50 protein-coding genes (2 of these 50 cut by a window edge) are annotated in these 57,671 nt (G+C 61.1%); 29 read left to right on the top strand and 21 right to left on the bottom strand.

Annotation, left to right across the window (positions count from 1 at the left end; all coding sequences use genetic code 11):
• The 3 genes from HMPREF2996_RS06160 to HMPREF2996_RS06150 all read right to left on the bottom strand — a co-directional run.
• Positions 1 to 157, bottom strand: partial view of a hypothetical protein gene (locus HMPREF2996_RS06160; RefSeq protein ID WP_070710890.1) — the beginning only. It extends 287 nt beyond the left edge of the window; the window shows 157 of its 444 coding nt (coding positions 1-157); it begins with the start codon at positions 155 to 157; the stop codon falls past the left edge of the window.
• 293 nt (positions 158 to 450) lie between these two features.
• Positions 451 to 1,386, bottom strand: coding sequence for a biotin--[acetyl-CoA-carboxylase] ligase (locus HMPREF2996_RS06155; RefSeq protein ID WP_070730550.1), 936 nt, complete (start codon positions 1,384 to 1,386; stop codon positions 451 to 453).
• A 42-nt stretch (positions 1,387 to 1,428) separates the two neighbouring features.
• Positions 1,429 to 2,085: a hypothetical protein gene (locus HMPREF2996_RS06150; RefSeq protein ID WP_246822991.1), complete on the bottom strand. Its 657-nt coding sequence runs from the start codon at positions 2,083 to 2,085 to the stop codon at positions 1,429 to 1,431.
• 48 nt (positions 2,086 to 2,133) lie between these two features.
• Between HMPREF2996_RS06150 and HMPREF2996_RS06145 the strand changes: the two genes are divergently transcribed.
• From HMPREF2996_RS06145 to HMPREF2996_RS06075, 15 genes are all read left to right on the top strand, one after another.
• On the top strand, positions 2,134 to 3,123 hold the full coding sequence (locus HMPREF2996_RS06145; RefSeq protein WP_070730548.1) for an ABC transporter ATP-binding protein: 990 nt from the start codon (positions 2,134 to 2,136) through the stop codon (positions 3,121 to 3,123).
• Between the two features lie 126 nt (positions 3,124 to 3,249).
• The gene (locus HMPREF2996_RS06140) at positions 3,250 to 4,539 is read left to right on the top strand and encodes an ABC transporter substrate-binding protein (RefSeq protein ID WP_070730547.1); all 1,290 of its coding nucleotides are present in this window, start codon (positions 3,250 to 3,252) and stop codon (positions 4,537 to 4,539) included.
• 195 nt (positions 4,540 to 4,734) lie between these two features.
• The gene (locus HMPREF2996_RS06135; protein WP_070710888.1) at positions 4,735 to 5,712 is read left to right on the top strand and encodes a carbohydrate ABC transporter permease; all 978 of its coding nucleotides are present in this window, start codon (positions 4,735 to 4,737) and stop codon (positions 5,710 to 5,712) included.
• Complete coding sequence (locus HMPREF2996_RS06130) at positions 5,709 to 6,530, top strand: carbohydrate ABC transporter permease (protein ID WP_070730546.1); 822 nt, start codon at positions 5,709 to 5,711, stop codon at positions 6,528 to 6,530. Before HMPREF2996_RS06135 ends, HMPREF2996_RS06130 begins: the two co-directional genes overlap by 4 nt.
• Complete coding sequence (locus tag HMPREF2996_RS06125) at positions 6,530 to 6,715, top strand: hypothetical protein (protein WP_070446358.1); 186 nt, start codon at positions 6,530 to 6,532, stop codon at positions 6,713 to 6,715. Before HMPREF2996_RS06130 ends, HMPREF2996_RS06125 begins: the two co-directional genes overlap by 1 nt.
• Positions 6,712 to 8,214 carry a maltose alpha-D-glucosyltransferase gene (treS, locus tag HMPREF2996_RS06120; protein ID WP_070730544.1) on the top strand — a complete coding sequence of 501 codons (1,503 nt, stop codon included), beginning with the start codon at positions 6,712 to 6,714 and terminating at the stop codon, positions 8,212 to 8,214. The genes HMPREF2996_RS06125 and treS overlap by 4 nt, the downstream gene beginning before the upstream one ends.
• A 160-nt stretch (positions 8,215 to 8,374) precedes the next feature.
• A complete protein-coding gene (locus tag HMPREF2996_RS06115) occupies positions 8,375 to 8,647 on the top strand; it encodes a hypothetical protein (protein WP_070446363.1) in 273 nt (90 codons plus the stop codon).
• A gap of 203 nt (positions 8,648 to 8,850) precedes the next feature.
• The gene (locus HMPREF2996_RS06110) at positions 8,851 to 10,806 is read left to right on the top strand and encodes a beta-glucoside-specific PTS transporter subunit IIABC (RefSeq protein WP_070446365.1); all 1,956 of its coding nucleotides are present in this window, start codon (positions 8,851 to 8,853) and stop codon (positions 10,804 to 10,806) included.
• On the top strand, positions 10,807 to 12,246 hold the full coding sequence (locus HMPREF2996_RS06105) for a 6-phospho-beta-glucosidase (RefSeq protein WP_070730542.1): 1,440 nt from the start codon (positions 10,807 to 10,809) through the stop codon (positions 12,244 to 12,246).
• An 81-nt stretch (positions 12,247 to 12,327) separates the two neighbouring features.
• Positions 12,328 to 13,182 carry a PRD domain-containing protein gene (locus HMPREF2996_RS06100; protein WP_070446369.1) on the top strand — a complete coding sequence of 285 codons (855 nt, stop codon included), beginning with the start codon at positions 12,328 to 12,330 and terminating at the stop codon, positions 13,180 to 13,182.
• Between the two features lie 135 nt (positions 13,183 to 13,317).
• Entirely contained in the window at positions 13,318 to 14,931 is a 1,614-nt protein-coding gene (locus tag HMPREF2996_RS06095) for an acyl-CoA carboxylase subunit beta (protein WP_070446371.1), read from the top strand.
• Positions 14,932 to 14,991: 60 nt separating this feature from the next.
• Positions 14,992 to 16,323, top strand: a complete 1,332-nt coding sequence (locus HMPREF2996_RS06090) for a carboxyl transferase domain-containing protein (protein WP_070446373.1) — start codon at positions 14,992 to 14,994, stop codon at positions 16,321 to 16,323.
• A gap of 10 nt (positions 16,324 to 16,333) precedes the next feature.
• Complete coding sequence (locus HMPREF2996_RS06085; protein WP_070446375.1) at positions 16,334 to 16,528, top strand: acyl-CoA carboxylase subunit epsilon; 195 nt, start codon at positions 16,334 to 16,336, stop codon at positions 16,526 to 16,528.
• A 4-nt stretch (positions 16,529 to 16,532) separates the two neighbouring features.
• Positions 16,533 to 17,129: a Maf family protein gene (locus tag HMPREF2996_RS06080; RefSeq protein WP_070446377.1), complete on the top strand. Its 597-nt coding sequence runs from the start codon at positions 16,533 to 16,535 to the stop codon at positions 17,127 to 17,129.
• Between the two features lie 118 nt (positions 17,130 to 17,247).
• A complete protein-coding gene (locus HMPREF2996_RS06075) occupies positions 17,248 to 17,664 on the top strand; it encodes a DUF3151 domain-containing protein (protein ID WP_070446379.1) in 417 nt (138 codons plus the stop codon).
• Positions 17,665 to 17,814: 150 nt separating this feature from the next.
• On the opposite strand, the gene HMPREF2996_RS06070 is transcribed toward HMPREF2996_RS06075, so the two are convergent.
• The gene (locus HMPREF2996_RS06070; protein WP_070446381.1) at positions 17,815 to 18,951 is read right to left on the bottom strand and encodes a DUF4282 domain-containing protein; all 1,137 of its coding nucleotides are present in this window, start codon (positions 18,949 to 18,951) and stop codon (positions 17,815 to 17,817) included.
• Positions 18,952 to 19,147: 196 nt separating this feature from the next.
• Entirely contained in the window at positions 19,148 to 20,206 is a 1,059-nt protein-coding gene (locus tag HMPREF2996_RS06065) for a Cj0069 family protein (protein WP_010189357.1), read from the bottom strand.
• 289 nt (positions 20,207 to 20,495) lie between these two features.
• Between HMPREF2996_RS06065 and HMPREF2996_RS06060 the strand changes: the two genes are divergently transcribed.
• The 3 genes from HMPREF2996_RS06060 to HMPREF2996_RS06050 all read left to right on the top strand — a co-directional run bounded on the left by HMPREF2996_RS06060 (position 20,496) and on the right by HMPREF2996_RS06050 (position 23,839).
• A complete protein-coding gene (locus tag HMPREF2996_RS06060; protein WP_070730540.1) occupies positions 20,496 to 21,356 on the top strand; it encodes a sulfurtransferase in 861 nt (286 codons plus the stop codon).
• A gap of 141 nt (positions 21,357 to 21,497) precedes the next feature.
• Positions 21,498 to 23,270 carry an ATP-binding protein gene (locus HMPREF2996_RS06055; protein WP_070446385.1) on the top strand — a complete coding sequence of 591 codons (1,773 nt, stop codon included), beginning with the start codon at positions 21,498 to 21,500 and terminating at the stop codon, positions 23,268 to 23,270.
• A gap of 11 nt (positions 23,271 to 23,281) precedes the next feature.
• Positions 23,282 to 23,839 carry a GNAT family N-acetyltransferase gene (locus HMPREF2996_RS06050; protein WP_070730537.1) on the top strand — a complete coding sequence of 186 codons (558 nt, stop codon included), beginning with the start codon at positions 23,282 to 23,284 and terminating at the stop codon, positions 23,837 to 23,839.
• Between the two features lie 502 nt (positions 23,840 to 24,341).
• Here the strand turns inward: HMPREF2996_RS06050 and HMPREF2996_RS06045 are convergent.
• The 4 genes from HMPREF2996_RS06045 to prpD all read right to left on the bottom strand — a co-directional run bounded on the left by HMPREF2996_RS06045 (position 24,342) and on the right by prpD (position 31,603).
• Complete coding sequence (locus HMPREF2996_RS06045; RefSeq protein WP_070446389.1) at positions 24,342 to 27,773, bottom strand: pyruvate carboxylase; 3,432 nt, start codon at positions 27,771 to 27,773, stop codon at positions 24,342 to 24,344.
• A 187-nt stretch (positions 27,774 to 27,960) separates the two neighbouring features.
• Positions 27,961 to 29,109: a bifunctional 2-methylcitrate synthase/citrate synthase gene (locus tag HMPREF2996_RS06040; RefSeq protein WP_070446391.1), complete on the bottom strand. Its 1,149-nt coding sequence runs from the start codon at positions 29,107 to 29,109 to the stop codon at positions 27,961 to 27,963.
• Between the two features lie 49 nt (positions 29,110 to 29,158).
• On the bottom strand, positions 29,159 to 30,091 hold the full coding sequence (gene prpB, locus HMPREF2996_RS06035; protein WP_070730536.1) for a methylisocitrate lyase: 933 nt from the start codon (positions 30,089 to 30,091) through the stop codon (positions 29,159 to 29,161).
• Positions 30,092 to 31,603, bottom strand: a complete 1,512-nt coding sequence (gene prpD / locus HMPREF2996_RS06030; RefSeq protein ID WP_070446395.1) for a 2-methylcitrate dehydratase PrpD — start codon at positions 31,601 to 31,603, stop codon at positions 30,092 to 30,094. It abuts the gene before it with no gap.
• A 168-nt stretch (positions 31,604 to 31,771) separates the two neighbouring features.
• Between prpD and HMPREF2996_RS06025 the strand changes: the two genes are divergently transcribed.
• Together HMPREF2996_RS06025 and HMPREF2996_RS06020 are read left to right on the top strand one after the other, a co-directional pair.
• Positions 31,772 to 33,079: a short-chain fatty acyl-CoA regulator family protein gene (locus HMPREF2996_RS06025; RefSeq protein WP_070730533.1), complete on the top strand. Its 1,308-nt coding sequence runs from the start codon at positions 31,772 to 31,774 to the stop codon at positions 33,077 to 33,079.
• A gap of 123 nt (positions 33,080 to 33,202) precedes the next feature.
• Positions 33,203 to 33,973, top strand: a complete 771-nt coding sequence (locus tag HMPREF2996_RS06020) for an Ltp family lipoprotein (protein ID WP_070730531.1) — start codon at positions 33,203 to 33,205, stop codon at positions 33,971 to 33,973.
• A 48-nt stretch (positions 33,974 to 34,021) separates the two neighbouring features.
• Here the strand turns inward: HMPREF2996_RS06020 and HMPREF2996_RS06015 are convergent, their stop codons facing one another.
• The 3 genes from HMPREF2996_RS06015 to upp form a co-directional block, all read right to left on the bottom strand.
• Positions 34,022 to 35,446: an NAD(P)H-quinone dehydrogenase gene (locus HMPREF2996_RS06015; protein WP_070446399.1), complete on the bottom strand. Its 1,425-nt coding sequence runs from the start codon at positions 35,444 to 35,446 to the stop codon at positions 34,022 to 34,024.
• Between the two features lie 72 nt (positions 35,447 to 35,518).
• Positions 35,519 to 36,700 carry a M20 family metallopeptidase gene (locus HMPREF2996_RS06010; protein ID WP_010189384.1) on the bottom strand — a complete coding sequence of 394 codons (1,182 nt, stop codon included), beginning with the start codon at positions 36,698 to 36,700 and terminating at the stop codon, positions 35,519 to 35,521.
• 118 nt (positions 36,701 to 36,818) lie between these two features.
• Entirely contained in the window at positions 36,819 to 37,454 is a 636-nt protein-coding gene (upp, locus tag HMPREF2996_RS06005; RefSeq protein WP_010189385.1) for a uracil phosphoribosyltransferase, read from the bottom strand.
• A gap of 61 nt (positions 37,455 to 37,515) precedes the next feature.
• Here upp and HMPREF2996_RS06000 point away from each other — a divergent pair, with 61 nt between their 5' ends.
• From HMPREF2996_RS06000 to HMPREF2996_RS05990, 3 genes are read left to right on the top strand one after another with little or no spacing between them, the layout of a single operon-like run.
• On the top strand, positions 37,516 to 37,800 hold the full coding sequence (locus HMPREF2996_RS06000) for a hypothetical protein (RefSeq protein ID WP_070521391.1): 285 nt from the start codon (positions 37,516 to 37,518) through the stop codon (positions 37,798 to 37,800).
• Complete coding sequence (locus tag HMPREF2996_RS05995) at positions 37,800 to 38,666, top strand: C40 family peptidase (RefSeq protein WP_070730528.1); 867 nt, start codon at positions 37,800 to 37,802, stop codon at positions 38,664 to 38,666. The genes HMPREF2996_RS06000 and HMPREF2996_RS05995 overlap by 1 nt, the downstream gene beginning before the upstream one ends.
• Before the next feature lie 11 nt (positions 38,667 to 38,677).
• Complete coding sequence (locus HMPREF2996_RS05990; RefSeq protein WP_070730526.1) at positions 38,678 to 39,916, top strand: hypothetical protein; 1,239 nt, start codon at positions 38,678 to 38,680, stop codon at positions 39,914 to 39,916.
• A gap of 3 nt (positions 39,917 to 39,919) precedes the next feature.
• Here the strand turns inward: HMPREF2996_RS05990 and HMPREF2996_RS05985 are convergent, their stop codons facing one another.
• Positions 39,920 to 40,804 (bottom strand): amidohydrolase family protein, encoded by an 885-nt coding sequence (locus tag HMPREF2996_RS05985; protein WP_201828658.1) that lies wholly within the window; start codon positions 40,802 to 40,804, stop codon positions 39,920 to 39,922.
• A 39-nt stretch (positions 40,805 to 40,843) separates the two neighbouring features.
• Between HMPREF2996_RS05985 and HMPREF2996_RS05980 the strand changes: the two genes are divergently transcribed.
• Positions 40,844 to 42,064, top strand: coding sequence for a D-alanyl-D-alanine carboxypeptidase family protein (locus HMPREF2996_RS05980; RefSeq protein WP_070730525.1), 1,221 nt, complete (start codon positions 40,844 to 40,846; stop codon positions 42,062 to 42,064).
• Here the strand turns inward: HMPREF2996_RS05980 and HMPREF2996_RS05975 are convergent.
• The 6 genes from HMPREF2996_RS05975 to HMPREF2996_RS05950 all read right to left on the bottom strand — a co-directional run bounded on the left by HMPREF2996_RS05975 (position 42,039) and on the right by HMPREF2996_RS05950 (position 47,415).
• Entirely contained in the window at positions 42,039 to 42,779 is a 741-nt protein-coding gene (locus HMPREF2996_RS05975; protein WP_070644378.1) for an RDD family protein, read from the bottom strand. The two genes, HMPREF2996_RS05980 and HMPREF2996_RS05975, sit on opposite strands and share 26 nt — an antisense overlap.
• Positions 42,780 to 42,785: 6 nt before the next feature.
• Positions 42,786 to 43,868: a YhjD/YihY/BrkB family envelope integrity protein gene (locus HMPREF2996_RS05970; RefSeq protein WP_070521401.1), complete on the bottom strand. Its 1,083-nt coding sequence runs from the start codon at positions 43,866 to 43,868 to the stop codon at positions 42,786 to 42,788.
• A 61-nt stretch (positions 43,869 to 43,929) separates the two neighbouring features.
• Complete coding sequence (gene trpS / locus HMPREF2996_RS05965; protein ID WP_070446415.1) at positions 43,930 to 44,964, bottom strand: tryptophan--tRNA ligase; 1,035 nt, start codon at positions 44,962 to 44,964, stop codon at positions 43,930 to 43,932.
• Between the two features lie 48 nt (positions 44,965 to 45,012).
• A complete protein-coding gene (locus HMPREF2996_RS05960) occupies positions 45,013 to 45,204 on the bottom strand; it encodes a hypothetical protein (RefSeq protein ID WP_049157254.1) in 192 nt (63 codons plus the stop codon).
• A gap of 65 nt (positions 45,205 to 45,269) precedes the next feature.
• Positions 45,270 to 46,169: an exodeoxyribonuclease III gene (locus HMPREF2996_RS05955; RefSeq protein WP_070730523.1), complete on the bottom strand. Its 900-nt coding sequence runs from the start codon at positions 46,167 to 46,169 to the stop codon at positions 45,270 to 45,272.
• A gap of 10 nt (positions 46,170 to 46,179) precedes the next feature.
• Positions 46,180 to 47,415 carry an MFS transporter gene (locus tag HMPREF2996_RS05950; RefSeq protein ID WP_210398901.1) on the bottom strand — a complete coding sequence of 412 codons (1,236 nt, stop codon included), beginning with the start codon at positions 47,413 to 47,415 and terminating at the stop codon, positions 46,180 to 46,182.
• 182 nt (positions 47,416 to 47,597) lie between these two features.
• Here HMPREF2996_RS05950 and HMPREF2996_RS05945 point away from each other — a divergent pair, with 182 nt between their 5' ends.
• From HMPREF2996_RS05945 to HMPREF2996_RS05935, 3 genes are all read left to right on the top strand, one after another.
• Positions 47,598 to 49,781, top strand: a complete 2,184-nt coding sequence (locus HMPREF2996_RS05945; protein ID WP_070730519.1) for an NADP-dependent isocitrate dehydrogenase — start codon at positions 47,598 to 47,600, stop codon at positions 49,779 to 49,781.
• Positions 49,782 to 50,147: 366 nt separating this feature from the next.
• A complete protein-coding gene (locus HMPREF2996_RS05940; protein ID WP_070730517.1) occupies positions 50,148 to 51,515 on the top strand; it encodes a PepSY-associated TM helix domain-containing protein in 1,368 nt (455 codons plus the stop codon).
• Between the two features lie 47 nt (positions 51,516 to 51,562).
• Positions 51,563 to 53,605, top strand: a complete 2,043-nt coding sequence (locus HMPREF2996_RS05935) for a M3 family metallopeptidase (RefSeq protein ID WP_070730516.1) — start codon at positions 51,563 to 51,565, stop codon at positions 53,603 to 53,605.
• Positions 53,606 to 53,633: 28 nt separating this feature from the next.
• Here HMPREF2996_RS05935 and HMPREF2996_RS05930 read toward each other — a convergent pair whose 3' ends face one another.
• The gene (locus HMPREF2996_RS05930; protein WP_070530668.1) at positions 53,634 to 55,142 is read right to left on the bottom strand and encodes a SulP family inorganic anion transporter; all 1,509 of its coding nucleotides are present in this window, start codon (positions 55,140 to 55,142) and stop codon (positions 53,634 to 53,636) included.
• Between the two features lie 121 nt (positions 55,143 to 55,263).
• Here HMPREF2996_RS05930 and HMPREF2996_RS05925 point away from each other — a divergent pair, with 121 nt between their 5' ends.
• Positions 55,264 to 55,620 (top strand): helix-turn-helix domain-containing protein, encoded by a 357-nt coding sequence (locus HMPREF2996_RS05925; protein ID WP_070530670.1) that lies wholly within the window; start codon positions 55,264 to 55,266, stop codon positions 55,618 to 55,620.
• An 85-nt stretch (positions 55,621 to 55,705) separates the two neighbouring features.
• Positions 55,706 to 56,734 (top strand): HNH endonuclease signature motif containing protein, encoded by a 1,029-nt coding sequence (locus tag HMPREF2996_RS05920; RefSeq protein ID WP_070530672.1) that lies wholly within the window; start codon positions 55,706 to 55,708, stop codon positions 56,732 to 56,734.
• Between the two features lie 99 nt (positions 56,735 to 56,833).
• Here the strand turns inward: HMPREF2996_RS05920 and ppc are convergent, their stop codons facing one another.
• Positions 56,834 to 57,671 carry the end of a phosphoenolpyruvate carboxylase gene (ppc, locus tag HMPREF2996_RS05915; RefSeq protein ID WP_371441123.1) on the bottom strand. It continues 1,943 nt past the right edge of the window, so only the last 838 of its 2,781 coding nucleotides appear in the window; its start codon lies off the right edge, out of view; its stop codon occupies positions 56,834 to 56,836.

Raw genomic sequence — 57,671 nt, 5'->3', positions numbered from 1 at the left:
GCGCCAGGTCCATGCCGTTATAGTCACACCAGCCGATGGCAATCCAGCACACCCCGGTAATCACGATGAGCTCTAAAAAAGGAAAGAGCAGCGTCCGAAAGGGGGCGGTCATATCCGCGCGCACAACCTCGCCGCGGCCCATCTGCATGAGGTTCATGGGGCTCATGGTACCTCCCTGCTCCCGCTGTCCAGGCAAGAGGACGTCACGGCCTAGGCCTTGCAGGCCCAGCTAAGGCTTCGCGCATGGCATTTCCTAAAAGGCGTCAGTCAAAAGGCGTCTTTGCCCCTGAAAACGCCATGTGGAGGCGTCCAAAAGGTGTCTTTGCCCCCAAAGACACCTTTTGACTAATGCCTTCTGACAGACGCCTTTTGAATAGCGCCATGTGTCGAGCACGGCGTCTTCTATGGGGCCTCGCCGGTCGACGCTTAGACGCCACGCAGCGCGGGCGACTAATTATCAGCCGGGCGAAGGTGGATGACATCACCCGCGGAGTAATACTCGCCGCCGACGTTGATGCGGCCATCATCGGCCACGCCCTCGACGGTGCCGATGACGTCGCCGGCCGGGGCTTCGAGGCGGACTTCCTGCCCGATGGAAGAACACACCTTACGGTAATCAGCCATAAGCTGTGGGTCCTGCTGCTCCCACTGGGTAATGCGGCGACGCAGGTTCTTCAGCACGGTAATCGCCAGCTGCGTGCGGTCGGTCTCAAGGCCTTCGAGCGCGAGCGCTGTCGCGGCCTCGATGGGCAGTTCCTCGCGGGTCAGGGTGACGTTGATGCCCATGCCCACGACCACGCGGGCTGAAGGCGGGTTCGCAGACTGAGTCTTGGGGGCGATTTCAGCTTTACTGACCTCGGCTTTGTTGATCTCTGCCTTATTAATCTCTGCTTTGTTGATCTCTGCCTTGTTGATCTCGGCTTTGTTCACCTCGGCTTTGTTCACCTCGGCCTTGTTGATTTCAGCCTTGGAAACTTCCGTCTTCGGAGCAGATTTGAAGGCCTCGCCCACTGGACCAGCCTCGGCGAGGATGCCGCACAGCTTCTTACCATCGATGTGCACGTCATTCGGCCACTTGAGTACCGCACCCTCTACGGAATCAGTCACGGCCAAGCCGGCAGCTAGCGGCAAAGTACCGAGGTGATCCAACGAATCCGGAAGGATGAGAACGGAAAAGATGAGCTGCGAGCCAGCCGGGCTCACCCACTGACGGCCCAATCGGCCCTTACCGGCAACCTGCTCATTAGCCAGCAATACGGTGCCATCAGCCACCTTGCCGGCCTGCATGAGATCGGTATTGGTGGAGCCAGTGGACTCGGTGTAATCGATAACAGCGAAGTCTTCGCTCAGCGCCTCGCGGATTCGGTCCATATCAAGTGCAGTCATGCACCCTAGGTTACCCGCCGGATCACTGCCGCCTCGAAGTAACTAAAAGTAATCCGGATTGGCCAGAATTGTGCGGGCAGTAGCATCGTCAAGACAGGTAGTCAGCACCGCCTGCGGCAACGCATGGGTGACCTGTTCAGGTGTGACGGTGATCTGCCGCGTATCCGCCAGGAAAGAAACAGTATCCCCGATCAACTTGTCGTAATCAGCGCGGTCTTGTGCCCCAAGGTTATCCGGCTTCCCTTCAGTCACCAGCACATAGCGAGTTGCTGGGGTAACCCATTCACAAACCCACTCGCCGTACTCTTGCAATTCCGAATCCGAGACATCCAGGCCCATCCCCTTCATGCTGGCACGCATGGTGGAGCGATTCACGTGGCCATTGTCCACCAACTGTGAGCGGACGTCAGATGCGTCGACAGTATCGGCAAAAATAGCGCGGAACACGGTATCGCGCTGCGTCTCTGCAGCCGAAGTCGTCGGCGATGTCGCGGACTCCTTCGAGGGCATCGTCGGGGAAGGCTCTTCCGAAGAAGATTTGGTAGTGGAGGTCAATGACTCCGTCGTAGTCTCCGAAGGTGCTGAAGACGCATCAGCAGTCCCAGTAGAAACGGTTGTCAGTGGCGCAAAGGACTCGGCGGATTCCGTACTGGAGCAACCGACCAAGAGCAGTGCGAGGAGTGGAGCGAACTTCTTCATAACAAATTCCAGCCTAATGCACGTGCCGCCGGGTGCTAGTGTGAGTTCATGGCAAAGGTCACTTTTGAGAACGTCGGCATCACCTATCCCCGTGCCGAGAACCCCACGGTCAAAGACCTCAATCTCGAGATTGCGGACGGCGAGTTTCTAGTCCTCGTCGGCCCGTCCGGCTGCGGTAAGTCCACCACCCTGCGCGCCCTCGCGGGGCTGGAGCCGGTCTCCAGCGGCCGCATCCTTATTGACGGCAAAGACGTCACGGGCCTTGAGCCAGGCGATCGCGATATCGCCATGGTCTTCCAGAACTACGCGCTCTACCCGCACCTCACCGTTGCCCAGAACATGGGCTTCGCCCTCAAGCTGGCCAAGATGCCCAAGGCTGAAATCAAAGCCAAAGTAGAAGAAGCAGCGAAGACCCTTGGGCTGACGGAGTACCTGCAGCGCAAGCCCAAAGACCTCTCCGGTGGTCAGCGTCAGCGCGTGGCCATGGGCCGCGCCATCGTGCGCGAGCCGAAGGCCTTCCTCATGGATGAGCCCCTGTCTAACCTCGACGCTAAGCTGCGCGTGCAAACCCGCGCGGAGCTGGCCAGCCTCCAACAGCGTCTCGGCGCCACCACTGTCTACGTCACCCACGACCAGGTGGAGGCCATGACCATGGGTGACCGCGTGGCCGTGCTCAAGGACGGTGTTCTGCAGCAAGTCGCGCCACCGCGCGAGCTCTACGACGCTCCCGCTAACGAATTCGTCGCCGGTTTCATTGGCTCCCCCGCGATGAACATATTCGACTACAACGGCGGCCGCGTCGGCGTTCGCCCGGAAAAAATGTTCATCAATAAGGGGCCGATTGGCTTCCAAGGCACGGTGGAGTTCGTGGAAGAGCTGGGCTCTGAGTCCTTCGTCTACGTCATGGTGGGCGAGCAGCGCTTCGTCGCCCGCGCGAGCGACAACGTTCCGCAGCGTGGTGAGAACGTCGTGCTGACCTTTAACCCCCGCGAGGCTCACCGCTTCGATCCGGAGACCGGCCAGCGTATTGAGGCTTAAGAAACACCACGGACAGGGGGTGATTTCACCCCCGTTTGAAGTGAATTAAAAGCCAAAACCACGTGCAGTGTGGGGATGATCCCCTATTTTGTAGTCATCAGAAGTTTTCCGAAAGGTGAATATTCAATGAAGAAGCCCTTCCTCCCCAGCTCGCTGCGTTCTGTCCGCCGCGGCGTTGTCGTCACCACCGCTGCACTCGCACTGACCTTGGCGGGTTGCTCCTCGAGCGACGAGGGATCGTCGTCAAGCACTGGCTCCGATGCCTCCTCGACTGATGGTGACGGCCGCGGCCCCATCACCTTCGCCATGGGCAAAAACGATACCGACAAGATCACGCCCATCATCGAGGCATGGAACGCCGAGCACCCAGATGAGAAGGTCGAGCTCAAGGAGCTCGCCGGCGAGGCCGACGCTCAGCGCGAGACCCTCGTGCAGTCCCTGCAGGCGGGCAACTCCGACTACGACGTCATGGCGCTGGACGTGGTCTGGACCGCGGACTTCGCCGCTAACCAGTGGCTGGCACCGCTAACCGGTGACCTTGAGGTGGACACCTCCGGGCTGCTGGAGCCCACCGTGGAGTCCGCCACCTACAACGACACCCTCTACGCGCTGCCGCAGAACACCAACGGCCAGCTGCTCTTCCGCAACACTGAGTTGGCGGACAAGGCTCCGGAGAAGTTCGCAGACATCGCTTCTGCCTGCGAGGCTCTCAAGGATGATGCTTCTTGCCTGACCACGCAGCTCAAGCAGTACGAGGGCCTCACCGTCAACACCGCCGGCTTCATCGAGGGCTGGGGCGGCTCCATCTTGGATGATGAGGGCAACGTCGCCGTTGACTCCGACGAGGCCAAGGAAGGCCTGCAGGCGCTTGTCGACGCCTACGAAGACGGCACCATCTCCAAGGACTCCACCGCCACAACGGAGGAGGAGACCAACCTCGCTTTCACTGAGGGCAAGACCGCTTTTGCCATCAACTGGCCGTACATGTACACCAATTCCGAAGAGGCTGGCGTGAAGTTTGAGGTCCAGCCGCTGGTGGGCAAGGACGGAGTCGGTGTCTCCACCCTCGGTGGCTACAACAACGGCATCAACATCAACTCCGAGCACAAGGCTACGGCCCTGGATTTCATGAAGTTCATCATCAACGAGGAGAACCAGAAGTCCTTCGCTGAGGCTTCCTTCCCGCCGGTGCTGGCCTCCATCTACGACGATGAGTCCCTCGTCGAGGAGTTCCCGTACCTTCCGGCTCTGAAGGAATCCCTGGAGAACGCCGCGCCGCGTCCGGTCTCCCCGTTCTACACCGCCATCTCCAAGGCCGTGCAGGATAACGCCTACGCGGCTCTGACCGCTGACAAGTCCGTCGATGACGCTACGAAGGACATGAAGGCCGCCATCGAGGCAGCCTCCCAGGGTTAATCTTCCCAGCGTGAAATGGGGGCGCGAGTAAGTCCACGTGACTTGCCCGCGCCTCCTTCTTTGATCTGGATTTAAACCAATGGGCATCAAGGTGCTCGCGCGCAGAGGATGTCCAGAGGATGTCTACGCCACCCGCTATGATTTTCCCCAACCCCCGATAACCCCTCCCCTATAAATCAGAAAGGCAGGCACCGCATGGCTGGAGCACCGCCTACCGCGCAGCCCCGCAGACAGTATCTGCGCGTTGCTGCGCTCATCGCGCCGGCGCTGATAGCGCTGGCCGTGGTCATCGGCTATCCCATCGTGCGCGCTGTGATGTTGTCCTTCCAGGGCAACAAGCGGCTTAACCCGACCACGGGTGTATTCGAGGAAGGCGCATTCGCAGGCCTCGAGAACTACCTGTACTGGATCACCAATCGCTGTATGTCTGCCACCGGCCAGGCCAGCACGTGCCCGGATGGCGTCATCGCCACTGATTTCTGGCCGGCACTTAAGATCACGCTCTTTTTCACCGTGGTCACGGTGACCCTGGAAACGATTTTGGGCATGTTCATGGCGCTGGTGATGAACGGCGAATACCGCGGTCGCGGCCTCGTGCGCGCGGCGGTGCTGGTTCCCTGGGCCATTCCCACCGCAGTCACCGCGAAGCTATGGCAGTTCATGTTTGCACCGGATGGCATCGTTAACGCGCTCATCGGCTCGCGCATCGCATGGACCACGGACCCGTTCTATGCCCGCCTCGCGGTGATTATCGCTGATGTGTGGAAGACCGCCCCGTTCATGGCACTGCTCATCCTGGCAGGCCTGCAGATGATTCCGCGCGATGTCTATGACGCAGCACGCGTGGACGGCGCCTCGCGTATCCAAACCTTCTTCACCATCACCCTGCCACTGGTGCGGCCAGCACTCATGGTGGCCATCCTCTTCCGTACGCTGGATGCGCTGCGCATGTACGACCTACCGGTCATCATGATCTCCGCTTCCTCCAACGCGCCGACGGCCACCATTTCCCAGCTGGTGGTGGAAGACATGCGCCAGGGCCACTTCAACTCAGCCTCCGCGCTGTCCACACTCATCTTCCTGCTTATCTTCACCGTCGCGTTCATCCTCGTCCGTTTCCTCGGCGCTGATATCTCCGGTACTGCTCGCCAGAAGAAGGAGAAGAAGTCATGAAAAAGCTTGGCCACTACCTCGGCATCCTCTTCATCATGTTCTGGGGGCTCGCGCCCTTCTACTGGATGGTTGTCACCGCCTTGCGGCACAAGTCCCATACCTTCGACACCACCCCGTGGCCCACGCACGTGACCTTGGACAACTTCCGGGATGCACTGGCAACAGACAAGGGCAATGACTTTCTCAATGCCTTGGGCAATTCCTTGCTCATCTCTCTGGTCACGACCGCTGTCGCAGTCCTCATCGGGGTGTTCACCGCCTATGCGCTAGCTCGCTATGACTTCCCTGGAAAAGGTATCGTCACCGGCATCATCCTGGCCGCCTCGATGTTCCCGGCCATCGCGTTGGTGACCCCGCTTTTCCAGCTCTTTGGCAACCTCGAGTGGATTGGCACCTACCGCGCGATGATCATTCCGAATATCTCCTTCGCGCTGCCCCTGACTGTCTACACGCTGCTGAGCTTCTTCCGTCAGCTGCCCTGGGAGCTGGAGGAAGCTGCCCGCGTGGACGGCGCTTCCCGCGGTCAAGCTTTCCGCCTCGTGCTCCTGCCCCTGGCCGCGCCCGCGCTGTTTACCACCGCCATCATCGCTTTCATCACAACGTGGAACGAGTTCATGCTGGCCAAGCAGCTATCCACCACTGCTACTGAGCCGGTGACCGTGGCTATCGCGCGTTTCTCGGGCCCCTCGGCCTTCGAGTACCCCTATGCCGCCACCATGGCCGCGGGCGCGCTGGTAACGGTTCCGCTCATCATCATGGTGCTCATCTTCCAGCACCGCATCGTCGCCGGCCTCACCGCCGGAGGTGTCAAGGCTTAATGCGCCGTGAACTGCTATGGGACACCGCGCTGGGATTCGTTGGCTTCTTTGCCTTCCTAGCGCTGGTGCAAGCAGTCCTCAATCTTTTTCACCCCTCCCCCGCCATCTGGCCGGGGCTCCTGGCGGGCGCGCTGTGCCTGGCGGAGTTTCTGCTGTGGCGGGCCAAACGGAAGGATCTCCGATGACCTGGCACGATAACGCCATTTTCTACCAGGCCCTCGTGGGCTCGTACAAGGACACCCACGGCGAAGGCGTTGGCACGCTACGTGGAGTTATTGAGAAGCTGGATTACCTCAAGTGGCTCGGAGTGGACTGCCTGTGGCTCTCCCCGTTCTATGCTTCCCCGCTGCGCGATGACGGCTATGACATCGCCAACTACTACTCCATTCACCCTGACTACGGCACGATGGAAGACTTTGACGAGCTCGTCACCGAACTTCACGCTCGTGGCATGCGCCTCATGACGGATTTGGCTTTCAACCACACCTCTACCGATCATCCGTGGTTCCAGGCCTCCCGCACCGATCCGGAAGGCCCTTACGGCGACTATTACGTGTGGGGCGATGATCCCCTGCGTTACCCCGAGATCCGCATTATCTTCACCGATACGGAAACCTCGAATTGGGCATGGGACCCGGAGCGCAAGCAGTATTACTTCCACCGCTTCTACTCACACCAGCCGGACCTAAACTACGACAACCCGAAGGTCCACGAGGAAGTCTTCAAGATTCTTTCCTTCTGGCTAGATAAGGGCGTGGACGGCTTCCGCCTCGATGCCATCGCCTACCTGTACGAGCGTGATGGGGTGGGCGGCGAGTCTCTGCCGGAGACGGTCGAGTTTGTGGAGAAGGTCCGCGCCTTCATCGACGAGAATTACCCCGAGGCCATCATGATCGCGGAGGCTAACCAGCCGCCCGAAGAAACCATGGAGTTTTACGGCACGGGCAATCGCTTCCACATGGTGTTCAACTTCCCAGTGATGCCGCGGCTTTACCAAGCCCTCGCGCTGGGGGACGCCACACCGGTCTACGACATCATGGCGGAGCTTCCAGAGCTTCCCCAGGGCTGTCAGTGGGGCACCTTCCTGCGTAACCACGACGAGCTGACCCTAGAAATGGTCGACGAGGACCAGCGCGCCATCATGTACGAGCACTACCTGCCGGATGAGCAGATGCGCGCCCACGTGGGCATCGCGCGGCGCCTCGCGCCACTGTTGGGCAATGATTACCGCAAGATTGAGCTTTTTTATTCACTTCTCATGACGCTGCCGGGCGCGCCTTTTTTGTATTACGGCGATGAAATCGGCATGAACGATGCCTCCGAGTTGCCCGACCGCGATGCCGTGCGCACGCCCATGCAATGGGAGCCCGGTGAGGGCGCAGGTTTCACTACATCCGCTCACCCGCGCCGTCCCATCGTCGGCGGCGTAGGGGTCTCAGTGAAAGAGCAGCTTGCCGACGACTCCTCGCTCCTCCACCGCCTCCGCGGTCTAATCCAGCAGCGTAAGGCACATCCGGAACTCGGCACCGCACCTTTCGAAGCCGTGGAAACCGGTCAGACGGGCGTTCTGGGATTCCAGCGCGGTGAGTTGTTGTGCCTGCACAACTTCACGGATCAGACCGTCGACCTAGGCCCTGTGGAGCTCGGGCCCTATGGCTACGCCTGGCTGCCCATTGAGGCTTAAAAGGCGCTCGTTTCTCACCTCATATTTCGCGCTAGGTTAACTGAAAGTTAACTTGCCATGAACGAAAGCTAGCTTTTAGAGAACTTTACCTATATAGTTGGTTTAACCCCATGATGCGGACGGCCGCATCATTACGACAAGAAATAGAGAGGTGAGCCAAATGAATACCCTGACCGGATTCCTTTCCGCCATCACTAACGAATTCAAGAGCGCCACCGGAATCAACCTTGACACGGTGCACCCGGCGCCGCTGGTATCGCAGATCGCCGAAGATCTGCACAAGCACGGCCTCGTCCCAGCCACCCGCACCGACATCGAAGAGTCCTACGCGGCGCTGACCAACTCCTTTCCCAGCGAAGAGGATCTCACAGAGGTTGAACTCTTCCTTTACAACCTCGGCTGGCTAGCCGACGCTCCAGATAAAGCCGCTTAATCCACATCACAACTAGCCCCTCTTGTGCCCTGCCACAAGAGGGGCTATAGTTTCACATATCGGCTATCAGGCCTGTTACTCGCAAGAGGCAAGAACCTGAAGCGGAATCCCCCTTTAACGAAAGGGACTTCAGCTTCATTGCTCTCGCGAGTCTTTTTCGTTTTGGGACTTTTCGAAAGCCTAAGAACGAAAGTGAGGACATCATGACCGCCCCGGTACGTGATTATCCAAAGCTTGCCCACGACATCATCACTCTGGTCGGCGGGCCATCTAACATCACAGGAATTGCTCGGTGCGCCACTCGCCTGCGCCTCGTCCTGAAGAGCACTCCCGAAGACGCCCACACCAAGATTGAAAATCTGCCCGGCGTCATCACAACCGTCGAGAAGGGAGGGCAGTTCCAAATCGTCATCGGCAACCGCGTGGGAGAGGTCTACGAAGCTGCCATTGATCAGCTAGGAATCGATCCTAATGAACAGCAGATTGATGACGAGGACAATAAACCCACCCTCATGAACCGCATCATCGCTATGATGTCGGCGGTTTTTGCCCCCTTCATTTACGTACTCGCCGCAGCGGGCCTTATCCAAGGTGCGCTCATCCTCATCACTGCCGCCTGGCCGGAGTTTGGTGAGACAGGTACATACGAGATTTTCTCGCTCATGAGCTGGGCGCCTTTTACTTTCCTCCCCATCCTCATCGCGATCACCGCCTCGCAATTCTTCAAGACCAACACATTCATCTCTGTCGCCGCCGTTGGCGCTCTCGTCGCCCCAGAAATGGCCGACATTGCCTCACGTGTGGCCGAGGGCGAACACATTTCGCTTTTCGGTTTTGGATTGAGCGAGACCACATACACCTCAACTGTGCTTCCACCCCTTTTCGTCGTGTGGGGATTGTCTTACCTCGAAAGGTTTTTCCGGAAGCACCTACCTGAGGTCATCACGCAGCTGTTTACCCCGCTGTTCTGCCTCATCATCGCCGTGCCACTCACTGTTCTGATTATTGGCCCTCTATCCAACCAGGGCGCAATTCTCATTGCAGACGGTTTCAACTGGTTGGTCGATGTTGCTCCCCCTGTCGCCGCAGCCATGGTAGGTGGTTTCTGGCAGGTAATCGTCATTTTTGGTGTGCACTGGGGCGTTACCCCAATGGTCCTCGCGAACTTTGAACAGTATGGCTCAGACCCCTTCCAGGCCTTCCAGACCGCTGCGGTGATTGCTCAGGTTGGAGCGGCCTTCGGAGTCTTCCTCAAGTCTCGCAGCCCCGAAATGAAGAAGGTCGCCGCATCCGCTTCCCTGACCGGCGTCTTCGGCATCACTGAACCCGCTATTTATGGCGTTACACTCCGCCTAAAGAAGCCATTCATTGTGGGCTGTGTCGCGGGTGCGGCAGGCGCCATTGTGGTGTCCCTCTTCGGTTCCCTGCAATACGTCTATGCAGGACTACCTGGCGTGCTCACCATCATGAATGCCTACGAACCTGGAACGAACTCGCTCATGGGAGAGATTATTGGCTGCGCTGTAGCATTCTTCGGAGCCGTCATCGGCGTCTACTTTGTTGGTTTCACGGATGTGCTCGCCGAGGCCCCTGCCGAAGCAACCGACAGCTCCCCCGATTCCGATGCCGCATCCGCTGAATACCACAACCAGCTCTCCCAAAAAGAGACCGTCTTCCACATCTCAAGCCCTGTGACTGGCACAGTTCTCGCTCTTAACGAGGTGGACGATCCGGTCTTTGCACAGGGCACCATGGGCGAGGGCGTGGCCGTAGAACCGACCGACAACAAGGTTTACGCGCCCTTCGATGGCACTGTTGCGACAGTCCTTCCATCCAAACACGCTGTAGGGATCATTTCAGATGACGGCGTTGAAGTTCTGGTCCACATCGGCCTAGACACGGTCGCGCTCAAGGGAAAGCCATTCACCAGTCACGTTACAAAGGGACAGCGCGTCGAAGAAGGAGACTTATTGGTTGAATTTGATGCTCAATCGATTACCCAAGCCGGCTTTTCACTCACTACGCCAGTAATCATCACGAATACGAAGAAATTCGCTGATGTCATCATCCATCCATCAACCCGTACCACTCATGGAAACGAGCTCATGGCCGTTGAAGCCAAGTCCTCGAACCAGACTCAAGCAGAAGGAGCCAAGTAAATGACCACGTCACTCAATCCGGATTTCCTCTGGGGTGGCGCTGTTGCTGCACACCAATTCGAAGGCGGCTGGAACAAGGGCGGTAAAGGCCCCTCCGTCGTCGACGTCCTCACCGCTGGTGCCCACGGAGTTCCCCGCCGCGTCACCGAAACCATCGAAGCCAACGAGTTCTACCCCAACCACGAAGCAATCGATTTCTACGGTCGCTTCCGCGAAGACATCAAACTTTTCGCAGAAATGGGACTCAAATGCTTCCGCACGTCAATTGCCTGGTCCAGGATTTTCCCGCAGGGCGATGAGCTTGAGCCCAATGAAGAAGGACTCAAGTTCTATGACGAGGTCTTCGACGAGCTTCTTAAGTACGGTATCGAGCCCGTCATCACATTAAGCCACTTCGAGATTCCCCTTCACCTCGCTCGTGAATACGGCGGTTTCCGTAACCGCAAGCTCGTGGAATTCTTTGAGCGCTTCGCACGAGTATGCTTCGAGCGCTACCACAAGAAGGTCAAGTACTGGATGACCTTCAACGAGATCAACAACCAAATGAATGTGGATAACCCGCTTTTCCTTTGGACCAACTCGGGCGTGACCATCGCCGAAGGTGAAAACCCCCAGCAGGTGCTGTACCAGACCGCGCACAACTGCCTGCTCGCCTCCGCACGTGCCGTAGCAGTAGGGCACGAGATCAATCCCGACCTACAGATTGGCGCCATGGTTGCCATGGTCCCGGTGTACCCGTACAGCTGCAATCCCTCAGACATCATGGCCGCCGAAATTGCTAGCCGCGATCGATACTTCTTCCCCGATGTACAAATCCGCGGCTCTTACCCGGCCTATGCTCTGAAGAAATTTGAGCGAGAGGGAATTAACCCAGGATTCCAAGAAGGCGACGACGAGATTCTCCGCAACGGCACCGTCGACTACCTCGGGTTCTCCTACTACATGTCCAACACCGTTAAACACGATGCAGTGGCCGACGCTGGTTCCTCGGTCAACGGCGGATTGCCCAATTCAGTAGACAATCCGTATATCAAGTCCTCTGATTGGGGCTGGCCAATCGATCCACAAGGGCTGCGCTACTCCCTCAATTCCCTTTACAACCGCTACCAAAAGCCACTTTTCATTGTGGAAAACGGCTTCGGTGCGGTCGATAACGCGGAAGCCGATGGTTCCATCCACGATGAGGCCCGCATCGACTATCTGCGCAATCACATCGCGGCAGTAAAGGAGGCCGTCCTCGAAGACGGCGTCGATCTCCTGGGCTACACCCCGTGGGGAATCATCGACCTAGTTTCCTTCACCACCGGTGAAATGAAGAAGCGCTACGGAATGATCCACGTCGATCGCGATAATGAGGGCAATGGCACTCTGGCCCGCTCAAAGAAGGATTCTTTCGAGTGGTACCGAAATGTCATAGTTTCCAACGGAGCTGAACTCTAGGTTTTCACCGCCTAAATCAGGGCACGGTGGCGCACAACTTGGCTTTCAAGCCTGCGCCACAGTGCCCTGTACCCTGATTCTATGAACGTCATCCGCGCACTCAACAACAACGCCGTTCTTTGCACTGATGCACAAGGCATTCAAGCCATCTGCTTAGGCAAAGGGATCGGCTTCAGCCGAAAGCTTGGCGATGAAATCCAGGATGATGCTGTGGAGCAAGTTTTCCGCCCGAACTCCGCTCATCCCATTGCAAACCTCACCGCGCTACTCTCTGAGCTCCCGCTGGAAATCGTCAGCCTTGTCGCAGATTTCATTAGCGCTCACTCGAAGGTCAAGGAACCCCAGCTTCTAGTTTTAGGGCTGGCAGATCATATTTCCTTCGCAATCGAACGAGAAAAAGGCGGAATCAAGTTCAACTACCCACTGATGTGGGAAGTATCCACTCTGTACCCAGAGGAATTTGAACTAGGACTAAAGCTCCTAGACCAAGTTGAAGAAGCCACCTCTGTCCGTCTAGCCCGCGATGAAGCTGCTGCCATAGCGATGCATTTCATCAACGCGCAATTCGTTGATGGGGATATGACAATGGCAGAGAACATCACGAAGGAGATTTCCGCCCTTCTCGATGTGGTCTCTTCGCAGCTCCAGTGCCAACTACAGCCCAGTTCCCCCACAGTCACACGGTTCGTCACGCACCTGCGTTACCTCTTCGTCCGTTTGAACACTCCGAACCGGGAAGCTGACGCACCGTTGCATTCAATGCTTGCAGCTATCGAACATGATGATGCTGCTGCAGTGCGCATCGCCCGTCTAGTCCGTTCCAAATTAGAAGGTCAGGGCCATGCAATTAATGACAATGAGCTGGCCTATATCGCCTTACACGTCGCACGTCTGCGCAGTGCTCTTGGGAGTAGGCAAGGAGGCGAGCTCAATTAAATACCCCTAAAACGCCGTTTGCGAGGAAACACTCATCTTTCCCACCCCGCCTACCTGCACAAACGCGGGCTGTGAGGGAAATCACCCGCGCGCCGCTATACATTCCTATACAAAACTTCTCTACACTGTCGAAACATGACTATTTCCTCACATTTGTCGGAGCTTGACTCCCTGAGCGCCGACACCACCGCAGGCAAGATCGCTGAACTGAAGAGGCGTCGCGAAGCAGCGGCGCAGCCCATGGGTACAAAAGCCCACGACAAGGTCCACGCCCAGGGCCGCCTCACCGCGCGTGAGCGCTTGGACTACCTCCTCGATGAAGGCTCCTTCGTGGAGACCGACATGCTCGCCGTGCACCGCACCACGGACTTCGGCATGGGCAAGAAGCGCCCGCTGACCGATGGCATCGTCACCGGTTGGGGAACCATCGACGGCCGCGAGGTCTGCATCTTCTCCCAGGACGGAACCGTCTTCGGCGGCGCCCTCGGCGAAGTCTACGGCGAGAAAATGATCAAGATCATGGAGCTGTCCATCACCACCGGCCGCCCACTCATTGGCCTGTACGAGGGCGCCGGCGCCCGCATCCAGGATGGCGCCGTGTCCCTGGACTGGATTGCCAAGACCTTCTACCAAAACGTCAAGGCCTCCGGCGTCGTCCCACAAATCTCCGTCATCATGGGTGCTTGCGCCGGCGGCAACGCCTACTCCCCCGCACTGACCGACTTCGTGGTGATGGTGGATGAGAAGTCCAAGATGTTCGTCACCGGGCCCGACGTCATCAAGACCGTCACCGGTGAAGAAGTCAGCCAGGAAGAACTCGGCGGCGCCGGCATCCACATGCATAAGTCCGGCACCTCGCACTACACCGCTTCTAGCGACGAGGAAGCGCTCGATTGGGTACACGACCTACTGACCTACCTGCCCTCCAATAACCGCCAGCTGACCCCGGTTGAGCCCTACGAGGAGCTGGGCGAAGAAACCGTCGACGACCTCGTGCTGGATAGCATCATCCCGGATTCCCCGAACCAGCCCTATGACGTCAAGGAGATCATCGAGGCTCTCACCGATGACGGCGATTTCCTGGAGATCCAAGCCGACCGCGCCGATAACGTGGTCACCGCCTTCGGCCGCATCGAAGGGCGCACCGTGGGGTTCGTGGCCAACCAGCCCCAGGTCTTCGCCGGCTGCCTCGACATCAATTCTTCGGAGAAGGCCGCGCGCTTCGTGCGCACCTGCGATGCCTTTAATATCCCGATCATTATGCTGGTCGACGTCCCCGGCTTCCTCCCCGGCGCCGACCAGGAACACGATGGCATCCTGCGCCGCGGCGCCAAGCTGCTCTACGCCTACGCCGAAGCCACCGTTCCGAAGATCACCGTCACCCTGCGCAAGGCCTACGGCGGCGCTTACTGTGTGATGGGCTCCAAGGGACTGGGAGCGGACGTCAACCTGGCTTGGCCCACCGCCCAGATCGCGGTCATGGGCGCTGCCGGCGCCGTCGGTTTTATCTACCGCAAGGAGATCAAGGCTGCCCACGAGAAGGGCCTCGACGTAGCTGAACTGACCAAGTCCTTCGAGCGCGAATACGAAGACCACATGCTCAACCCGTATAAGGCAGCGGAGCGCGGGCTTATCGACGCCGTCATTCTCCCCTCTGAAACCCGCAGTGCAATCGCCAAAAATCTGCGCTTCTTCACGGACAAGAATGTGGCCCGCCCGGCACGCAAGCACGGCAACATCCCGCTTTAGGCTGCGCTCGGAACGAGCGCAGCGTAGTGCAGAAGACGCACTGTATTACACTAGTGTCCCATGACTGACTTGAAGACGACCGCTGGCAAGATCGAGGACCTGAGCGCCAAGCTCACCGAGTCCCGGGCGCCGCAGGGAGAGGTTCCTGCGGCCCGCAGCGCCATCGAGGCGCTCTTTGACGCCGGATCCTTCGTGGAGACCGACGCGCTCGCTCGCCACCGCTCCACCGAGTTCGGCCGCGAGCACATCCGTCCTTACACCGATGGCGTCGTCACCGGCTTCGGCACTGTCGATGGCCGCAAGGTCTGCGCCTATGCGCAGGACGCCTCGCTTTTCGACGGCACCATGGGCGAGGTCTATGGCGAAAAGGTCACCAAGCTTTATGACCTGGCCATTAAGACCGGCGTGCCCATCGTCGCACTCGTCGCCAGCGATAAGCCCCGCGCCCAGGAGGGCATTGTCTCCTCCGCCATGCAGGCCCGCATCCTGGCCCGCGCCACCACCGCTTCCGGCCTCATCCCGCAGGTCACGACAGTCTACGCGGACTCCAAGGAGGCCTCGCTCGTAGCCGCGCTGTCGGATGTCGTCATTGCTCCGGACGGTGACCTGCAGGCGGATGGGGAGCACGAGGTGAACGTCGCCAAGCGCGTGCTCTCCTACCTGCCTTCCAATAACCGTGCCGCCGCTCCCCGCACCGAGGCCACCATCGTTGCGGGCTCTGTGGAGGAGAACATTACCGACGCCGACCACGCCCTCGATACCCTCGTGGGAGATGACGGCGCCGTCGATCTCGCCGACGTGGTCACCGCCACCTGCGAGGATGTTTTCGAGCTCGGCGCCCAGGTGCGCGGTGTCTTCACCGGCTTCGGTCGCGTGGAGGGCCGCACCGTGGGCATCATCGCCAACCGCGACTCCTTCGATGCGGAAGCTGCCGCTAAGGCCGCGCGTTTCATCCGCCTCTGCGATGCCTTCAATACCCCCATTATCGAGTTCGTCGACTCCCCGGCGCTGGATGTGGAGAAGGCAGCGCTGGCCAAGCTGGTGCACGCCTACTCCGCGGCGAGCGTAGGCAAGATCAGTGTCATCGTCCGCCGCGCGCACGGCACCGGCTACATCGCTTTCGGCTCCAAGGAACTCGGTGCGGACCTGTCCTATGCGTGGCCGACGGCCGAGATCTCAGTGGCCGATGCCCCTGCACTGGCCGCAGAGCTAGAGCTGAGCGAGGAGGAGGCCGCCGCCTACCTGACCCCGTACCAGGCCGCTGAGCGTGGTCTCGTCGATTCCGTCATTACCCCGGCAGCCACCCGCGGCTCCCTCATCGAGGGCCTGCGCCTGCTGGATCGCAAGATTATTCCAACCCTGCCGAAGAAACACGGCAATATCGTTTTGTAGAGGTTTCCCTATGACCGCTTCCCTGTTTACCGTTCTGCGCGGCAACCCCACCGACGCTGAGGTGGCGGCCCTGTCCACGGTGCTCAGCCAGCTCGACTCTGAGGCGCGCGCCAAGGCCGCCGATATCCACTCCGAGCGCGACCTGTGGGGCCAGCCGGGTGACGTATTCAACCCGTCCGCCTTCCGCAACGTCCGCTACTACTAAGCGCATGCGCCTGGTTCTAGCTTCCCAGTCCCCCTCCCGCCTGTCCATCCTGCGGGGTGCGGGCGTGGAACCCGTCATCGCCCCGGCCCACGTGGATGAGCGGGCCATCGAGGAGCGCCTGGCGGGTGCTGAGCCCGCCGAGATCGTCTGTGCGCTGGCTACTGCTAAGGCAGAGGCTATTGCTCCTGACTATCCCGAGGACGTCGTGGTGGGCGGGGATTCCATGCTGCTTCTCGACGGCTCCCTCCAAGGCAAACCCCATACCCCCGAGGCCACCGTGGAGCGCTGGCACGCGCAGGCCGGGCGCGCCGCGGAGCTCATCACCGGCCATTGCGTGCTGCGGGGCGATAAGCGCTTCGTAGAAGCCTCGCGCACGACGGTGCACTTTGCCCAGGCTTCGAACGCCGATATCGAGGCCTACGCCCGCACCGGCGAGCCACTCGAATGCGCCGGCGCCTTTACCTTGGAAGCCCTCGGCGGCTGGTTCATCGACCGCATTGAGGGCGATCCCTCCTCCGTTATCGGCCTTTCGCTACCAGTGCTGCGCCGCGCGCTGTATTTCTTTGGGCTCAACGTTTCCGATTTCTGGGCTCAGCACTAATTCTGGGCGAGCCCTTCTAGTTCCGGGCGAACCTTCCAGGTTCGCCCTTCCAGGTTCGCCCCTTTCAAGGTTCGCCCCCTCTGGTGGCCGTGGCGCCACATGGCTAGAGTGGGGCGGCATGGAAATGAAAGATATGCTCGCTCCCCCGCCCATCAAGCTGCCCGCCGATCCGGGTGCTGACAGTACCTCCGATCTCACCGCCGGAATCGTCGCCCACCCGGATTCCCCGCTGCTCTGGGCTCTGCTGGCGGAACAGGAACTAGACAAGAACAAGGGTGCTGAGCCCACCGCTTTCATCACCGCCTACGCCTATGCGCGTACCGGCTACCACCGCAGCCTCGACCGCCTGCGCGGCAATGGTTGGAAGGGCTGGGGCCCTGTCCCCTTCTCCCACGAGCCCAACCAGGGTGTGCTGCGCGCGATTGCCGCGCTGGGCCATGCTGCGAAGGCCATCGGTGAGGACGCGGAGTATGACCGCATCCGCCAGATGCTTTCCGACGCCGACCCCGAGTCCGTCGCCGCGCTGCTGGACTAAGCAGCTCGGCCAGCCCGACTGGCTAGGAACAACGCCACTCTGCTCGCCGCGTAAACCGCGGCGGCCCCTGCATAGAAAAATCCCGCGGACCTCGAATACTGAGGCCGCGGGATTTGTTTGTCTGCCCTACAGCAGCGCGGAGAGTGACTTTTAAGCCTTATCGCCATCCGCCTTGGCAACCAGATCGCCGGTGTTCTGCGCGGTGCGGATGTTTGCCACGAAGAACTCCAAGATCAATCGGAACTGGATGACGTAAAAAAGGAAGGTGATTCCGCCGAAGATCACAGCACCGAGGAACGCAAGGATTCCCAAAAGAACGCTATCAGCGAAAAACGCGAAGGAGAAGAGGATCGTTCCTACCCAGAAGACTGCTGACAAAATGACGAGCAGCATATAAATGAAGGACGAGAACTTCAGGGTGATAAAGTTGCTGAAAGAGAAGTCAAACAGCGCCTTGAAGAATCCCGTGCCCTTGGAAGAACCGCCATTCGGCGCAGCCTGCTGCGGGTACTGATTCTGCGGGGAGGCCGCAAAGGGCGAGTTCTGCTGGCCAAAGCCCTGCTGCTCCTGGGTGCCGAAACCTTGCTGTCCTTGGGAGCCGAAACCTTGCTGCTCCTGTGCACCGAAGCCCTGGTTCTGCTGGGAGTAGCTACCAAAACCGGACGTGGAGTTGGAGTGAGAGGCCTGGCTACCGAAACCATTGCTTGACTGCTGCCCAAAGCCATGGCCCTGGTTGGATTCCGTCTGCGCACCACCGCCAAAGCCGTCGTTGCCATAGCCGTTAGTGCCGTAGCCGTTGTCGCTGTGGCTCTGGTTCGAGTTCGTCGACTCAGCGGCATGCTCGGCGCCAGCACCACTATCGGTGTTGTAGGAAGCATAGGAGGCGCCAAAGGAGTCCTGGGTGGAGTGGGTGTCCTGGTCCTTAGCGGACTCGGATGCGGGCTCAGCAGAAGCAAAGCCTTCGCTAAACGTGCTGTCCTTAGCTTCGCGGTCAGTGTCCGGCTGCGAATCCTGGGAAGAGGCGCTACCAAACGAGGAAGTCTCAGCGGAGTTCTCGGAGTAATCGCCGTATCCTGCCTGGCCACCCCAGCCAAAGCCGGAGTTCGAATCCTGGGCATTCCAGCCAGACGCCGAGCTATCCTTGTTGGACTGGGGGCTGCCGTAGCCGCCAAAGCTACCGAAGTTATCGTTCCCAGAGTTCTCGCCGTGGGAACCGTTAAAGCTGTTATCGCCCACGTTGCTATCGCTGTTGTCGGCGTTCTCACCAAACTGGTTGGGGTTCGTCATTATTCCTTAGACCTTTCGGAGAATCATCGATTTTCGCAGCACGCTACAGCACTACACTGGCGCAATTTTTACCCCTTCGAACGTACCTGAGATCTCGCTCACCGGCAGCCCGGCTCGGGGAATAAGCCCCAAGAAAATGCAAATTTCCCCTGCCGCGGCAGGGGAAACTCGATAAGGCTAGCGCGAAAATAAACGCTTATGCGTGCTTGGCCTCCACGCGCTTGATGGCTTCAGCCGCCACCTTTTCCTGGATGCCCATGTCCAGCTCAGAGGTGAAGCCCACGCAGGAGCAGTTGATCTCACCAAGGACATAGGTGTCTTCGCCGTTCTCACCGTCCGCCAGCATGAAGTCTGCGGTCCAGATCAGTGGGATGTTGTCACCACCGAGCTTCTCTGCAATGACCGGGCGGACCTCAGCGAACATGTCGACGAGTTCCTGCCACTCCTCCGGCTTCTGGTAGGTGTACTTAGCACCGGAGAACAGGGTCGCGGAGAAAGCGTCACCGCCCTCAGCCGGCTTCTTGTGCACCACGAAGACCGGATCCGGGCCCACGAGAAGAATACGAATCTCGCCTTCAACGATGCGCGGCATGAAGCGCATGTCCACGAGCATGCCGTTGTCCCCCACGATGTACTGGTCGCAGAAATCCATAAACTCGCCGAGCTCGCGCTCCTCGGTGTGGTTGTCCACAGCCTCGGTGCACTTGATCTTGGTGTCGAGAGGCAGTGCGGTGCCCGGTTCGACGGACTCGGCCAGCTTCTCGTCGGCAAGGCGCACGCGCCAGATGCCGGAACCAGTGGAACCGCGGTTCTGCTTGAGCACGCGCTCGCCGTAGGACAGGGAGGCCGGGAAGGTCTTGTGGAAGGACTCGACGTCGTAGTAGGCGGCGGTGTCAGCCGGAACCAGGTCCGTGTCATTGAGCTTAACCAGGGCATCCTTGGCGCCGTAAGCCATCATCTCGTACGGGGTGGACATGCCGACTAGGCCGGCGTCGGACAGCTTGGTGAGCAAGTCGAAGTAGCCTTTCTCACCGCCCGGGATGTTGCCCGGGTTCACGCGGGAAATGTAGGCATCGAAGTTCTCAGATACATACTCAAAGAGCTTCTCAGACCACTCGGGACGGTAGAACACGACCTCTGCGTGCCAGCCTGCATCCTTGATGCAGTCGACGATCGGCATGGTGTCCTTACGGTGTCCATTGATCTGCTTGTCGGATCCGCCCTCGACCTCGAAGACGACGATTGCCTTGTGCACAGTGCTTCCCTTTCGCTAGGGGGTTAATGAGTGTCACTTCTTAAAATAACCCAGGTTAGGCCTGTTCGCTCACCTGAAGAAGCGACGCCAAAATGCGATAAAAGTCGAGCTTAACGCAGTTTGTGGCCCCTGACCTGCACACTTGTTATAACCAGTGCACGGGAGCTAGCACCCTACGGCACAAAAATGTATCCAACACCACAAAGAGCCCTCCCCCGTGACCACTTTTCGGCCGAGCACGCTAGAGTTGAAGCGAACGTTTCCCCTTAACGAGAAAGGCAGGTGGACCGTGGCCGAATTCGACCCGAATCCCCCTTTCCAGGAGTACGCGCACCCTGAGCGCCTCGTGTCCGCACCGTGGCTATCCGCGCGACTGGGCATTAACGGCCTCCACGTGATCGAGGTCGATGAGGATTCACTCCTCTACGATATCGGCCACATCCCCACCGCTATCCGTATCAACGTCCAGACGGAACTGCTCGATAGCACGACGAGGGACATCATCAGCGCCGAAGACTTCACAGCCCTCCTTCGCTCGAAGGGCATCGAGCGCGATGACACCGTCATCCTGTACGGCGACAAGTCCAACTGGTGGGCTGCATTCGCCCTGTGGATCTTTGAGCTGTACGGCCACGAGGACGTGCGGCTTCTCGACGGTGGCCGGGACGCCTGGATGTCCGAGGAACGCGATACCTCTTTCATGGTCCCCGAACCATCCGCGTCCTCTTACCCGGAGGTTTCCCGCGAAGAATCCTCCCGCATCTTTGTCGATGAGCTGCGCGGCTCCACCGCCACCGTTGTCGACACCCGCAGCCCAGACGAGTTCTGCGGCGAAGCCGCCTTCAAGAACGGAACCGGCGAGTCCGCCTACGGCACCACCTTGACGCACGGCCATATTCCCGGGGCCATCAACTTGGAATGGGATCGCGCGGTCTACCCCAACGGCTGCTTCCGTGCACTCAGCGAGCTCAAGGTCAACTATGGCGAGCTAGAGCCCGCAACGGAAACCGTCCTTTACTCGCATGTCGGCGCTCAGGCCGCACACACCTGGTTTGTACTCAAGTACCTGCTCGGCTTCGACAACCCGCGCGTCTACGATGGCTCGTGGGCAGAGTGGGGCAACATGGTTCGAATGCCCGTTGAGCGTTAAGAACACACCGAATTAACCCCGCATCCACGCTGGTGCGGGTTTATTTTTTGACACGAAACCAAGATGTGAAGGTATCCTCATGTTTTGGTGTGCAAGAATAGTACGCAGTCCTATCAGAAAAAATGGAGGAGGGTTCCTGCCGTGGCAGTTGAAACCAAGAACATCACCAAGGTCCTCGTGGCCAACCGCGGTGAGATCGCGGTCCGCGTTATCCGCGCGGCTCGCGACGCCGGCATCGCATCCGTAGCGGTCTACGCTGAGCCAGATGCTGACGCCCCATTCGTCACGCTTGCCGACGAAGCCTTTGCACTCGGCGGTCAAACTTCCGCAGAGTCATACCTCGACTTCAACAAGATTCTCGACGCCGCCTCCAAATCCGGCGCCGACGCCATCCACCCCGGCTACGGCTTCCTCTCCGAGAACGCCGATTTTGCCCAGGCCGTCATCGACGCGGGCCTGACCTGGATCGGCCCCTCCCCGAAGTCCATCGCCGACCTGGGTGACAAGGTCACCGCCCGTCACATTGCCGAGCGTGCTGACGCTCCCATGGCACCGGGCACCAAGGATCCCGTCGCCAGCGCAGAGGAGGTCGAGGCCTTCGCCGACGAGCACGGTCTACCGGTTGCCATCAAGGCCGCTTTCGGTGGCGGTGGCCGCGGCATGAAGGTCGCCCACACCCGCGAGGAGATCAAGGACCTCTACGAGTCCGCCACGCGCGAGGCCGTCACTGCTTTCGGCCGTGGTGAGTGCTTTGTCGAGCGCTACCTGGATAAGGCCCGCCACGTCGAGGCTCAGGTCTTGGCTGACCAGCACGGCAATGTCGTCGTCATGGGCACCCGCGACTGCTCCCTGCAGCGCCGCTTCCAGAAACTCGTTGAAGAAGCTCCTGCCCCCTTCCTCACCGATGAGCAGCGCGCCTCCATCCACGAATCTGCCAAGCGCATTTGCCGCGAGGCCGGATACTACGGTGCCGGCACCGTGGAGTACCTTGTGGGCGCCGATGGCCTCATCTCCTTCCTTGAGGTCAACACGCGCCTCCAGGTCGAGCACCCCGTTACCGAGGAAACCACTGGCTTCGACCTCGTTCGCGAGCAATTCCGCATCGCCGAGGGCCGCGAGCTTTCCATCTCCGAGGACCCGGCTCCGCACGGCCACGCCATCGAGTTCCGCATCAATGGCGAGGACGCCGCTGCGGGCTTCATGCCAGCCCCCGGAACCGTCGCCACGTACTCCGAGCCTTCCGGCCCGGGCGTGCGCATGGACTCCGGCGTGCGCGAAGGTTCCGTCATTGGTGGCCAGTTCGACTCCATGCTGGCCAAGCTCATCGTCTGGGGCCCGGACCGCGCGACTGCCATTGCGCGTGCACGCCGCGCCCTAGCCGAGTACCGCATCGAGGGCCTGCCCACGGTTATCCCCTTCCACCAAGCAATCCTCACCGATCCCGCCTTCACCGCCGAGGACGGTAATTTCACGGTCTACACCAAGTGGATCGAGGAAGAGTGGGTAAACGAACTGCCTGAGTACACCGACACCACCGAGGCTCCCGAGGACGAGGAACAGGAGGCCGCCCAGAAGTTCGTCGTCGAGGTGGGCGGCCGCCGTATCGAGGTGGCCCTGCCGGGCAACCTCCTCTTGGGCGGTGGCAATAAGCGCAAGAAGTCGAAGAAGCGTCGTGGCAAGGGGGCGTCGGCAAACGTGTCCGGCGACACCGTGACCGCGCCGATGCAGGGCAGCGTCATCAAGGTCGCCGTCGAGGAGGGCCAGGAAGTGGAAGAGGGCGAGGTCGTTGTCGTCCTCGAGGCCATGAAGATGGAGAACCCCGTCAAGGCCCACAAATCCGGCACCGTGACCGACCTCAAGGTGTCCACCGGCACGCAGATCAACAAGGGCGAGCCGATTCTGGAGATCAAGTAGCCTCGGAAGGCATGAGCGTTAACGATTCCGAGTTCGGCGTACGGTTGGCCAAGGAGCACGACCGTACCTACCTCTCCCGCCTTCTTTTCCTCGCCGATGTCCTCGGTGACGAGGACGCCCATATCGGTGATTTCCACACGCCTGATGTGGGGCTGTACGTCGACGAATGGTCGCCCCATGTCGACGGCGGCGTCATCGCCGTCTCCAGCCACCGCGTGCCCGTTGGTGGCGCGTGGCTGCGCTACTACACCACTGAAACGAAGGGTGCTGCTTACACCGGCAATCCAGAGGCCGATCCTTTTGATGAGTCCCAGTGGGCCACCGACCTGGATCCGGAGGAGATTCCCGAGCTCTTCCTTGCGGTGGAGTCCCGCTACAGGGGCTTGGGCGCTGGGCGACGCCTCCTGCGCAACACCTGCGACCTCGCCGAGGCGCAGGAAGCCCCGGCTATTTCGCTGTGGATTGAGCCGGAGAACACCGGCGCCCGCAAGCTGTATGAATCCGAGGGCTTCGTCGACATCGACGTCCCGGGCCGCCCGGATGCCCACGTGATGCTCAAGCGCTTCTAGCAGCACAAGTCCGCAAAAGGGTGTCGACTATACTCGACGCTTTCTCGATTTCCCCTAGAAGTGTCGACTATACTCGACACCTTTCGCGGCGCGCCTACGGCAGCGCGAAGAGCGACGTTGCTCACCCACCGCGGATCCAAGTCGGGCCACAACGACGGTTTCCGTATAACACTGCACGTATCTTCGCGAAAACGCGACTAGCTTCTTCGCTCCCCTCGCAACGCGCAACGTCTACGTGCCTCCATCGACATGCGGGAGGCATCTGGCAAAAGGCGTCTGATAAAAGGCATCAGTCAAAAGGCGTTTTCACGGCTGAAAACGCCTTTTACTCAGTGCAGATGGCGTTTTTGGACCCAAAGATGCCTTCTGCCAGATGCCTTTTGCGAGGCGCCCTCCTGACTTAGGTCAATGTAGTGAGGAAGAATCCCATCCCACCGCCAAAACCACCAGGGAGCAGCGCAAAGAATGACGCTGCTCACCCATCCATGACCTAAGTCGGCCTTTAGTTGATGACCGCGATGAGGTCGCCGCCCTCAACCTTGGTGGCGGCGCCAATGGCGACGCGCTCGATGGTGCCGTCCTTGGTGGCGGAGATGGAGGCTTCCATCTTCATGGCCTCGATGACGGCGATCTGGTCGCCGGCCTTGACCTCGTCACCCGGCTTGGCGGTCGGGTTCACCACGCCGGCAAACGGTGCGGCCACGTGGCCTTCGTTGGACGGGTCAGCCTTCTCCACGGTGGCGACGGTGGACTCCACATTGTTGTCGCGAACCTTGAGCGGGCGGATCTGGCCGTTGACGTTGAGTACGACGTTGCGGATGCCCTTCTCGTCCGGCTCACCCATAGCGTCAAGACGCAAGGTGATGGGCTTGAGGTCTGCGCGGTCGTTGGAGCCCTCCGGGAAGTGGTGAACAATGTAGTCCTTACCTTCTTCCAGACCGTAGAAGAAGACGGTATCCGTCAGCGCCTCGGTATTGCCGTAGGTGCGGCGGAACTCGTTGAACTCCTCGAACTGCTTCGGGAAGAGCAAGCGGTTGAGGGAGGCACGGCGCTCGGTGGAATCATCCGAACTCAGGTGCTTCTTCTCCTCTTCGGGGACGGGCTTGACGGCGACGTCGCCAGGCGCGCGGCCTTCCAGGACCTTGTCGCGCAGCGGCGGCCAGCCACCCGGAGGCGTACCGAGCTCACCGCGTAGGAAGGCGATGACGGAATCCGGGATGTCGTACTTGGTGGGGTTGGCCTCGAAGTCAGCCGGGTCCACGCCAGCACCCACGAGGTGCAGAGCGAGGTCACCGACCACCTTGGAGGACGGAGTCACCTTGGTCGGGCGGCCAAGCATCTCGTTCACCGCAGCGTAGGTGTCCTCGATAACCTCGAAGCGGTCCTCCAAGCCCAGCGCGGTAGCCTGCGCGCGCAGGTTGGACAGCTGGCCGCCCGGAATCTCGTGGCGGTACACACGGCCGGTCGGGCCAGGAATGCCCTTCTCGAACGGCTGGTAGAGCTGGCGCACTGCCTCCCAGTAGGGCTCCAGGTCGGAGACTGCTTTGAGGGAGATACCGGTGTCACGCGAAGAGTTGGAGAACGCCGCGATGATGGCTGACAGCGATGGCTGAGAGGTGGTTCCCGCTAGCGGTGCGGAGGCACCGTCGACGATGTCCGCGCCAGAGAGGGCCGCCGCGTAGTAGGTAGCCAGCTGGCCACCCGCGGTATCGTGCGTGTGCACGTGAACCGGCAGATCAAACTCCTTGCGCAGAGCCATGACCAGCTTGGATGCGGACTCCGGACGCAGCAGGCCTGCCATGTCCTTAATGGCCAAGACGTGGGCGCCGGTGTTGACGATCTCTTCGGCCAGCTTGAGGTAGTAATCCAGCGTGTAGAGCTTCTCATCCGGGGAGCACATGTCGCCGGAGTAGGCCATGGCAACCTCGGCCACGGTGGTGTTGGTCTCTAGGACGGCGTCGATAGCCGGGCGCATCTGGGTGACGTCGTTTAGCGCATCGAAGATACGGAAGATATCCACGCCGGACTTAGCAGCCTCCTGCACGAAGCCGGTGCACACATCGTTGGAGTACGGCGAGTAGCCCACGGTGTTGCGGCCACGCAGCAGCATCTGGATGTTTTGGTTCGGCATGGCCTCACGCAGCAGATCCAGGCGCACCCACGGGTCCTCCTTGAGGAAGCGCATGGCGACATCGTAAGTAGCACCACCCCACGCCTCCACGGAGTAGAGTTCCGGGGTCATGCGGGCGACGGCTTCAGCAGCCGTGACCAGAGCGGTACCGCGCACGCGGGTAGCCAGCAGGGACTGGTGAGCATCGCGGAAGGTGGTATCGGTGACCGCCAGAGCATCCTGCTTACGGATCTTTTCTGCCCACTTCTTCGGGCCCAGCTCCAGCAAGTCGTCACGGGAACCGCGCGGCAGCTCGGAGTTAAAGTCCAGATCCGGCAGCTTATCGAAGGGGCGCAGGGTGGTCGGACGCTCACCGTTCGGCTTGTTGACGGTCACGTCAGCGATGTAGTCGATGATGCGGCCAGATTCGTCCACAGCCGGCGGGGCCTTCAGCAGGTCCGGGTGCTCCGGAATGAAGCTGGTGTCCACGCGAGTGTTGACGAAGTCCGGCTCGCGCAACAGAGCGCGCAGGAAGCCGATATTGGTGGCCACGCCGGCCACGGTGAACTCGTTGAGCGCGCGCTGCGCACGGGCCACGGCTTGCTCGAAAGTGACACCGCGGCAGGTCATCTTCACCAGCAGCGAGTCAAAGTTCGGGGAGATCTCCGCGCCGACGGCCGTTGCACCGTCGAGACGCACGCCCGCGCCGCCCGGCGAGCGGTACTGGGTCAGCGTGCCGGTATCTGGGCGGAAGCCGTTAGAGGGGTCCTCAGTGGTGATACGGCACTGCAGTGCCGCGCCGGTGATGTGGATATCCTCCTGCTTGAGGCCCAGCTCCTCCAGGGAGAGGCCCGCGGCAATCTGCATCTGGGACTTCACGATGTCCACGCCCGTGACCTCCTCGGTCACGGTGTGCTCGACCTGCACGCGCGGGTTCATCTCGATGAAGACGTGGTTGCCCTTCTCATCAACAAGGAACTCGACGGTACCAGCGCCCTCGTAATTGATGTGCTCGCAGAACTTCACGGCGTCCGCGCAGATGCGGTATCGCAGTTCCGGGTCCAGCGTCGGCGCCGGGGCAATCTCCACAACCTTCTGGTGGCGACGCTGCACGGAGCAGTCGCGCTCGTACAGGTGCATGACGTTGCCCTGGGAGTCAGCCAGAATCTGCACCTCAATGTGCTGCGGGCGAATGACCGCGGTCTCGAGGTAAACATTGCCATCGCCGAAGGCGGCCTCCGCCTCGCGGGAGGCCTCAGCGCACTTGGTCTTCAGTTCTGCTTCGTTCTCGATGAAGCGCATACCGCGGCCGCCACCGCCGGCCACTGCCTTCACGAAGACGGGGAACTCAAAGTCCTTGGCGTACTCCGCCAGCTTGTCGACGTCCGTCGAGGGCTTCGAGTCCTTCAACGTAGGCAGCCCTGCTTCCTCAGCTGCAGCCACAGCGGCGGCCTTATCGCCGGTCAGGTCGAGGGTCTCAGCCGTGGGGCCGATGAACTTGATGCCGTTGTCACGGCAGGCGCGAGCCAAATCTGCACGCTCTGAAAGGAAGCCATACCCCGGGTAAATGGCATCCGCACCGGACTTCTTGGCGGCGCGAATAACCTCATCGATATCGAGATAAGCCTTGACCGGCTGACCCTCGGTACCGATACGCACGGCTTCATCCGCGAAGGCGCGGTGGAAGGAGTTGCGGTCTTCTTTGGGATAAATTGCAACGGTCTTGGAACCGACCTCAAAGGCGGCGCGGAAGGCACGCACGGCAATCTCACCGCGGTTGGCCACCAAGATCTTGGAGAAGGACTTGTGGGCGGTATCAGACACTAGGAGTGATCCTTTCAGATAGGAACAATACGAAGACAAGGATAGTGTCCGAGGCGACAACGCGGGCGAGAATCGGCTTATATGTCAACAGGAATCCACACGCTGCACATAGTCGGACAAAGAAGAAAACCAGCCCACGAGAAGAAAGTTTCGTGCGCTGGTTTTACGCTGACTAGGTCCGCTTCTCTTAGATCTGCTTCGGAGGAACGGAGCGCTGCTCCTTGCCGTTGTAAGCAGACAGCGGGCGAATGAGGGAGTTGTTCTCGTTCTGCTCCACGATGTGTGCGGTCCAGCCAGTGATGCGGGCCATCACGAAGATCGGGGTGAAGAACTCGATGTCGAAGCCCAAGATGTGGTACGCGGGGCCAGCCGGGAAGTCCAGGTTCGGCTGGATCTTGATGGAGGTGTTCTCGTACATGGTCTTAGCCATCTTCTCGTACATCTCCACCCACTGCTCCTGGCCGTGATCCTTGGCCAGCTCGCGGAAGGCAGCCTCCATGGTCGGAACACGGGAGTCACCGTTCTTGTACACGCGGTGACCGAAGCCCATGACGAGCTCCTTGTTCTTGAGCTTGTTGAGCGTCCACTCCTCTGCCTTGGCCGGGTCACCGACCTCCAGGAAGTTCTTCATCACGGCCTCGTTAGCACCACCGTGTAGCGGGCCCTTCAGGGCGCCGATGGCGGCGGTAACAGCGGAGTAGGTATCGGACATCGTGGAGGTCACCACGCGGGCAGCGAAGGTGGACGCGTTGAAGGAGTGCTCCGCGTAGAGGATGAGGGACTTATCAAAGGCCTCAATATCGGAGCGCGACAGGGCTGGGGAGCCTTCCTCCTCACCGAAGACCATCCACAGGAAGTTCTCCGCAAAGCCCTTCTTGCGGGAAGGCTCGAGGTATCCCTCGCCACGGCGGCGACGGATGTCGAGTGCGACGATGGTCGGCAACTTCGCCATAAGCTCCAGCGCGGTGCGGCGGATGTGCTCGGAGTCCTTGGTGTACTCCTCCGGATCCTGGGAGCCGATGAAGGAGACTGCGGTACGCAGCACGTCCATCGGGTGGCAGGACTTCGGCATGGAGGTGATCAGGTCGATGAGGTGGCGGTCCAGGTGACGCAGTGCCTTCTCACGGGCGGAGAAGCGGACCAGCTCATCCTGGGTCGGCAGCTCGCCATTCCACAGCAGGTAGGCAACCTCCTCGAAGGAGCAGTAGCGGGCCAGCTCCTGCACCGGGTAGCCACGGTAGGTCAGGGAGTTGGTCTCCGGGACAACCTTGGACACGGCGGTCTCGTCGACGACAACGCCGTACAGGCCCTTGCGGATCTCTGGGGTTTCAGACATGGTGTTTCTCCTTAAGTGGGGGGCCTAGCGTGTGGGCTAGGCCGGGGGATTAGTCAAAGGTGGGCTTGTAGCTGTCCTTGGAGTACGTGAACACGCTCTGGTCGAAGGCGTTGTACTCGTCGTAGCGCACCAGCTCGTAGAGGCGGGAGCGGTGCTGCATGCGCTCGAGCCACTCCTCGGATTGCAGTCCGGTCTCCTGCATGTCGCGGAGGAATTCTTCGGTAGCACCCATGGCCACGCGCAGGGTGGACACCGGCCAGATGACGGCGTTGTAGCCCAAGTCCTCAATGCGCTTAGCCGACAGCAGCTCAGTCTTGCCGAACTCCGTCATGTTGGCCAGCAGCGGGGTGTCCACGGCGGCGCGGAACTTTTCAAAGTCCTCCGGCGAGTACAAGGCCTCGGTGAAAATGAGGTCCGCGCCGGCATCGGCATAAGCCTTGGCGCGCTCGATGGCCTCATCGATGCCGTGGATGCCGGCGGCATCGGTGCGGGCACAGATGATGAAGTTCTCATCGCGGCGCTCATTGACGGCGGCGGTAATGCGGCGAACCATGAGATCCGACGGCACGACTTCCTTACCATCGAGGTGACCGCAGCGCTTTGGGTTGACCTGGTCCTCCAGGTGGCAGCCGGCCAGGCCAGCGTCCTCCAGCGCGGCAACCGTGCGGGCGGCGGACATGGGTTCGCCGAAGCCGGTGTCGGCGTCGACAAGCACCGGCAAATCCGTGGCACGGGCAATGTGCCCAGCGCGCTGCGCCACCTCGGTGAGCGTAGTCAGGCCGATATCCGGCAGGCCCAGGTCATTGGCCAGCACCGCACCGGAGACGTACACGCCGCCGAAGCCACCGAGATCCTGGATAAGCCGCGCGGTCAGCGGGTTGAAGGCGCCCGGCAAAGTGGTAATTTCCGGTGCGTTCAGTGCCTCGCGGAAGCTCTTGCGCTTGTCTGCATTGCTGATAGTGGAGCCAAATAGGCCAGCCATTTAGAACAGTCCCTTCGGGGTCTCGGGTGCGGTGGCGATAGCCTCGTCGGTGAGGCGAACGTTGAGTTCGTTCAGGTCGGTGAGGTTCTCCAGGTTCTGCGCGGCAGCGAGGAAACGCTCCTGCTCCTCCTCCGAGACCTTGCCGGCAGCGAGCTTCTTGAACTTGTTGATGTACTCCTCGCGGCCGAAGGGGCGGGCGCCGAGCGGGTGGGCGTCGGCCACCGCGCGCTCATCCTCAATGACGGTGCCGTCCTTGAAGGTGATGACGGCCTTGCCGCCGAAAGCCTTCTCATCCAGGTCGTTGGAGTGGTAGCGGCGGGTCCACTCCGGGTCCTCGACGGTGGAAATCTTGTGCCACAGGTCGATGGTGTCCTGACGGTGCTTGCGCCCGTCAGAGTAGGAGGTCTCGTAGTCCCACTCGCCGTCCTGCAGGGCCACGGCGAAAATGTACATGATGGAGTGATCCAGGGTCTCGCGGGAGGCGTTCGGATCCATCTTCTGCGGGTCGTTAGCGCCGGTGCCGATGACGTAGTGGGTGTGGTGCGAGGTGTGCAGGACGATGGACTCGATGTCCTCCGTCTTCAGGCCCTTCTCCGCGAGGGTCTTCTTGAGGGCAAAGGCCATGTCGATCGGGGCCTGTGCCTGGTACTCCGCGGAGTGCTCCTTGGTGTAGGTGTCCAGGATGGCGCGCTTTTCTTCACCCTCCGCCGGAAGGGGGACGGTGTAGGTGCGCTCCGGGGAGTGCAGCATCCAGGCGATGAAGCCGTCCTCACCTTCCCAAATCGGGGCCGGGGCACCCTCGCCGCGCATGGAGCGGTCCACTGCCTCGATGGCCATCTTGCCCGCGAAGGCTGGGGCGTAGGCCTTCCAGGAGGAAATCAGGCCCTTGCGGGACTGGCGGGTGGCGGTGGTGGTGTGCAGTGCCTGGCCGATGGCCTGGTAGATGGTGTCCACATCGAGGTTCAACATGGTGCCGATACCCGCGGCGACGGACGGACCAAGGTGTGCCACGTGGTCAATCTTCCACTCGTGGAGGCAGATGCCCTTGACCAGGTTAACCTGGATTTCGTAGCCAGTAGCCAGGCCACGGATGAGGTCCTTGCCGGTCAGGCCCTTGTGCTGAGCCACGGCGAGAATCGGCGGGATGTTATCGCCTGGGTGGGAATAGTCGGCAGCAAGGAAGGTGTCGTGGTAGTCCAGCTCACGCACGGCAGTGCCATTAGCCAGGGCTGCCCATTCGGCGGAGTAGTTACCGTCCACGCCGAAGATGGTGGCGCCGCCTTCCTGCACCGGGTGGGCCTGCGCAATGACGCGGGCGGAGGTAACCGGGCGGCGGGTGGCGGAGGCAACGGCCACGGAGGCGTTATCGATGATGCGGTTGATGATCATCTCGGTGGTCTCGGCCGGAACCTCGACGGGATCGGCAGCTACCTTGGCAACCTTGTAGGCCAAGTGCTCTTCAATAGGAAAGTCCTCGGCGGACTTGTGGGTACGTACTTCGTGATTAATCAACGGGATTCCCTCCTAGACCAGAACAACGATTGCGATAGGCATCACACTAACCCCACCCCGTGTGACCTGCCACATGTGTAAACTGTGACTATCTGTTGCAGGGATTTGCGTTAGTTGCAAAACTTGTGGAATCCCCAGCTAGAGCAATCTTTTAGGAGGAAGCAGACTGTGACTAAGCACTACGCGGGGGCGAGAATCCACGCACTACGCAAGGAACGCAAACTCACACAAGCCGCCATGGCGAAGCAGCTGGGGCTATCCACCAGCTACCTCAACCAGCTGGAGAATGATCAGCGCCCCCTCACCGTCACCGTCCTCCTGCAGCTGACCCAGCGCTTCGGCGTTGACGCCACGTACTTTGCAGGGGACCGCGATCTGCGCGCTCTCGCCGAGCTGCGCCAGCTCTTCCCCGAAGCCTCCGAAGCCACCCTTACTGACTTAAGCGGGCGCTTCCCCGAACTTTTACCCCGGCTTGTCGACGCCGCCGCACACACCCCCGCCGAACCCGGCCCTTTCGAAGCGGTCCGTGACTTCTTCTACGACGCCCACAACTACGTCCATAGCCTCGACATAGCCGCCGAGGAGCTCTCCGATTCGCTCGGAGACCGAGTCCTGCGCCGCGGGCGCTTAGCTTCCGTCTTGCAGGATGAATTCGGTGTCACGACGCGATTCTCCTCCTCTTCACCACGGCGCCGCACCTTCCACGACCGCGAGTTGCACCTGCGCGCGGGCCTTACGGAATCCCAACTCGTCTTTGAAATGGCGCTCCAGTACTGCCTGCTGGCCTACCCGGAGCATTGCGCGGAACTCGTCGCCGAATTGCCGGGCGAGGAAGCACAGACTATTGGCACGCTGGGCCTCGCGCAATATTTTGCCGCCGCCGTGACCATGCCTTATACCCAGTTCCTCGCCACTGCGGAGGAAACGCGCTATGACATCGACGTCATCGCGACGACCTTTGGCACTGGTTTCGAGACCACCGCGCAGCGCTTGTCGACGTTACAGCGACCCGGCCACCAAGGCGTTCCCTTCTCCTTCATCCGCACCGACCGCGCAGGAAATATTTCCAAGCGCCAGTCCTCCACCGCTTTCCACTTCGCCCGCAGCGGCGGCTCCTGCCCGTTGTGGGTCGTGCACCGCGCTTTTGAAACGCCCAACCGCATCACGAGGCAGGTGGCCTCGATGCCCGATGACCACACCTACTTGTGGATTGCGCGCTTCGTCCAAGGCCAGGCCCAGGCCTGGGGCACGCCGCGCAAAGAATTCGTCGTGGGCTTAGGCTGCGATATCGCACAGGCGGATCGCGTGGTCTACGCGGATGCGCTCAACCTCTCCCCTTCTGAGGCGACCCCCATCGGCCCTGGCTGCGCCGCCTGCCCACGTCCAGCGTGCCCGCAGCGTGCCTTCCCACAGGTGGGGCGGCCCGTCAGCCTCGACCTCAATGCCACGCCGGTTTCGGCTTATGCCACCTCATAGTTCTTTCATTTTCGCCTAGGCTTTCGAATTTCCTACTGCGATGTCCGGTGGGCTTGCCAAGATAGGACGTGTTCGGCACCACGCCGAGTTCTCTTCCCTCACCTACGCAGGAGGTTCTCTCTCATGCCCAACCCTTATGCAGCTCCTCAGTTCTCTCCGGAACCAACCCCGGTGCAGCCGGCACCACAGAAAAAGAAGGGCGGCTGCCTGAAGTGGGGTGCGGGTGCCGTCGCGGTATTCGTGCTCGGCGGCATCGCCCTCAATGCAGGTTCTGATAGCGATGACCCGACTAACACCGCCTCACCGGAGCCAAGCACAAGCGTCACTGCCGCCAAATCGCTGGAGTCTGCGCTGAGCACCCCGACGCTCGATATCAACCACGCCGTAGTTGACGTGGAAACCGCCGGAGGCGGTACCGGCAGCGATGACAACACCGTGCCCGCAGAACACAAGAATGCTCTGCGCGCGGCGAAGCGTTATCTGGACTTTTCCTCATTCTCCGAAGCTAAGCTCTATGACCAGCTCACGAGCGAATACGGCTCGCAATTCTCACCCGAGGCGGCGCAGTACGCAATGGATCAGCTGGATGTGGACTGGAACGCCGAGGCGCTCGAGTCCGCAGAGAGTTACCTCGATTTCTCCTCCTTTTCCAAGGCAAAGCTCTATGAGCAACTGACTTCCGAGTACGGGGAGAAGTTCACGCCAGAACAAGCTCAATACGCCGTAGACACCGTCAATGCTGATTGGATGGCCGAAGCCGTCGAGGCAGCAGAGAGCTATCGGGAGCTCATGCCAATGTCCGGCTCCGCATTGTTAGAGCAGCTCACCAGCGAATACGGAGAGCAGTTCACCATGGAAGAAGCCCAGCATGCGGTGAGCACACTGGGCTTATAAGAGCGGGCCGTAGATAAATCAGACCCGGGTCTGATTTACGCGAGGTCTTTACTCAAGGTCATCGTGAGCAACGAGGCGGCGGGCCGCCTCCGTGATGGTGCCGGACAGGGACGGGTAGACCGCCAGGGAATCCGCTAGCTGGTTCACGGTGAGCTGGTTGGTCACGGCGACCGCGATGGGCAGAATGAGCTCGGAGGCAGTCGGAGCAACAATCACGCCACCGATGACGCGGCCGGAGGTCGCACGGCAGAAGAGCTTGACAAAGCCGTGCTGCAGCGAGCGCATCTTGGCGCGCGGGTTGGTATTCAACGGCATCGTGATGGTGCGGGCGGCAACCTCACCGGCCTCAATCTCCGCCTGGGTAAAGCCCACAGCAGCAATTTCTGGGCGGGTAAACACGGCGGTTGCTACGGTCTTCAGGCGCAGCGGGGACACGCCCTCACCCAGGGAGTGGTACATAGCGATACGGCCCTGCATCGCGGCAACGGAAGCCAGCGGGAACAGGTCGGAGCAGTCGCCGGCGGCATAGATGCCAGCGACATTGGTGCGGGAAACGCGGTCAACCTCGATGTGGCCGGACTTCGTGGTAGCCACACCAACGTGCTCCAAGCCGAGGTTCTTGGTATTCGGGATGGAACCGATGGACATGATGACGTGGGAGCCGTGAATCTCACGGCCATCCTGGGTCTTGACCACGACGTTGCCGTCTTCTGTACGGGAGACCGTCTCCACGCGGCAGTTCTTCTCCAGCTCCACGCCGCGCTCAGCCAGGACGGTCTCGAGGACGTCGGCAGCGTCGGCGTCGTCGTGCGGCAGAATGCGGTCGCGGGAAGCCACCATGGTCACGCGCACGCCCATCTCGGCGAAGGCGGAAACGAACTCAGCACCGGTCACGCCGGAGCCGACGACGATGAGGTGCTCCGGCTCCTCCTTGAGGTCATAGACCTGCTGCCAGGTGAGGATGCGCTCGCCGTCCGGCTGCGCACCCGGCAGAATGCGCGGGGTGGCACCGGTAGCAACGAGGACGAGGTCCGCGTCGAGGGTCTCAGTGGTGCCATCCTTATGGGTGACATCAACCTTGTGCGCTGCCCCCTTCACGCCATGCTGATCCTCAGAAAAGGCAGCGCGCCCATCAATGACCTTGACGCCGATCTTCTCTAGGCCCGCACGGACGTCACGGGACTGGTTAGCAGCCAGCGCCTGAACACGGCCGTTGAGGGCCTCCAGGCTCAGCTGCAAGGAGCTGAGCTGGTGGTTCAGGCCCATGTCATCGGCGCGGCGGAAGTCGGTGCGAATGTTGGCGCCAGCGATGAAGGACTTCGAGGGCACGCAGTCCAAGAGAACGGAGGAGCCACCGGGGCCCTGTTCCTCAATCAACGTAATGTGCGCGCCGTACTTGGCGCCGGCGGTCGCAGCCTCGTAGCCTGCGGGGCCACCGCCGATGATTACGATGCGGGGGGCTTCCTGTGACACTGTCGCTCCTTTTTTAAAATTCTGCCTATAAGAACTCTGGGAAATCCTTGTCACAGTGTAGTGCTTAGGCGCTTAATCCTCCACGTTGGCAAACTGCTCCGCCACGGAGCCGAAGAGTTTGACGCCCACGCCGATGGCTCGCTCATCGGGGGCCAAATCACCCATATGCAGATCATGCTGCTCGCCTTCACCGGACCAGCAGCCAAGGCGAGCCATGGAGCCGGGCACCTTTTCTAGGTACCACGAGAAATCCTCGCCGCCGGAAGACTGCGGCGCCTGAACCACAGCCTGCGGGTCAATGGCCTGGGCAGCGCTGGCGAGGAGGGCGGTAGAGACGTCGTCGTTAAGCACGGGCGGAACCCCACGGTGGTAGACCAGCTCATGCTCCACACCCAGGGGCGCTAGCACCTGTTCCACCAACTCGGAGAAGAGCGTTTGCATATCCCGCCAGATTCCGATGTCTGCCGTGCGCATAGTGCCAGACACAGAGCCGGTCTCAGGGATCGCGTTCGGGGCATAGCCGGAATTCACCTGGCCGAAGACCAAGACGGTGCCGGTGCGCGGATCGACGCGGCGTGAGAGCAAACCTGGCAGGTCCGTCAGCAGCTTGCCCAGCGCATAGACGACGTCCGCCGACAAGTGCGGGCGCGAGGTATGTCCGCCGGGGCCGGAGACGTTGATTTCCACAACATCGGTCGCGGAGGTGATCGCCCCGGCGCGAACGCCGATACGCCCGACGCGCAGCTTTGGTTCGACGTGCACGGCAAAGATGGAGTTCACGCCTTCGAGTGCACCCCACTCGATGACATCGGTGGCGCCGCCCACCCATACTTCCTCAGCGGGCTGGAAGATGACACGAACACCGAAATCTAGCGGATGCTCGCGATTAAGGTCCGCCAGGGCGCAGGCCGTGGCCAGCGCAATGGTGGTGTGCATGTCATGCCCACACGCGTGCATGACGCCGGGGACCTCGGAGGTGTACTCGAGGCCGGTAACCTCGGTGACGGGGAGCGCGTCAATATCGGCGCGGAAGGCCAAACGCCCAAGTTCCGTATCGGGGCCAATATCCACCATGAGTCCAGTCTCGGGGAAAAGATGCGGCTCCAAGCCGTACTCACGCAGGGTGCGGGACAGGAAGCGGGTGGTTTCCACCTCGTTATTGGAAGTCTCCGGGTGGCGGTGAATATGGCGGCGCCACGCGATGACCTCCGCGCGGTGGTTGCTGAACCACTCACTGACGTAGTCCGAGATCACTGCTTCCTCCTCCGTGGTTTCCTCTTGGGAAGAGTCTACAACTAGACCATGCGGTTCAGTTAGCCGGGCAGGTCACACGCTAGATATACTGAGCGGTCTACCCTGACCGACGGTTTCGCTACAGGTCGATATTGCGGGGGCCATAGAGGCGATCGCCGGCGTCACCCAGCCCCGGCACGATATAAGCGTCCTCGTTGAGGGCCGGATCAATCGCTGCAGTGACCAAGCGAACTGGCAAGCCCGAGTTAGCCAGCGCATCAACGCCCGGCTGGGCGGAGACCATGCAGATCGCCGTGATGTCGGTAGCGCCGCGGTCCGCGAGGAGCTTCAGGGAGTGCAGAAGGGAACCACCCGTGGCGAGCATCGGGTCGACCACGAAGACGCTGCGGCCGCTGAGATCCTCCGGTAGGGCCTCCAGATAAGGCACCGGCTCGTGGGTTTCCTCATCTCGCGCCATACCGATGAAGCCGACCTGGGCATCCGGAATCATGGACAGGGCCGGGTCAATCATGCCCAGACCAGCACGGATGATGGGCACGATAATCGGCGGGTTTTGCAGGCGGGTGCCCTCCGCCGTGGCGACGGGAGTGACGCAATCAAAATGCTCGACGGGCAAATCACGGGCTGCTTCATACACCAGCATGGTGCCCAGGTCTCGCAGGGCGGCACGGAAAGCGGTGTTATCGCTGCGGGCATCACGCATCAGCGTGAGCCGGGAGGCGGCGAGAGGGTGGTCTACTACGTGGATATCCATGCCCTTCACTGTATAAGAATCCGCCGGGAACCGATCAGCGGGCGGCGCAGTCTAAAAAGGCATGACTAGCTTTGACACATTCACTATTGACACCGAATACACCCGCCGGCTGGCACACGAACTGGCCACCGTCTCCCAAGCCTCCGCCACTCCCCCTCCTGCGTTACCTATTGATTCCGTTCTGGGTGGCTTCACCGGCGCATTTAACTCCGCCATGGAAAACCTCGCTGCCCGCCTTGCCCAGGTCAGGGCGGATGCCGGAGCTGTGGCGGACTCCAGCTTCCGCATGGCCCGCGAGGCCGAGGACGCTGACGGTGCTCTTGCTAGCGCCTGTGGAGGTCTGTGATGTTGGAGTCAGCAATCGCTCACATCGCTCGGATGCAGCCGGCACAGCTTCCCGATGTCTCCCTGCCCACTGTGCCCGATCTCACTGCTGCCGGGCCCTTAGCGGAGATAGCGCACGGAGATCCGCGGGCGCTTTTCGCCACCGCACGCCAGGCCACCGAGGACCTTTCCACGGCGCGCTCTGCGCTAGATTCCGCGCGCGGGCTCATCTCGGCGGCCGTCAGGGACCTCATCGGGCTGGGATTCGAGTTGCTCCAGCGCGGACTGCCTTTAGCCTTGGGCTTGCTCATCCCCAACCCAGCCACACAGGCCGCAGCCCGCTCGGCTTTGCAGGCCTTGGCAATGGAGTACGTCGGCAAGGCGATGCTGCGCGTAAAGCAGCTGGCCGGGGAGCTCCTTCAGGCGGCCGCACCCCTCGCGCCCATTGCACAACGCGCGGTGCGCCCTTCAGTGCGCGGTCCGCAGGAGGAAGGCGGAGCACGCCACGCGCTGACCACGTCCTCGTCCTCTGATAGCAAAGGAAGCGCGCAAGGCCAGGCCGCGGTGCAAGCCGCACTCTCCCAGCTGGGCACACCCTATGGATGGGGCGGCACCGGCAACGGCAGCTTCGATTGCTCGGGGCTAACCCAATGGGCTTGGCGCCAGGCTGGGGTGGAACTGCCGCGCACCGCTGAAAGCCAGACCGTGGGCCGCCAGGTGAGCGCGGATGAGCTGCAGCCCGGCGACCTCGTTGTGTGGGATGGGCATGTGGCCATGTACTCCGGTGACGGGCAGATGGTGGAGGCCGGCAGCCCCGTGCAAACCAATCCACTGCGCACCAACAACATGGGGATGGCTTTCAAAGGCTTCTGGAGGCCCACAGGGTAGACTATTTGCCCATGAACACCCGCGCTATTGTCCCCATCAAGCTCTCCCTTTCTGAGGGCGATTTTTATACCCTATGGGCGCCAAAGTGGCGCCAGAACGGTTCCGAGTGGCAGGCCTTTCTCGGTGACGACGAATCCGTCCTGCTCTTTAACACCGAAGCCGAGATGCTCTGCTTCCTCGAATCCGGCACGAAGCACGACTTGCTCGACCACCCGAAGTGGGAAGCCTTTAATTCCCAAGCGGCGGACCGTGTCGTGCCAGAAAAGAAACGCGTCTACGACCTCATCGGCATGCCGAAGCACCTGGCCGGCCGCCCCAGCCACGAGAACGTGTCCACCGTCGCACGCTGCCTGGAGATTGCACAGGCACTAGCGGAGGTCTGCGCCGCGGAACACACCGTCATCTTCTTCGCATCGCACTCCATCCTGCGCAACCCTGCCCGCGGAGCCGATCACTACGCCGGTGAACAGGGCATGAGTGAGTGGTCCGGCGTGGGCCGCGTTATCCACAGCAACTGGCGCTCGGTCATCGAAGACCTCGACAAGGTGGTCAAGGTCGTTCCTTCCTCTGACTTCACCCAGGATGCAACCACCAACGCCGCCACCCGCATCTCCGCCGCCAGCGAAGCAGCAGAGGAAGCCCGCAAGAAGGCCGAGAAAGAGCGCAAGGCCGCCGCAGAATCCGCCGATCCTTATGACAGCTCCCCCTGGGCAGCCGCGGGCATCGACCCGGTGAAGATCACCGCCGATCAGAGGACGGTCTACACCCTGCGCACCTACCTCGACGGCAAGCCGGTTTTCTTGGGCAAGTGGGGCGAAATCTTCACCTTCCCCAGCTCCAAGGTGCTGGTGCGCTGGATCATGGAAAACGATGACCACGACCTAGCAAAGGTATCCACCTGGGAGGAAGTCGTTGCCGCAGCGAACGCTGGTGAGCTCGAGGTCACCGTTCACCCGGATAACCAGTACAGCTTCTACGGCATTGTCCGCGATATTGAAAAGGGCCCCGAATCCGTTGATACGGACCAGATGAGCCGTTGCTACGAGGTCTGCGCAGATGCCGCCGACTGGGCCGGGGATGACTCCATCAACTCCTACATGCTGCAGAACCCGCGCTTCCAGGACTACCTGGGCTACATGCTGGGTTCCACCGAGCACGCAGGCTACGTGCCCTCCAAGCCCTACACCGAGCACGCGGAGTCCTGGAAGGGCCTGGAGGAAATGCTGACGAAGCGCTTCTCCCGCTTCTAGTTTTTACTCGGAAGACTCGCTGTCTTCTTCCGCTTCGGAAGCGTTCACATCAGAAGCGTCTTCCGCGAATTCCGGATCCGCTAGCTCCTCGTAGGCGGGTAGGATTTCCTGCTCGATGAGGCGCTGGCGGTCTTCTTCACTGGCAAAAGAGTTCTCAATCGCCTTGATAGTGAGATCGAAGAACTCCTCCAGCCCATAGCCGAAGGTCTCGCTCAGGGCCAGGAAAACGTCACTGAGCTTCTCGCCTGCCACGGTGCAGGTAAAGCCAAGCTGCTGCAGCAGCGGCAGAGGATGGTCAGCCAGCTCCTCTGCGGGCAGCTCCTCCAGCGGCGCGAAGGTCAACGCGATGCGGCGATCCCGCACCCACGCGGATGCCTTGCCAGGGCGAACGCCGTCGAGATCAGCGCTGAAGTCATCGACAAGATCAGTGGCGTGCACAAGGCGTGTCGCACCCGCCTGCACAGCCACCACGGCATCCTCATAGGAGGCAACGTCCCGCTCCCACGGGATGAAATCTGCGCGGAGCTTCTCAGCCGCAGACAACTTTGTCAGCGCAGCACCAGCAACGCCTTCGCCTACATCCCAGCTATTGGCATCGCCCTCAACGAGGAGGCGAGCATCAATTCCAGGAACGTCGAGTCCTTCCCGCGCCGCAGCGAGCGCCTCGGCGGCACCGAAGGAGAAAGCACTGGGGCACAGGCGGAGCTCGGCGTAGACCACGTGGTCGCTGGCAAGCGCTTGCACAACAGCGTGGGTGGCCGCGCGGAGCTCCTCTGGGGTGGAAGCATCCGTGGGCAACGGCGCCAAGAGCGTCACCTTGGGCAGGCCGGCGAAAATCTCAGCGCCGGAGTCTTTATTTTCGGGGCTAATCAGAGGTGCGTCATGCATGAGGATCATCCTAGGACGCGGTCTAGGATTAAGCACGCTATGAAACATGTCCCCGCGATCCTCACTGCCCTCGCCTTGGCCGCGACGCCGCCCACGTTTGCAGAAGAGGAAGAGTCCTCATCGCCCACGCGCACCACCGCGCCGGATACCGACTCCTGCCCGCATTCCCTTGTTCCCGAGGAACCGACGACCACCTCTGAGAGGTTGGCACCTGGCCAGGAAGCGCCCACTCCCCTTCCCGCGGTTGAGGGCGCTGCGTGCGGTGTGACAGCCCCGCGCGGTTTTCGGGTCAATAAGGACGTTGTGGCTTCGGCGTGGATGGTTAGCGACCTGGATACTGGCGAAATCATCGCCATGAAGGATCCCAACGGGCGCTACCGCCCAGCCTCCATCATCAAAGCGCTGCTGGCGCTCGTGGTCATCGAAGAGCTTCCCCTGGACCAACGCATCACCGCCACGCTTGACGACGCCTCCGTCGAAGGCTCCGCCGTCGGCCTCGGCCCCGATGGTGTCTATACCGTGGAGCAACTTTTACAGGGTCTACTCATGGCTTCCGGCAACGACGCCGCGCACGCCCTCGCGCAGGCTGTTGGCGGGGATGAGAAGGCGCTGGAGAAAGTCAACGCGAAGGCACAGGAGATTGGCACGCGCTCGACGGTGGCGGCGAGCTACTCCGGTTTGGACGCGGCAGGCATGTCGACGTCCGCGGCGGATATCTCGTTGATCTACCGCGCGGCTTTTGCCAACGACACCTTCGCGCGCATCGTCGATACCGAGCACGTGGAGTTTCCCGGCTGGGGTGACATGCCCGGTTATGAGCTGTGGAACGACAATGGGCTCTTCCTCAACGACCCGGACGGTATTGGTGGCAAGACCGGCTATACCGAGGACGCGCACCATACCTTCGTCGGCGCGATTAATCGCGGCGGGCGCCGCCTGCAGGCGGTCCTCCTCGATACAACCGTCGAGCATGGTTTCCGCGCTTGGGAGCAGGCGCAGATGCTTCTCGACGAAGCCTCCGACGTCCGCCCCGGCGATGGCGTAGGGCTTGTGGATGATTTCGCGGCTGGACAAGAGGAGCCCTCGGAATCTGCACCAACCACCCCGGCTCCTACCACGCCGTCCACGCCCGCCACCCCGGAGGCGACTGCGGAGTCTTCATCCTTTGGGGACTCGCAGGGCTGGATTGGGTGGCTCGTGGCAGGGCTCGTCGCTCTCCTGGTCGTAGTGGTTGCTACTTTTTCACTACTTCGGCGTTAGCCATAATGTCGTGCTGGCCGCGCAGCGCATTCTTCGGACCAATCGTGGTCACCACGTACAGGGCACCAAAGAAGGCAATGAGCGGGCCGATGAGCGGCACGAGGGAGGCCACGCGCCACCAGTTGCGCTTGATGCTCTGCTGCCAGGTGAGCTTGTTGTGGGTGGTGACATCGCGCACCGTGTATCCAGCTATCAGCTTCGCCGGCGTTGCCCCAACTAGGACTTCGAAGCAGATGTAATAGGCCACCGTGATGATCCCCGAGAAACTGGTGAGCCAGACCTCATTGAGAGTGGAGTTGTATACCCCGACGCTTAGCAAGAGGGACACACCAATCGCCGCAATGACGTAGTCGATGACGGCCAAAAGCACTCGGGTGCCAGGAGTAGCGCGCGGGGCGTCCTGAACAGGCGCGGCGGGTGTGGCAGCATGATAGCTCTCGCCCCAGCGGCCGGTAGTGGCGTAGTCATCGAGCTGCGCCCACGTGAGCCGAGCACCTGATTCCATCATTTGGTCATAGCTGGCTCGGGACGAGGGCTCGCAGAGAATGCGGGCGGCAACGGCGAGTTCCTCGCGTTCGGAGTCCTCGGGGAGGTAGCCGAGGCCTTCGAGGTGGGCGTCGGCAGCCGCTAGCTGCACGCTGAGCTCGCGTGAGGTCGCGCGCGAATCCAGGGTGAAGTGCGTATAAAGGTTCGGGGCAAAAGACGCTGGTAGCATCCCGCCCTACTTTCGCCGCAGCAGGGCCCACGCACCCGCGGCGGCCGCACCAAGGGCAGCACCGGCGCCCAAGGTCACGCCCGTGTTCGGGCCCTGGCGGATCTCGTTGCGGACGCGGATGACTGCCTGATCCGGAACCGGCGGAACCAGCAGCTCGAGGGACTCCTCGGTGGTGGCTGTCCAGGCGGAGACGTAAAGCACGACGCGCCAGACCAAGTACATGACCACCATGAGGACGATCACCGGGCCAAACACGGCGCCGGCTGGGTTGCCTGCCGCGGAGGACATGATGACGGTGGACAGCTGTTTGATGGCCTCAAAGATCACAGCGCCGATAGCCGCGCCCTTCAGACCAGACTTGGTGGGCACCTTCGTGCGCGGCAGGAAAGCCACCATCCACCAGAAGACGAGGAAGTTAGCGATGAGACCGATCACGATGCCGGCGATAACCAGCACCGTTCCCATTCCTGGGAAGGACTCGATACCAACCCACTCGAAGATCTTTTGGGTCAGTCCGGAGGAGCCCGCCGCCGTCACGCCGAAGGCGATAACCATGGCCACGAGCAGGCCGATGAGCCCCAGCAGGTCGCTGAGCTTCTTGGTCACAAAGTTGCCCGGGGCGTCAGTCGGATCCTGCATCCACATCGCCGAAATGCCGATGCGCAGGTTATTCATCCAGCCGAGCCCAGACCACAGGGTGGTGAGGCCACCGATGCCGTACATCGCACCGCGCTGTTCAATCGCGGTATGGAGAAGCTCCGTAATCGAATCCCCCAGATCGCCCGACACGGCGTTCGCGATCTGCTCTTCCAGTTGTTGCATGAGATCGGGGCGATTGGCCAACACGGTGGCGATGGCTGCCACCGTGAGCATGAAGATGGGGAAGATAGCAAGAACCGAGAAATACGTAATTCCGGCCGCGAACTGGTTGCCGCCTTGGCTACCGTAGCGATCCAGCATCTTCATGATGTGGTCGATAAAACCGGACTTCTCGCGGACCTTATCTACCGCTCCCGGCTCATCGGCATAAGCACGCTCGATGCCGTAATCATCAGTCTTTTTCTCATCGGGTTGAGTCGTTGGCGCCACAGGCTTTCCCCTTTTTATGAATTACAGAATCCTCTACACAGTCTTCATCATGCTAGCCAACTCAGCCGCGACGCGCGGGGAGAAAGCCCACCGCCTCGTAGACCTTGTCCACGAGCGGGGTGGCAATCTCCGTGGCGTGCTCGGCGCCCTTGGCCAAAATACGCTCCAACTCGCCGCGGTCTTCCATGAGCTCGTCGTAGCGAGCCTTCAGCGGAGTGGTGAAAGCCTCAAGTGCTTCCGCCGTGTCCACCTTCAGGTGGCCATAGCCCTGGCCCTCGTACTTGTCCACGAGGTCCGGGATGCTCTCGCCAGTCAGCGCGGACTGAATGGCCAGCAGGTTGGACACACCGGGCTGCTTCTCGCGGTCAAAGGCCACCACGCCAAGGTCATCGGTCACCGCGGACTTGATGCGCTTGGCGGAGGTCTTGGGAGCATCGAGCAGGTTTACGATGCCCTTCGGGTTAGCACCCGACTTCGACATCTTGGCCGTTGGCTCCTGCAGGTCATAAATCTTGGCCGAACCTTCCGGAATGAAGGCCTCCGGCACACGGAAGACCTCGCCGTACTTGTTGTTGAAGCGCTCCGCCAGGTTGCGGGTGAGCTCAAGGTGCTGGCGCTGATCCTCCCCCACCGGCACATAGTGCGGGGAATACAGGAGGATATCCGCGGCCATCAGGACGGGATAGGTAAATAGGCCCACGGACGTGCGGTCCTGGCCCTGTTTGAGGGACTTGTCCTTGAACTGGGTCATGCGGGAAGCCTCACCGAAGCCGGTCAGGCACTGCAAAACCCACGTCAGCTCCGCGTGTGCGGGGACGTGGGATTGTACGAAGAGGGTGGATTTCGCCGGGTCAATGCCCAATGCGATGAGCTGCGCGGCGCCCGCCACGGTGCGGTGGCGCAGCTCCTCCGGGTTCTGCTCCACTGTGATGGCGTGCAGGTCCGGGATGAAGTAAAAAGCCTCGTGGGAGTCTTGCAGGTCAATCCACTGCTTGAGCGCTCCAAGGTAGTTACCCAGGTGGTAGGAGTCCGCCGTGGGCTGAATGCCAGAGAGGACTCGAGAAGCGGAGGTCGATGCAGAAGTGGAGTCAGTCATGGTTGATCACTCTACTCTGCCGCCTCCGCCGGGGAGGCGCTGCGTCGATTAAATCTTGCGGGAGGTCGGGCTAATAACGTCCATCATGACGGCAAAACCGGCCACCATGAACGCGCCGCCAACACCCTGGAGGACGATCGGGCCAAGGAAGGCAAAGGACGGTCCGACGATGGTCCACCACCAGATACCCAGGGCAAGCAGAATAGCGCCGAGGACAAAGTAGATGATTGCGCGGGTCATGAGCATCTCCTGCGAAATAGAAAAGGACGTTAAGACGGGATTATCGTACCACTACTTGGTGTGGGCTACTTGTACTCCACCAGAAGCGGAGAGTGATCGGACCAGCGCTCCTCCACCGTCGGCGCCTTCTCCACCCACGTGCGCTGCGCGCGCTCCAGCATGGCCTTCGTGGCAGCCTGATAGTCAATGCGCCACCCGGCGTCGTTGTTGAAAGCCTGGCCGCGGTAGGTCCACCAGGTATAGGGCCCCTCGGCCTCCGGGTGCAGGCGCCTGGCGACGTCAAACCACTGCGGATCCTTGGCCGCCTTCCAGGCGGTCTTGGTCTCGTAGTCCACCACGCCGAGCCAGTCCCCAAGCCCCTTCTTCTCCTGGGGCTCATCATCCGGGAAAGAGCCAAAAACGCGGTCCATGAAGGCTCGCTCCTCCGGCAAGTGTCCGGACTTCTTCTCGTTGGGCTTGTTGTTCTTCAAGTCCTGGGCGCGGTGGCAGATGTTCCAATCACCGCCGATAACAGACTCCGGATACGTCGCTGCCATCTCATCCAAAACTTCAGAGAATTCATCCAAGAAAAGGTACTTCTCATCCTGCTTCGGGGAATCAGTATCGCCGGAGGGCAGATACAAAGAGGCCACGCGCACGCCTTCCACGGTGGCGGCGATGAAGCGGCCGGATTCGGCGAAGGAGCCGAAGCCCACGGAGACGTCGCCAAGCGCGTGCTTCGATAGGATTCCCACACCCGCGCGGCCCTTGGCGGCGGATTCGGCCTGCACCAGGTTCCATCCGGCCTCCAGGGCTGGGGCCAGGGCCTTCTGGGTCTGCTCGGGGTTGGCGCGCACCTCCTGCATGAGGACGACGTCGGCCGGCGTGGTCTCCAACCACGCGTTCATACCCGGGTTGTTCTCATTGCGCTGTTTGCAGGCCGCGCGGATGCCGTTAACGTTGACGGAGGCGATGGTGAAACTCATGCCGGCCAGTCTAACTCTGTTCAATAATCTTCACGGAAGGGGCTAGGCGGCGCTTGTCCCACATGGTGATAACCCAGGTGATGCAGCCGGCCACCGCCAACCCCGCACCAGCGAGGGCGGTGGAGTTATAGGAATAACCTGCGCCCACGACCGCACCGCCGATAGCCGCGCCCGCCGCATTGGCGATGTTGAGGGCGGACTGGTTCAACGCCGCCGCGAGGGTCTGCGCATCCCCCGCCACGTTCACCAAGCGCAACTGCAGGGAAGGAACGAGGATGGAGCCGAAGAAGGCCAAGACACCAAAGGCAATCGTGCCCGCCCACGCGTTGTGCGCCAGGAAGTAGAAGGCCACGGACACACCGACCATGCAGATGAGAGCAAAGATGATGCCAAATTCCAGGTTTCGGTCCGCCAGCGCACCGCCAGCAACGTTGCCGACAGTCATACCGATGCCATAGGCCATGAGCACAATCCAGGTGTGGTTCGGGTCCATACCGGCGACCTCCGTCATGGTCCACGTGATGTAGGTGTAGACGGCGAACATGCCGCCAAAGCCGACGGTGCCGAGGAATACGGTGAGCAGAACCTGGCTGTTCTTCAGCGCGCCGAGCTCGGTGAACATATCCGTTTCCGGCATACGCGTCATGTGCGGGAAGAGAAAAAAGAGCAGCACCATCGTTAAGGCTGCAAGGACCACGACTAAGTAGTACGCCGAATGCCAGCCCAGTCCCTGGCCCAACGCTTGGGCTGCCGGGACACCGATCACGGTGGCAACGGAAAGCCCCATGCCCACCATCGACATGGCAAACCCTTGCTTGCCCGGTGGGGCCATCGAGGCCGCCGCCAGATTAGCTACGGAAAAGTATGCGCCATGCGGCAGACCCGCAATGAAGCGCGCCACCAGCAGAACACCGTAGTTCGGGGCCAGGGCCGTCAGCAGGTTACCCACGAGTAGAAAGCCTATGAGCAGGATAATCAGTCGGCGGCGTGGAAGTTTGCCCGTGAGCGCCGCAATCACTGGCGCGCCCACGACGACACCAAGCGCATAGACGGAGATAACCACCGACGCCGTGTCTTCCGTAATACCGAAATCATCCGCGATGAGTGGCAGCAGGCCCATCGAGGTGAACTCGGTGGTGCCGATGGCGAAGGCACCCAGCGCCATGGCGATCATCACGATGGTGCGGCGCGTCGCGGAGATTTCCGTCTGGCGCGGGACGGGACGGCGTTGGATACTGGTATTCATCGGTTTCACGGGGGCAGACCTTAGTACTTCCCCTCCCGAGCTCGTAAGTCCAGCCGGAAAGGCTGTGCCAAGTACACAGACCCCTCCCGCGGGTGGCGCGAGTCACAGGGGGACCGGCACCGCGAGAAAATAAGACAGGTATCCTGTGAGGTTGAACAGTTTTCAACTTCTTTAGGAGAACCATGGCAAAGATTATCTGGACCCGTACCGACGAGGCGCCGTTGCTGGCGACCTACTCCTTCAAGCCCGTCGTGGAGGCCTTCGCGTCCACCGCAGGCATCGAGGTGGAAACCCGCGACATTTCCCTAGCCGGCCGCATCCTGGCCCAGTTCCCGGAGCGCCTTGGTGACAAGAAGGTCTCCGATGCCCTGGCTGAGCTCGGCGAGCTGGCCAAGACGCCGGAAGCCAACATCATTAAGCTGCCGAACATCTCCGCTTCCCTGGTGCAGCTGAAGAAGGCCATCGCTGAGCTGCAGGCAGCCGGTTTTGATCTCCCGGAGTACGAAGAGGCTCAGGAGAAGTACGACGCCGTCAAGGGCTCCGCTGTGAACCCGGTTCTGCGTGAGGGCAACTCCGACCGCCGCGCCCCGATTGCAGTCAAGAACTTTGCTAAGAAGAACCCGCACAAGATGGGCGCGTGGTCCGCTGATTCCAAGACCAACGTGGCCACCATGGACGCTAACGACTTCCGCCACAACGAGAAGTCCGTCATCATGCCGGAGGAGGACACCCTCTCCATCGTTCTGAAGACCGCCGAGGGCGAGCAGCCCCTGCTGGAGAAGCTGCCGGTCCTCAAGGGCGAGGTCATCGACGGCACCTTCATGTCCGCCAAGGCACTCGACGAGTTCCTCAAGGCTCAGGTTGCCCGTGCCAAGGAAGAGGGCGTGCTCTTCTCCGCTCACCTCAAGGCCACCATGATGAAGGTGTCTGACCCCATCATCTTCGGCCATGTCGTCCGCGCTTTCTTCGCTGATGTCTTTGAGAAGTACGGCGAGGAGCTCGAGGCTGCTGGCCTCAACGGCGAGAACGGCCTGGGCGCTATCTACGAGGGTCTGGACAAGCTCGAGAACGGTGCTGAGATCAAGGCTGCCTTCGACGACGCGCTTGTCGACGGTCCGGACCTCGCCATGGTCAACTCCCACAAGGGTATTACCAACCTGCACGTTCCGTCCGACGTCATCATCGATGCCTCCATGCCGGCTATGATCCGCACCTCCGGCCACATGTGGAACAAGAACGACGAGGAGCAGGACACCCTCGCCGTCATCCCGGATTCCTCCTACGCCGGCGTTTACCAGGCAGTCATCGAGGACTGCAAGGCTAACGGCGCCTACGATCCGACCACCATGGGTACCGTCCCGAACGTCGGCCTCATGGCACAGAAGGCTGAGGAGTACGGCTCCCACAACAAGACCTTCAAGGTGCCGGCTGCCGGCACCGTTGAGGTCCGCAACTCCAAGGGTGAGGCCCTTATCTCCCACGACGTGGAGGAGGGCGACATCTGGCGCGCTTGCCAGACCAAGGACGCCCCGATCCAGGACTGGGTCAAGCTGGCCGTCAACCGTGCTCGCCTGTCCGGCATGAAGGCCATCTTCTGGCTCGACCCGGAGCGCGGCCACGACGCCAACCTCATCGAGCTGGTCAACAAGTACCTGCAGGACCACGACACCGAGGGTCTCGACATCTCCATCGAGGATCCGGTCACCGCGACCAAGATCTCCGTCGAGCGCATCCGCAAGGGCGAGGACACCATCTCGGTCACCGGCAACGTTCTGCGTGACTACAACACCGACCTCTTCCCCATCCTCGAGCTAGGCACCTCCGCAAAGATGCTGTCTGTGGTTCCGCTCATGGCTGGCGGTGGCCTGTTCGAGACCGGTGCCGGCGGCTCCGCTCCGAAGCACGTCCAGCAGGTCCAGGAGGAGAACCACTTGCGCTGGGATTCCCTCGGTGAGTTCCTGGCTCTGGCTGAGTCCTTCCGCCACGAGCACAACACCAACGGCAACGCCAAGGCAGGTGTCCTGGCCGCAGCGTTGGACAAGGCCACCGAGACCCTGCTGGATGAGGGCAAGTCCCCGTCCCGCAAGGTCGGCGAGAACGACAACCGCGGCTCCCACTTCTTCCTGACCCTTAACTGGGCCAAGGAGCTGGCTGCACAGACCGACGACGCCGAGCTGGCCGAGGCTTTCAAGCCAGTTGCTGAGTCCCTCGAGGCCAAGGCAGGCGAGATTGAGCAGGCGCTTCTCGACGTCCAAGGCTCCCCCGTCGACCTCGGCGGCTACTACGCCCCGAACGAGGAGAAGCTAGCCGAGGTCATGCGCCCAGTCGCTGCCTTCAACGACATCATTGATGGCCTGAAGAAGTAATTCGGCGCTAGGCACTTAACAAAAGACCGCTTCGTCTCCTCCCTGGAGTTCGAGGCGGTCTTTTCTTGCTTCATTAACCACAAACAGGCCTAAACAGCACTCCGCGACGCTATTTTTACCCGTTGAGCTGCGAGAGCTTTTTCTTGACTGATTCTTGCTTCTCGCGCCTTATCTCGCGGGGTTTTCATCCTGTTCACACCGAGGACCCCAATTAGTTAAAAAGATGTTCATTCTTCGGGAACTGGGGAGCCACCGCCTCCGACTAGTAGTGCAGTTGATATCAGCGCCTGTCCATCGCCCTTTGCTGAGCGCCCCGCGAACGTTCAGCAGGGGCCTTCACCAAAGACACTGAAAAGAGCACTACCTATGAGTCGGACGGCTCTGCGATCTTTCATTCAGCGCATTCACTTTTATGGCGGTATGTTCGTCGGCCCCTTCATCCTCGTTGCGGCATTGACTGGCTGCCTCTATGCCATGGCACCCACCCTGGAGAAGGTGGTGTACCACGACGTCATGTCCGTTCCGGCGGTCGAGCGCCCCGTGAGCTTGGAAGAACAAATCCAGGCCGCACAGCACGAGCACCCAGACATGCCTGTGTCCCAAGTCTGGCCAGCAACCAACCCCACGGATTCCACGCGCGTGTTGGTGTCTGATGACAGTATCGATGAAAGCCTCCAGCGCACCGTCTTCATCAATCCGGCCAACGCCGAGGTCATCGGGGACTACCCCACCTACTCCGGCCTGGGCGAGATGCCGCTGCGCCGCTGGATTTCCTCCCTGCACGAAAGCTTCCACTTGGGCAAGGTCGGTGAGCTCTACTCAGAGTTGGCCGCCTCCTGGCTATGGGTCATGGCCTGCGGCGGTCTTTATATGTGGTGGATTCGCCGCCGCCCGAAGAACAAGGCAACCGGGAACGCCGCTCAGCAGCCGAAGCGCTCTGCCCGCTGGAAGGCCACCCGTCTGCATTCCACCGTCGGCGCCTGGATCTTCATTGGTCTGCTTGGTCTCTCTGCCACCGGTATCACGTGGTCGGGACTGGCCGGCGACAACGTTGATTCCCTAGTGGAGCGCATGCAGTGGAAGGCCACCCCCATCGAGACTGCCCTCCCCGGCACCACCGCTGAAACGCATGAGCACACCATGCATGAAGGTCATGAAGGGCATGGGGTTGGAGGGGCATCGTCAAGCACGAACATAGCTGCCGAGGCCGAGCGCGTCTTCGCCACCGGCCGCGCCGAGGGACTCACCGGCCCGCTACGTATGTACCCACCGGAGGACGCCCACTCCGCCTGGCAGGTCAGCGAACGCTGGGTGGAATGGCGCACCACCTCCGATGCAATTTCGGTAGATGGCGCCACCGGCGACGTCATCGACCGCCAGCCTTTCTCCAGCCTGCCGCTGTTTAGCAAGCTCAGCAGCTGGGGCATCTACCTGCACATGGGCATCATGTTCGGGCTGCCATTGCAGATTGCGCTACTCACGCTGGGTCTCGCCACCGCCGCTCTCGTGGTGCTGGGGTACTACATGTGGTGGAAACGTCGCCCACGCTTCCTCCCGACTGCCCACTTCTCCTGGGCCACCACAGGACTGGGCGCGCTTTTCGCGGCCACCGTGGGCGTCTTCCTGCCGCTCTTAGGAATCACCTTGGCGGCGTTCCTGGTTCTCGACATCGTCCTGGTGTACCGTGCCACCACTCCACGCGGGGAACGCACGCCAGTCCTCATGGGCTCATAGTGAAAGCCATCACATAGGGCGGAGCTTATTAGGTACGGTGGTTTCTTATGACTAACCCACTACTGACCCCCTCTACGCTGCCCTATCAGCTCCCGCCGTTTGCGGAGATCAAGGTAGAGCACTACCGCCCCGCTTTCGACGAAGCACTCGCGCTTCACGACGCCGAGATCGCCTCCATCACCGACAACCCCGCCGCGCCTACGTGGGAAAACACCGTGGAGGCGCTCGAGCGATCCGGCCAGGACCTCGACCGCGTCATGGCGGTCTTCGGCAACCTCTCCGGTACGGATGTCACCGAGGAGATGGAGGAGATCGCCGCCGACATCTACCCGCGCCTGTCCGCGCACTACGACGCGATGTACCAGAACGAGGTTCTCTACGCGCGCATCAAGGAGGCGACGCCGCCTGCCGACGACGCGGAAGGCCAGCGCCTCCACGACCACCTCCTGCGCACCTTTGCCCGCAAGGGTGCCGATCTCGATGCGACTGGCAAGGCCCGCCTGTCTGAGATCAACCAGCGCCTTTCTGCACTGTCGGAGGAATTTGGCCGCAACCTCATGGCATCTACCCGCGAGCGCGCGGTCTCCTTCACCGAGGAGGAACTCGAAGGCCTGCCCGCCGAGCGCATCGCTTCCGCCAAAGCCGACGCTGAGGCGCTTGGCCGCGAGGGCTATGCCATCCCGCTGGAGCTGCCGACCGTGCAATCGGAGCTAAGCCGCCTGGCGCGGGAGGATGCGAGGGGGAGGTTGTATGGGGCGTCGGCAAGCAGGGGCTCCGAGAACAACATCCCGGGGCTCATCGAGGCCGTCCAACTGCGCGCTGAGCGCGCCGAACTGCTGGGCTTTGCCACGCATGCCGACTACGTCATCGCCGAGGAAACCGCCGCGACTGCCGACGCTGCCCGCACCATGCTCTTCGACCTCTCCCCCGCCGCCGCGGCCAATGCCGAAGGCGAGCAGAAGCTCCTCGCTGAAGAGGCTGAGCTCAACAGCCAGGGATTCACCGCCGCCGACTGGCCCTACTGGGAATCCAAGGTCCGCGCCCGCGACTTCTCCCTCGACGAGGAGGAGCTGCGCAAGTACTTCCCGCTGGACCAGGTCCTAGAGAAGGGCGTCTTTGCCGCCGCCGAACGTCTCTACGGCATCACCGTTATCCCGCGCGATGACCTCGAGGGCTACGCGGAGGGGGTTCGCGTGTGGGAGGTGCGGGACGGTTCCGTCCCGCACGGGGAAAAGGACTCGCACGGGATCGGTCTCCTCCTCACCGACTACTTCGGGCGCCCCACCAAGCGCGGCGGCGCATGGATGAGCGAGTTCGTGGGGCAGTCCCGACTGCTGGAGCGCAAGCCGGTCATCGTCAACGTCATGGGCATCACCAAGCCCGCCGACGGCTCCCAACCGCTGCTGAGCATGGATGAGGTCCGCACCGTCTTCCACGAATTCGGTCACGCCCTGCACGGTCTGCTTTCCGACGTCCGCTACCCCACCTTCGCCGGCACCAACGTGCCGCGTGACTGGGTGGAATTCCCTTCGCAGATCAACGAGAACTGGGCACTGGATAAGAACTTGGTCAAGGAGTACGCCCGCCACGTGGAGACGGGCGAACCTATTCCGGACGAGCTTCTCGACGCCATCTCCGCCGCCTCCGAGTTCGGCCAGGGATTCGCCACCTCGGAGTATCTGGGGGCGTCGATCATCGACCTCGCGTGGCATTCCCTGAGCGCGTCGGAGGCCGCCGAGTTGGAAGCTACACCGGAGGCCATCGCCGAGTTCGAGGCCGAGGCCCTGCGCGCGGCCGGGCTAGACAACGAGCTCATTGCGCCGCGCTATCGCTCGACCTACTTCAACCACATCTTCGCCGGTGGCTACTCCGCGGGCTACTACTCCTATCTCTGGGCCGAGGCCCTCGATGCCGATGGTTTCGAGTGGTTCAAGGAGCAAACCGACCTTCGCGAGGCCGGCCAAAAGTTCCGCGATGTCATCCTGTCGAAGGGCGCATCCCGCGACTTCACGGAGGCTTACCGCGAGTTCCGCGGCCGCGACAAGGACGTTGCGCCGCTGCTCAAGCGCCGCGGCCTCGCCGGTGCCTAGTTCCCCGATGCCTAGTTCCCCGATGGCACTAGTGCCCACCATCAAGGCGTCCGGTGAGCTGCTCCAAGCGATGCCGGCTCGGGCCGTTTAAGCCGACGATGTCCACGGTCTTGCCCTTTTCGTGGAACTTGCTAGTAATGCCGTCCAAGGTAGCAACCGTGGAAGCATCCCACACCTCGGCACCGGTGAGGTCGATGACAATGTGCTCAGCCTCATCGGTGTAATCAAATTGGTACACCAAGTCATTCGACGACGCCCAGAAAAGCTGTCCGTGCAGCTGGTAGGACCGTACACCGTCGACAAGCTCGGAAGCATCCACTCGCACCAAATGAGCCACGCGGCGGGCAAAGCTCACCATCGCTGCCAGCACACCGAGCACTACGCCGACCGCCAGGTTATGCGTCACCAACGTGCCAGCCATGGTCACCAGCATCACCACGGTTTCCGACAGCGGCATAAATTTTAGCGTGCGCGGGTGCACTGAGTGCCAGTCCACGGTGCCTACCGAAACCATGATCATGATGGCTACCAGCGCTGCCATTGGGATCTGGCCAACAATGTCCCCCAACGCCAAGATGAGAACTAGTAGGAAAGAACCGGCAACCAGCGTGGACAAGCGTGTGCGCGCCCCGGACTCGCGGACATTGATCATGGTCTGGCCAATCATCGCGCAGCCTCCCATTCCCCCGAACAGTCCGGTAGCGATGTTCGACACGCCTTGTCCCCAGCTTTCACGGGTTTTGTTGGAGTGGGTATCCGTGATGTCGTCGACAAGCTTGGCAGTCATCAGCGATTCCATCAACCCCACCACGGCCACTGCCAGCGCATACGGCGCAATAATCTTGACGGTCTCCAGATTTAGCGGCACGTTCGGCCAGAACAGCGCCGGCAGCGAAGTCGGTAGATCGCCCATATCGCGCACGCGCGGAACATTAAGGCCCGCCAGAACCACCGCAGCTGTCAACACAACAATCGTCACCAGTGGAGCTGGCACCGCAGCAGTAATCTTGGGAAAGCCCACCATGATGCCGAGCCCCACGACGACGAGAACATAGACCATCCACGGCACATCGATAAGGTGCTCCAACTGTGCTGTAAATATGAGAATACCCAGCGCATTGACAAACCCCAGCATCACGGAGCGTGGGATAAAGCGTTGCAGCTTGGGCACGCCCAACAGCGCGAGCACAATCTGAAGCACCCCGCCCAGCATGACTGTGGCCACGAGATAATCCAGGCCGTGGTCTTGTGCCACCGGTGCCACTACAAGGGCGATAGCACCAGTTGCTGCGGAAATCATTGCCGGGCGGCCGCCAGTAAAGGCAATCACCACAGCCATAATCACGGAAGAGAACAAACCCACCGCCGGGCTCACCCCGGCGAGGATGGAAAACGCAATCGCCTCCGGAATCAGCGCCAAGGCAACGGCTAGTCCGGCCAACACCTCGATGCGCAGTCGCGTAGCTGAGGAAAAGGCATAGCGGAAGGAGGCCACAACACCCATGGGCGCTTCAGTGACCGTGGTAGTTTCAGTCATAGCAATCCTGTCGTTCGTATCCCCCGAGCTTAACCCTCAAGTAGCTTTAGGGTTTTGGACTTGCATAACTTTAACCGCTGCATAGGCGCGCGACAAAACATGGTCCCTAAGGAGGAAAGCCATGGCTGAATCTGGCTACAAAATCGGCGAGATAGCCGAGCGCACCGGCATTTCACTACCCACATTGCGCCACTACGACTCCGTCGGGCTAGTCTCTCCCTCTCACCGCAGCCCCGGAGGCTTCCGTCTGTACAGCGAAGAGGATCTGCACCGCATTTTGCTAGTCCGCCGCATGAAGCCGCTGGGGTTTTCGCTGGAAGATATGCGCTCATTTCTTGAGGCCGCTAATTCTTCCACGCCGGCTGCGCGCGAGACTGTCGCTCGCGTCCAACTGGAGGCACGTACGCGCTACGAGAAGCTGTCCAAGCAGCTGGCGTATGCCGAAGAGTTCCTCGATATAGTGAACAACTTGGCTTAGCACCCCCGAGAAGTTATCCACAGATTTCGTGGCGGGCGGGAGCTCGCCCTTGTTGGCAGGGTGCGGCGCTTTTACTCTGAGGTTCATGAGAGTTCAGACGTTCTTCGCCGCCCTCGGCCGCGCCATTGACCTGGTGGCCGAGTGCGCGGGCCTGTCTGAATCTGACTTAGTGTCTTTCGGAGCCACGTCTGCCGACGCCACCGTGTTCCTCTCCCTCCACCACACCTACTTCGGGCACACCTCTTCGACGAAGAAGCAGCGCACGGCGGTTGAAGCCGCCCGCCGGCGCGGGCACGGGCTGGTGACCTTGCAGCTTATCGAGCACTTCGTTGCCAAAGTCCGGGACCATAACAAAGCGTGGGATTTGCGGGTAGAGCTGTGCCAGACCAGCGCGGAGCTGGTGGAAAAGGTAGCGCGCAAGAGACTGCGTCAGATGCGCAAGCCCCGCACGTATGCCGAGCGTGCCAAGCTCACCCAGCACGGCAATGGCCTGGCCACCCTCACGGTAACTGCGGACTCGCTGCAGCTGACCGGTGTCTTTGAAGGCATCGACCAGGAACGCCCCGGCGAGAGTTTCTTGGAGAATCTGGAGGGCGGTGGCGTCAAAACTGAGGTTGCCACCATGGCGGTCCTGCAGCTCGATGACTACGCAGAGCTGCTCAAGGGCAATACCGACAAGGATGGCGAAGAATTCATCGTCCGCACAACAAGTGGCGCGACGATGACCGGCTCGCAGCTAGTGGAGCGCGCTCTGCTGGACAAGGGAGTTATTGTGGCGGTCAGCCGCGAGCATGGCCCACTCGATGTGTTTCGTTTCCAGCGCTTCGCCACGGCCAAACAACGCCTCGCCCTAGCTGCGGAGAACCCGTGCTGTGCGTGGGAGGGCTGCAAAGTTCCCTTTGAGAAGTGCCAAATCCACCACATCAAAGCCTGGGCCCGCGGCGGGCCCACCAACATCCTCAACCTGGTGCCGCTGTGTCCGTACCATAACGGCGTCAACGACGATGACCCCGATGCCCCGCCCTCACGTGGCCGCATGGATCGCATCGGCGGGCGGACGGCATGGATTCCACCTTATGACGCCGCTCCGGTCTTCACCAGCGCCTTCAACTAACACTTCAACTAAACCTTCCGCGAAGGCATTCCGCCACTGCCATGTAGTGCTCGAACCCCGCAGGAAATCCCCTCCTCGCGGGGCCTTCAGCGTGCCGGTTTAGCCGGCGTTACGCAGCGCTGTGGCGAGACCATTCATCGTGACCTGGATGGTCTTGGACACCAGGAACTGATCGTCGCCGCGGCGGTAGCGACACAGCAGCTCCAACTGGATGGCGTTGAGCGGAAGCAGGTACGGGTAGCGCCGCTTGAGCGACCGCGCCTGGCGCTGGTTCTCACTGACCAACTCCGCGTTGCCGGTGACCTTGAGGTAGACCTCGCGGGTGCGTTCAAACTCCGCGGAAATCAGGCTGAAGATACGGTCCGCGGTTTCTTTGTCATCAACCAGGTTGGCATAGAGGCGTGCCAGCTGCATCTCCGCCTTGGCCATGACCTGCGCCATGTTGGCGAACACGGAGCGGAAGAAAGGCCACGTACGGTACAGCTCACGCAGCTCCTCCCAGCGCTTCTCCACTTCTCCATCGCCGCTTTTTACTCCGGCCTTTCCGGTTTCTGCTCCATCCGCAGTGGCATTTACTTCTTCTACGCTGGCCAGTCCTACTCCACATTCACCACTGGAGGATTGCTTAACCCACGCTGTCACCGCACTGCCCACGCCGAACCAGCCCGGAATGTTGGTGCGGGACTGTGACCACGACAGCACCCAGGGAATCGCTCGCAAATCCGTAATCGCGGTGGTCTGCTTACGCGAGGTCGGGCGCGAGCCCAGGTTAAGCTCGCCGATTTCGTGCAGCGGAGTGGACTGGGTGAAGTAGGCGATAAACCCGGGGTCATCAACCAGCTGGCAGTACGCCGTACCGCTCAAGTCCGCCAGCTCCCGCATGATGTCGTAGGCCCGCTCGGGATCCGCAATCGGCTCGGTATCCAACAACGATGCC

Source organism: Corynebacterium sp. HMSC066C02 (assembly GCF_001814945.1).
Classification (GTDB): Bacteria; Actinomycetota; Actinomycetes; order Mycobacteriales; family Mycobacteriaceae; genus Corynebacterium; species Corynebacterium aurimucosum.
Note: the sequence above shows the minus strand (reverse complement) of the source record. Positions and strands in the feature narration are given on the sequence as shown.

Coding starts and splice junctions, on each gene's coding strand:
- treS (WP_070730544.1), top strand. CDS start 6,712: ATGACCTGGCACGATAACGCCATTTTCTACCAGGCCCTCGTGGGCTCG.
- HMPREF2996_RS06140 (WP_070730547.1), top strand. CDS start 3,250: ATGAAGAAGCCCTTCCTCCCCAGCTCGCTGCGTTCTGTCCGCCGCGGC.
- HMPREF2996_RS05995 (WP_070730528.1), top strand. CDS start 37,800: ATGTTGGAGTCAGCAATCGCTCACATCGCTCGGATGCAGCCGGCACAG.
- HMPREF2996_RS06070 (WP_070446381.1), bottom strand. CDS start 18,951: ATGACGAACCCCAACCAGTTTGGTGAGAACGCCGACAACAGCGATAGC.
- HMPREF2996_RS05985 (WP_201828658.1), bottom strand. CDS start 40,804: ATGCATGACGCACCTCTGATTAGCCCCGAAAATAAAGACTCCGGCGCT.
- HMPREF2996_RS06105 (WP_070730542.1), top strand. CDS start 10,807: ATGACCACGTCACTCAATCCGGATTTCCTCTGGGGTGGCGCTGTTGCT.
- HMPREF2996_RS05950 (WP_210398901.1), bottom strand. CDS start 47,415: ATGAATACCAGTATCCAACGCCGTCCCGTCCCGCGCCAGACGGAAATC.
- prpB (WP_070730536.1), bottom strand. CDS start 30,091: ATGGCTGGCCTATTTGGCTCCACTATCAGCAATGCAGACAAGCGCAAG.
- HMPREF2996_RS06020 (WP_070730531.1), top strand. CDS start 33,203: ATGCCCAACCCTTATGCAGCTCCTCAGTTCTCTCCGGAACCAACCCCG.
- HMPREF2996_RS06040 (WP_070446391.1), bottom strand. CDS start 29,109: ATGTCTGAAACCCCAGAGATCCGCAAGGGCCTGTACGGCGTTGTCGTC.
- HMPREF2996_RS06110 (WP_070446365.1), top strand. CDS start 8,851: ATGACCGCCCCGGTACGTGATTATCCAAAGCTTGCCCACGACATCATC.
- trpS (WP_070446415.1), bottom strand. CDS start 44,964: ATGACTGACTCCACTTCTGCATCGACCTCCGCTTCTCGAGTCCTCTCT.
- HMPREF2996_RS05945 (WP_070730519.1), top strand. CDS start 47,598: ATGGCAAAGATTATCTGGACCCGTACCGACGAGGCGCCGTTGCTGGCG.
- upp (WP_010189385.1), bottom strand. CDS start 37,454: ATGGATATCCACGTAGTAGACCACCCTCTCGCCGCCTCCCGGCTCACG.
- HMPREF2996_RS05920 (WP_070530672.1), top strand. CDS start 55,706: ATGAGAGTTCAGACGTTCTTCGCCGCCCTCGGCCGCGCCATTGACCTG.
- HMPREF2996_RS05930 (WP_070530668.1), bottom strand. CDS start 55,142: ATGACTGAAACTACCACGGTCACTGAAGCGCCCATGGGTGTTGTGGCC.
- HMPREF2996_RS06150 (WP_246822991.1), bottom strand. CDS start 2,085: ATGAAGAAGTTCGCTCCACTCCTCGCACTGCTCTTGGTCGGTTGCTCC.
- HMPREF2996_RS06090 (WP_070446373.1), top strand. CDS start 14,992: ATGACTGACTTGAAGACGACCGCTGGCAAGATCGAGGACCTGAGCGCC.
- HMPREF2996_RS06085 (WP_070446375.1), top strand. CDS start 16,334: ATGACCGCTTCCCTGTTTACCGTTCTGCGCGGCAACCCCACCGACGCT.
- HMPREF2996_RS05975 (WP_070644378.1), bottom strand. CDS start 42,779: ATGCTACCAGCGTCTTTTGCCCCGAACCTTTATACGCACTTCACCCTG.
- HMPREF2996_RS06000 (WP_070521391.1), top strand. CDS start 37,516: ATGACTAGCTTTGACACATTCACTATTGACACCGAATACACCCGCCGG.
- HMPREF2996_RS05955 (WP_070730523.1), bottom strand. CDS start 46,169: ATGAGTTTCACCATCGCCTCCGTCAACGTTAACGGCATCCGCGCGGCC.
- HMPREF2996_RS06100 (WP_070446369.1), top strand. CDS start 12,328: ATGAACGTCATCCGCGCACTCAACAACAACGCCGTTCTTTGCACTGAT.
- HMPREF2996_RS06050 (WP_070730537.1), top strand. CDS start 23,282: ATGAGCGTTAACGATTCCGAGTTCGGCGTACGGTTGGCCAAGGAGCAC.
- HMPREF2996_RS06080 (WP_070446377.1), top strand. CDS start 16,533: ATGCGCCTGGTTCTAGCTTCCCAGTCCCCCTCCCGCCTGTCCATCCTG.
- HMPREF2996_RS06135 (WP_070710888.1), top strand. CDS start 4,735: ATGGCTGGAGCACCGCCTACCGCGCAGCCCCGCAGACAGTATCTGCGC.
- HMPREF2996_RS06115 (WP_070446363.1), top strand. CDS start 8,375: ATGAATACCCTGACCGGATTCCTTTCCGCCATCACTAACGAATTCAAG.
- HMPREF2996_RS05940 (WP_070730517.1), top strand. CDS start 50,148: ATGAGTCGGACGGCTCTGCGATCTTTCATTCAGCGCATTCACTTTTAT.
- HMPREF2996_RS05990 (WP_070730526.1), top strand. CDS start 38,678: ATGAACACCCGCGCTATTGTCCCCATCAAGCTCTCCCTTTCTGAGGGC.
- HMPREF2996_RS06075 (WP_070446379.1), top strand. CDS start 17,248: ATGGAAATGAAAGATATGCTCGCTCCCCCGCCCATCAAGCTGCCCGCC.
- HMPREF2996_RS06155 (WP_070730550.1), bottom strand. CDS start 1,386: ATGACTGCACTTGATATGGACCGAATCCGCGAGGCGCTGAGCGAAGAC.
- HMPREF2996_RS06095 (WP_070446371.1), top strand. CDS start 13,318: ATGACTATTTCCTCACATTTGTCGGAGCTTGACTCCCTGAGCGCCGAC.
- HMPREF2996_RS06145 (WP_070730548.1), top strand. CDS start 2,134: ATGGCAAAGGTCACTTTTGAGAACGTCGGCATCACCTATCCCCGTGCC.
- HMPREF2996_RS05925 (WP_070530670.1), top strand. CDS start 55,264: ATGGCTGAATCTGGCTACAAAATCGGCGAGATAGCCGAGCGCACCGGC.
- HMPREF2996_RS06130 (WP_070730546.1), top strand. CDS start 5,709: ATGAAAAAGCTTGGCCACTACCTCGGCATCCTCTTCATCATGTTCTGG.
- HMPREF2996_RS06125 (WP_070446358.1), top strand. CDS start 6,530: ATGCGCCGTGAACTGCTATGGGACACCGCGCTGGGATTCGTTGGCTTC.
- HMPREF2996_RS05960 (WP_049157254.1), bottom strand. CDS start 45,204: ATGACCCGCGCAATCATCTACTTTGTCCTCGGCGCTATTCTGCTTGCC.
- HMPREF2996_RS05935 (WP_070730516.1), top strand. CDS start 51,563: ATGACTAACCCACTACTGACCCCCTCTACGCTGCCCTATCAGCTCCCG.
- HMPREF2996_RS05980 (WP_070730525.1), top strand. CDS start 40,844: ATGAAACATGTCCCCGCGATCCTCACTGCCCTCGCCTTGGCCGCGACG.